Source organism: Pseudoroseomonas ludipueritiae (assembly GCF_014490445.1).
Classification (GTDB): Bacteria; Pseudomonadota; Alphaproteobacteria; order Acetobacterales; family Acetobacteraceae; genus Pseudoroseomonas; species Pseudoroseomonas ludipueritiae.
In genome coordinates this window covers 1-57,671 of the sequence record NZ_JACTUZ010000008.1, presented here as the reverse complement: position 1 = coordinate 57,671, position 57,671 = coordinate 1, and the positions used below count along the sequence as shown (strand labels likewise).

The window sequence follows — 57,671 nt, the reverse complement described above, 5'->3', positions numbered from 1 at the left end:
CCGGCAGGAGATCCACCACCTGATTGCGCTCCAGATCGACGAGGATGCTGCCGTACCGGTGGCCGCGGCGCCAAGCCCAGTCATCGACCCCGAGAACACGTGGAGGCGGCCCGGGCTCTGGCGGCGGACTACTCCGACAGGCCATGCGGAGCAGCGTGTCAGCACTGACGGGAATGGCCAGCCTCGCCGCGAGCCGCGCGCCGGCCTCACCGCCCAGGGCGAGGCCGAGATGCCGCTGCAGATCGGCCAGCCGAAGGGTGCGACGTGCCCCACCTGCGGCGCCCTCTGCTAGGCGCTCCACAAAGGTTTGGCGCCGACACTCCCGATTGCGACAGCGCAGGCGGCGCGCCTGGATCTGCAAGGTCACCGGACGACCCTGCCAGGGCAGATCCTGCAGATGGCGGTCATACCGGCTGTGCACCACCGCCGAAGGGGCGCCGCAGTCCGGGCAGGCCACTGCCCTGTCCCGGGGCGCGACCACAATGACGAGGCCGCCCGGCGCCGGCAGGATCTGCCGGACCAGCAACCCCGCCGGGATCAGGGGCAGCAGACGCTTGAGCATGGCAGGTCTCACAAGGGAGGCGACGGCGCCTCATCTGCGTCCCAGGCGCTGTACCTACCACCCAGCAGCACGGGAAATGCGGGAGAACCACGATTCAGGCGGCGTTGACACCCGGAGGAAGTTGCTGGCGACACGGCGCGTGGCCTTCTCGTGCAGTTCCACGAAGGCGAACTTCGAGGTTCTGTCGATGGCGACGAAGAGGTGGAGCTTGCCCTGCTCCGTCCGAACCTCGGCAATGTCGATGTGGAAGTAGCCGATCGGGTAACGCTTGAACTTCGAGCGCCCCGGCTTGTCGCCCTCGGTCTCGGGCAGGCGGCTGATGCCATGGCGTTGGAGGCAGCGGTGCAGGCTGGAGCGGGTGAGGTGCGGAAGGGAGGGCTGGAGGGCGTAGAGGCAGCCATCGAGCGGCAGCAGCGTGTGGCGGCGGAAGGCCACGACGACGGCCTCATCTTCGACCGACAGGACGGTTGACCTGGGCTCCTGGGGGCCGGTGCGGCGGTCGGAGGCGGAGGTTCGCTTTCTCCACTTCGCGACTGTCTTCGGGTTGATCCCGTAGCGCCGGGCCAGCCCTCTCAGGCTCTCTTGACTATGCTGTATCGCTCGACGGAGCGCCGCTGTCGTTGTGGCGCTTCCATGGTGAACCTAGCCCATAGCGCGTCCCTCCACGCCTGATGGAAGACTGCACCATCAAACCCTGGGATCAAACATCTCTGATGTCCGTCTCTTCAAGGGGTAGGCGCGCGTCACCAGTCGCCGTGCAGGCGTTGCTCTCGATGCAGAGGCGTTCGGGTGAGGAGGCGGATGACGAGCGACGGTTGATCCATCTCTGATGCGCGGGTTGGGTACCGCATGACCATGGTCGTCGCGGGGCTGCCTCTGTATAGAGGCGGGGATCGGTACGAAGCCTCCCCGTAGTGTCTGGGGAGTGTCAGAAATTATGGGATGGCCCGCCCCTCACGCCCGCAGCGGTAAGCTGCAGGGGCAACCAAAGGGACGGGAGCCTGAACGATGCAGATCGCGGTATTGGGTATCGACCTCGGCAAGAACAGCTGGATGCCTCGAAGAACCTGTTGCTGGGCTGTGCTGGCGGCCTGACAGGCACCTGAGGCAGCGAACTGGCCTTGCTGACGAGGTGGCGTGACCGGCTTGGCGTGGCCGGCATCTCATTCGCTGGAGCTGCGGGGCTATGCGGGCGCAGTTCGGGCGCTGAGCTAGGCGAGGCGGACAAAGTTGTACGCCAAGTTGGCCATGCCGATCTTCACCTGCGCCCGCGCCAGGCCGATGGTGCGTACGAAGAGTGCCATGCGATGCTTCTGCGCGGCGAAAACATGCTCGATGCCCGAGCGGATCCGGGCGCGGGCGGCATTGGCCTTGGCCTGAAGCTCGGAGAGCCCGCGGCGCGGTGGCCGGCGGAACTGGATCCTCTCAGACAGACCGCGCCGTTCCAGCACCTCCAGGTTGCGCTTGGTGCGATAGGCAGTGTCCGCCCAGACGCGGCTGGCGGTGTTCTCAGGATCCAGGAGAGCCGGAAAGCTGCGGCTGTCGTGCTGGGCGGCATCGGTCACCGTCCAGCGGCGGATCAGCCCGTGTCGCCGGTCGATGCCGATGTGGCTCTTGTAGCCGAAGATGGGCACAGCGATCTGAATGGCTTGGCGCGGCGCACCCTTGGGCTCGGGTTTGGCTCTGCCACGCTTGAGCGTCCAACGGGCATCGCAGTCCTTCTGTGCCCGCTTGGCTGCTGACCAACCCTCTGGCGTGCCGCCGCCCCGGATGGTGGCCTTCTCCTCCAGGGTCAGCTTCTGGCGCGGCGCGGCGATGATCGTCGCATCGATGATCTGTCCACCCATGGCGAGAAAGCCCTTGGCCGCCAGCACCTCATCGAAGCGGCGGAACAGCCCCTCTAAGGCACCGGCCTGCTTGAGCTGCTCGCGATAGAGCCAGATCGTCTTGGCGTCCGGCACCACCTGGTGCAGGGCAAGCCCAGCAAAGCGCATGAAGCTCAAGCGGTCGCGCAGCTGGAACTCGGCCTGCTCATCCGAGAGGCTGTAGAGGGCCTGCAGCAACAGGATCCGGAACATCAGCACCGCATCATAGGGCGGGCGTCCGCCACGGCTACGATCCGATCGCGCCAGCGCCGCATCCAGCACCGGACGGAAGATCTCGAAACCGACCACGGCCGAGCGCCGCTCCAGCCGATCGCCCGCCGCGGAGAGCGCCGCATACCGCTCCTCCACATCGAAGAAGCCAGGCTGACTTGCCATCATCACTGCCTCCGCTGACCAGCGACAGTGAATCAGGTCAGCGCCTCAACAGCGAGGTTTTTCGAAGTGTCCAACTGATACGCCCGATCCCCCCGGCGCTGCGCCGTTGGATGGCTGACCACCCGCCGGCTGACGGTCCAGGGCTGCTGCCGTTTCATGACCCACTCCGAGAGGGCAAGACCCTCTCAAAATGGCGCCCCCGCCGGTCCCGACTGAACGATCAGTACCTCGAGGCCCTCGTCGCCACGGCAGAGCTAGCCGTCCCTCCCGCGTCAGGCAAAATTTGTCGTTTGTGAATAGGCCATCTACAGCGTCTTGCGCGGCCCATAGCTGGTGGGCGCATCGACCCAGCGGCCACCGGAACGCAGCACGTGGATGATGCCGCTGATCACCCGCCGATCATCCACGCGGGGCACGCCACCTGACTTGTTCGGCAGGAGTGGCGCCAGGCGCTGCCACTGCTGATCCGTCAGCCAAAACTCCCCGCTTATCGCGCCCCTCTCGATCACAGCCGCAGTCAGAGGGAATCACGCAGGACTCTGTCGCTCAACCCTGTTTATGGGTCCTGATCCTAGATTAAGTCCTGCATCGTTTGGGGGATAAGGAGAAAGGCGCTTGCACTAATTCATATGGATATCGTAATATTTTTGTCGATAGAAAGCTTAATTCTGAGATGTCGAGCTGGCGATGGAGAATTCCATGTGGAAGGTGTTATCCATAGCTTGTTTTGCCGCATTAAGCCTTGGATTTTCAGTTGGACCCGTGATGGCGCAGCAAGGTGAAGCCTGCGCCTACCAATCCACGGCATACAGTGTTGGCTTCAACGGCTGCTTCGCACGCACGCGCCTGACCTGTGATGCCCACAATGTGTGGACTCAGCGGGGCTCATGCTCCACATCCGGACCGGTCAGCGGCGGAACGCCTTTTGGCCCAGGCCAGTTCGAGGGAGTACTCTGTACTGGTGGATACTCGCCCAATTCTGAGACTTGCCTTTCCGGTACTTACCAGCAGTGCACCTCAGCAGGGCAATGGCGAGAAGTGTCGCTGCCAACCGGGCATCCCGGCTGTGCGCAATGATCTCCGTATTAGCCATTCCTCTCGATTGAGAAGAGAGCTCTTCATGACGTGGTTCTCGAGCCTGCTGACTCTGATCTCAGTAGGATGGGCGAGCGCAGCTCTTGGCTATGAAGTTTTCGGTGCCGACTGGACGCATCTTTCCTCGCCGCGAGAGGTTCGCTTCGTCGTCTGCACCGAAGGCAAGGGCATCCCAGTCGGCGCGTCAGCCACTATCCGCGCGGCGGCAGACCTCTGGAGCACCAATGCCATCCGCATTCGCTTCGACCCTGATCGATGCTTGGCCGAATACCCTCGCGTCGACAACATCAACACCATCCGCTTTGCGGCGATCAATCCAGGTCCTCAAACCGATGGGCACGACAACGCCTACGCTTACCGACGGAATGACCTGCGCCGCATGCAGGAATGTGACATCGTGTTCAACATTGCCCGCCACTGGCATGCCGGCAACGGCTCCCCAGAGCCTAAACAGCATGACCTACTGAGTGTAGCGCTGCACGAGTTTGGTCATTGCCTTGGGCTTGAGCATAGTGCGATTACCAACGCAGTGATGTCTGCAGCGCTTCCCGCCGGCCGCACGCGGCGGGCGCTGCAAGCCGACGATATAGCGGGTAGGCGGAAACTCTACGGCCAGTAGGGCGGTCCGCCACGTACTGCTTCCTTTGTACCTAAAGCCTTCTTCCTAGAAAGCCAGCCATCACTCCACATAGACCTTGGACATCGTTTATTTTCTGCCGAAACTCAGTCGGATAGAACTCTCCGGACCTCAGCATTTTAAGCACCTCTGCTGGAGTGCTCCCCATCAAACCGGACAGGCGGCTGGTTGGGGCGATTGGCTGGCGATGAACGCACGGGGTGTGGAGTGGCCCCCAATTCGGCCGGACACCGGGCGTAGCGACGAGGACCTAGGCTGATGCGGTGGACAGCTCCTTGAGCGGCATCTGTGTGCCAAGCTCGGGGCTGTTGAGGCAACGAGCTGAGAGGAGCCGCCCGGCAGCCGCAGCGCTACCACGATCCATGACACCTTTGAGCGTTCCAGGATGTCCCGAGCGGCGTGGCGCTGGATCACCGCGAGGCCGTGGTCGCGGGCTGGCGCCTTGATCTCCTCCAGCGACACCGCGTGCGTGCTGTGCGCTTCCTCCGGCTTAGGGCCATGCTGCGGCAGCGGGAGACACCGGTGCGCGCCGCCGCGTTTTGCTTGGTCACTGACAACAACGAGGGGCTCTGGCCGCTTGCCGAAGCGGCTGGTTCGAGGTCTTGCCCTCACTGGATCCGTACGGTTCTCGCCGACTACAGCCTGCACTTCACGACGCCAGGCAACACCGCGTCACTGCGGCCGGCAACAAGGGTGCGGCTGCATGGGGGAAACCAGTTCTAAATATACTTGCCATATCGCAATGAAACATGTGAGGCTGCTTGCCCCTTAGTAGGTCGAGAGGGGGTGGTAGCGAACCCTGCTCCAACTGAACCGATCAATAGCGACCAGGAGGCTGGGCAGTGACGGCCGGCGACAGCACATTATAACGCGCAGGACCTTGATCGTCGGCAGCTCCGCGGCAGCGACGGCGGCTGTAGTGCCAATCACCAATGCGGCTACGCCCACCGACCTCTTCGTCGAGACGAGCTACGAGGGCGACCGTCTCACGACGGTTCTGCTGCGGCTCGGGCCGCCCAACGCTCGTGGAAGTCTTTCGGTCAGGCTGCGAGCGGACGACTTCGACCCCATCCCAAAGGAGCTGGTGGGGGGCAAGCCGTTTTTGCAGCTGCGCGGGCTCGTCCGGCGGCCGGAGGACAACGCGGTCGACTGCAAGGCGCGCCTCATCATTGACGTGATCGGCGCCGACCTTTTCAACCTGCGCACCGGCAACGACGGGCGCCGGCCCTACTACCGCTTCGAGGTGTGGACCGATCCCTGCGCAGCGGGAAAAAAGCACGAGGCCCCGCACCCCTGGTTCATCCGCCTCATCACCAACGTCTGGCGCAACCCCGGAGGCTCGCGCGCGCTCAACTTCCCCGAGCAACATGTCACGGGTGATGAAAGGGTCCGGCTGGACCATTTTGCGGCAGGGTTGCAGGGACTCGAGCTGATCCTTGCCGGGAGCTGGGTGCAAGCGACGCTATCAGCAGTGCTGGCTAAGCCCGTCAGAGCGAGGGGGCTGTTTCACGCCGAGATGCGGCAGGAAGCCGTAGCAGGCGTCGATGCCCCTGACGGCGCGCCGGAGCCCTCACTGCTATGGACCGTGCACGCTCACGCGAATTCGAGTGCGACGCTATTCGACGGCTTTGCCCGGTTCGGGGTGGCCCGCTTCGGCTGGCTGACGCGAAAAGACCCGAAGAATGAGAGGCCACGATTCCATATCGCGTTCGGCAGCAACCGCTACGCTCCTCCGGACGATGTCGTTACCCTCGCCGTTACGCCATTCGCCGCGTCCGCTGCCAACAAGACCGTCCTGACCGTCCCCGCCGCCGCCGTTACGGTGAGGAGCCGGGCGCGTGCGGCACTGGAGACGGACAGCGGCCGGCGCACGGTCACGGTTGCGTTCGAGGGTCCTTTCGGGGTGCTGCTTCATACCGGCACCGAGCAACTCGCAGCGCTCAACATCGACGCCCTCTTTCCGCCTAGCCCTGCCAACGCATCGGTCGCGGCTGCTGCATCGGCGCGAACGCCAGCGGACTTTGAGGCCGCAGCGCGGGCAGCCGCGGTCGAGGCCGAGACCCCGAGGCTTGTTCTTGGGGAGGACGGTGGCGGCAGGTGGGCGCTCGCGCTGACGGGGGTGATCAAGGCTGGGCCGATCGATGGCCATCTGGTAGTCACCGTCGTCGATCCTGTTGTGGATCCGCTGAAAGACGTGCTGCCGCCGCCTTCAGGCGACGAGCCACTCGTCAGGCTTGCGACGCGCGCGTGGGGGCCGCTCCGCCTTCTGCCGGACCCACAAAATGGGGGTGCCGGCGCGCCGCCGCAGGCCGCTCGGAAGGTGCGCCTAGATGTCGTGCTCGGCGAACGCGTTGTGAACGCGTTTTCGTTGCGCGCGCGGCTGGCGGGCCTTCCCTTCTCGCTCGTCGACGATCCGGCCGGAGTGTGCGAGCTCGTGCGCCGCGCACCGCAGCGCCTCCGCCCGCTCGATGACGAGATCGTCCTCGCCCTGCAGGCTGTCCCTATCGCAGGCTTCGACAAGTTTGTCTCTGTCAAAGTGGAGACGCTCGCCAAAGCTGGCGCGCTGCAACAGCATGGAGTGATCGAGATCGACGGCCCACGCACCCCTGGAAAAGGCGGTCTGAAGGCGGCGGCGGACGTCCCGCTCGACGACTTCGAGGTAAAGGTGCGGCGTGCACGCGACCACACTGTGCTCGACGTCAGATTCGCCAACATGCGGTTGCGCGACGGGCTCGATGCCGGGGAGCCGCTGTTACTCCCCAACCCCGTGCTCGACCCGGCCGACACACTTCCGGTCACCCGAAACAAGCTGCCAGTGGTAATGGCGGTTTTCGCCTCTCAGCATGTTGCCGAGCAGGCCTATCTCAGGACGGAGAACCCGGGGATCTCGCCGCCCGACATTCCTTGGCTCGAGCTCGCGACCCATTACCCGAGCGTCGCCGACGTCGCCACCGTGCGGGAAAAGTTCGCCGCGCTGCGCACAGGACGGCGCAGCGAGAAGGCGAAGGTCCGGATCGAGCTGCGCAGGTACGCTGCCAAGTGGCTGGACGATTTAAGGGCCATGAGTGCTCCGCCGCCCGACGTTGATGCGCTGCGGAGCGGTCTGCAGAAATTCGCCGATTTTGCCACGTTGTTCGACGCGCAAGCGACTCAGCAGCACCCCCTGCCCAGCGACCAAACGATCTACATCGGCTCGAAGGATCTCGACCCAGATGCGAGCGCGCTTGCCTGGGACGTTCTCAGCGACCAGAGTGGTGGGCAGGAGGCCGCCTCGGCCCGCTTAAAGGGCCGCCTGTTCGGCGTTGAGGCATGGCACTCCGAAGGAAAATGGTCCCCACCGGAGAAAACTTCGAACAACCACCTGGTCAGGGAGGCGTTCGAGCGATTTGCTAAGCCGGACCCAACAGTGCGCACGGCGTTCGAGCAGTTCGCGGGCGAGCTGAAGACGACTGTTCATCAGATCGAGGGCTACAACGCCAGCATCGCGCAGGAACGCCTGACGGAGATCAAAGAGCGGGTCGCCTTCGACTACAAGGAATTCCGCGACTTCTGGCGAGAGAAGGCGATCCGCTCGGACAGCGCTGCTATCAAGGAGGCCAGCGATTTCATCTCGACTTGGTGGGCGAACAATCTAGTTGGTAAAGCCAAAGAGTTCGCGGACAACGTATTCGCCGAATACACTCAGCTGTCAGGCGAAGGGCGAGATCCGTTTAAAGGGCGGACGCGGGCGCGGTTCTCCGGCTCCTCGCGGCTCGCGTTCAGCTGGATCGACCCCAGTACGCGTGCCCCGGCAGTGCCGCAGCCTTTTGCGCTCAAGTCCCTGCTCGACTGGCGCAGGCGTGAGGCGGCGACGCCACTGCGCGCGCGGGTCCTGCGTAAGCGTGAGGCAGATGGCACCCTCGCGCGGTTCCAGGACGACGCAGAGATGCTGCACATGCAAGGGTTTCCACCGCGCGATCTTGGTACGGTGGCAACCCACACGGGCGAGCTCTACGCCCATGCCGCGAAGGCGCCGCTTCCCGACGAGAGCGTGATCGAGCTGCCGTTCCGCCTTCAGCTCGCGGCGGCGCAGGACGCGACCTGGGTGCAGCCGCAGCCGGTCGCTCTGGGCGTCTCTACTGGGGAGGAGCCGCTCGGTGTCCCTCTACCCCAATCAGTTCCGATTTGGTCTGTGAGCTTGTCGCCCGAACACCCGCCGGCGTTGTTGCGCGCGATATGGTCAGACGACTTCCGCCCCGCGACTTTCCTGCGCAGGCTGGCGATTGGATTGCGGCCGGGCGGGGACGCCGCGAGCGCAACGCGCATCAACACGGTGTACGACCCACCGCCGCGCGGCGCTCGCGCACCGTGGGCGCTCCCGAGCATTCAACTTGTCGACGGCAAGGTGGTGGAAAAGCCCATCACCGGGCCAGATGCCGTCGGGCCCTCCTTCCGGACCTCAATGGACGCGTTTGATCGAGACCAGCTGGTCAAGCTGTCGTCCGTGCACGGAATGCGCACCAGTGGCACCGCCGATCCGAAGCAGCCTGACGAGCTGCGCAAAGATTCGTCCGTGTTCGCTCCGCCACCAGGGCACGCGCTGATCGATCTCGAGTTGAACGAGACGAGTAAACAGACGGCGAGCGCAATCTACAGGCCGAAAGCGCTCGACTTTCGCGAGCTGCGCCTCACCGCCCTCGGCGGCACGTTGGATCTCGACACTGCATTCCAGCCGCCAGCAGCCGCACGCACTCGCGCACGCGACCCGATTTACGAACCGCTGGTGCTGCAGCGCTGGCGCCACCGTGCCGTCATCGGGCGCGACATCCACGTCGAACTGGTATACAAAGGGTACCTGTTCCCTTTCGGCTCGAGAGCAACGCTCACGAAGATTACGGAGCGCCGCTACGACGGCCGGGCCAAGATCGGCGCCACAGGCCGTGGCCCGACCGCGTATCTCGTGCAGCGCTTCTTTATTCGCTGCTCGGAGCCGGTTAAGGAGTCCTACGACGGGCAGCCGGACGACGGGCGAGGCTGGCCATGCAGGACACTTACCATCTGCACGGAGAAGACGCCCGACCTCGTCGACCCGCTGGAGGGGCAGTCAGACACCGGCAGCGGGCCGCTAACAGTGTCCGCCAGTGGGCGCATCGCAGTGCCGGACGGACGCGGCCTCGCGTTCTGGCCGCGCACCGCGCCGCACGAGGGCGGCAATGTTGCTTTCGAGTTCCGTATCGACTCGGTGCCACAGAAGCTTCGCATGCCGCTCATCTTCGTGGACGCGATCGCAGCCGACGACCGGAACACGGTCGCGCGGCTCGCGGACTACTACAACAGTCTCCCGAGCGGCATCGCGACGGAAACATGGGACCCCAACTTTGACCCTTCCAGCCCGCGTGTCTGCATGCACGGCGGTGCGGCGCGGCAGTACGCTAAGGAGATAGCAGAGGGTGACACCACCTACGAGACGCTGGCCTGGACAATTGGCGTCGAGGGACGCCCCGGTGTTCAGGCAGGAGTGACGCCGCCATCGGAGGAGGACACGGCGGCACTGTGCGCCTGCACCGAAGGCGGCGCGCCCGCCGCATGCCGTGTCTCCGCCGACAAGCCGTTTCTGGAGCAGCGCGGCGTCGCGATCGGGAGACGACGCGAGAACTTCGACTTCGCCCCCATCCTGCGGCAGAGCGACCAGCCCCCGTTCTACCCGTTCATCCAGTTCGCGGTGCTGCGGCTCGACAGGATCGCGCGTCTTATTGGCCAACGCACGGGCAACACCTGCGTTGCCGCGTTCGACGGCGCGTACCTGCGCAGCGGGCTTCCAAAGCAGAGCGCAGACGGGACAGAGCTAGCCGATGAGCGCGCGCCCCGTATGGAGGTCGTGCTCAACATTCTCACGCCGACGCGCTTGGAGGCAGGCAACCGCGGAGACAGGGTTGGTGGGATCGGCAGGCCCGCAGGCTGGCTTACCCTGTTGAGTAGACGCAATGGCCCACTGACGTTGAAGGAGCCGCTCCAACACGTAGCTCCCGCTGCACCGCCCGAGTTCAGCTGTGCCCTCCTCATGCCGCGGGCTCAGATGGCAGCGCTCGCGGCGCCGCTCCCGTCGTGGAAGAGTCTCGCCGGCAATGAGATCGTGCCAGCACAATTCGTACCGCCAGAGGGTGGAGAGAGCGCAATCAAGCGGCTGATCGAGCTCATTCTCGGTGACGACGACTGCCTCCTGCTCGGCGTGTTTAAGCTGAGCGAGGTCATCAGCGCTACGATCAGCGCCACCGACATCGCCCCCCTGATCCGCGAGACTATGGAGTACGGCGCAGCGGCGCAACGGAGTGTTGATGAGGCAATCGAGTTCATCCGCAACGAGGTGATTGCGCGGCTGCGTGACCTCGCCGCCGACATCGAGACGGCGTTCAACGAAGCCGATGTCTCGATCGCCGGCAAGGCGCTTGAACTTTCCAACGTTTACCCGGCCGTTGCGAGCGCCATCACTGAGCTGCGCTTGGCACTGCAAGCGGTGGAGGGCGAGGCGAACGCGGAGGCGGCGCTGAAGCTGGTGACGCGCATCCCGACGGCGGGGCGCAACCTATTGGAGGGGCTCGATGCAGTTGCACGCGACCCGATTTCACCGCTGAAGCTGGAGCTCAGTCGCCTTTTCAGCGCCGAGTTGGGCGATGTCACCCGCTTCCTCGCCTGGCTGGAGCAGCTGCGTGCCTTCGCCTCAGCCGACTTTGCCGAAGTCGCCGCCCGCGCAGTTCTGGGAGAAGTTAGAAAGGAGCTGCGCGAGCGCCTTGGGACTGGCAACCAGCCCGTTGACCTCGACGCTGTGGCACCGATCGTGGACACCATAGTCCCGTTTCTCCCGGGCAGCGAGGCACCGAGGGTCACCGACGCCGCCCGCCGCACGGTGGCGCGAATCATCCGCAGTGCCGTCGATGCCGCTTTCGCGAATGGCGACGACTTACGGGTCGTTCTAATCAACCTCGGCAAGTTCGACCTCGCCGCCGCTGCTCGGGCAGCGGCACGTACCGAATTCGCTGGCATAGCTGCCGATAGCTGGGACGAGGTTCTCGACGGCGTCGACGAGCAGCTCGCCACCGTCGCGACATTGAAGAGTCTCGACGCTGAGATCCGTCGCCTGGCGGCCCGGGTCGATGAGCTAGCCGGACTAATCCCGACTGGTGAGGAGCTGCGCCAGACCTACACCGAGCTGAAGCTTCAGGCGGAACAGCAGCTGGCGAAGTCGCTCGACGAGCTGGCGCGCAACCTGCTTGGGCTGAGCCTAGACGATCTGCGTACAACGGGCGGGCGCATCCAGCAGACAGTGGAAATTTTAGGCGGAAGCGCGCCGCTCGAGGCGAAGATCGGCGCCGCTCTCAACTTCGCCAAGGAGCTTGACAAGCTTATCCTTGGAAGTTCTTTCGCCGCCGAGCTCGACACGCTCGCCGTCGCAGTGCTGGAGAGAGCCATCCGCGCCGCTGCGAACCTCCTCTCCGTCGGGCTTGAGGTCGCCGCCTTCCTTGCCCGGGAAGCTACTCCTGGCGGAGGCACAATCGCCGCACCTGCCGCCCTCCTCAAAGCGATCGACGCGGCAAGCATAAAGGTAGGGAGGCTCGACGCCGAAGCCGGCAGCGCTACCGTGGCCGCCGTTGACGCCGCGATCAGGGACGTGAACGATGCGTTCGGATCGATAGTGGCCGGGGATGCAGCGCTCCGCTTTACGCCTCTGGTCCGGTTTCTAGCGGAGGTGCTGCGTGCCGAGCGCGATTTTTACGAAGACTTCGGTAACGAACCTTCGAACGCGCTGAAGGCAGTCAGGACGGGGCTCGCCCTGGTCCGCGGCACCGTTGTTGCAGGCTTCCGCCGCTTCGCCGCCACTGTGGGTCGTGCCGACGTCGCTGCGCGTGACCTCACGGTGAGGATCACCGCAGCCCGAAGCCGCATCGCGGCCGTGCAGAACGCCCCTACCCTCGCCAATCTCGACGCCCTGGTAGACGACTATCCGCACGAGGCAATTCTGAACGTCCTCGCCGTGTGGCCACAGATTGCGCAGGACACCTTCACCATAGCGAGCGATTGTGCCGGCACGATTGCTATGGCAGCGAAAAGCGTAAGCGATGGCATCACCTCCGCGACGGACGCGCAGAAGGCAGCGCTTGAGATCCTAGCCGGTCGAACCGAGGTGTCAGCTGCGCGCTTCGAGGTGGCGGCACTGACCGCAGGGCAGGCCGAGCTCACCGCCATCGGCGAGGCGCTCGCCGCGACTTCGGGCAATGCTCTTGCTACGGCGCTGGCCGCAGCACACGAGGTGCTCGGCACCGTCGCACCGAACGATGCCGTCAGTGCCGAGCTCACCCTTTTTCGCCCGGCCTACGACATCCTGCAGGCGCGCTTCTTGAAAGCGTTCGACGAACTGACCCCCGAAAGCATCGCCGCTGGAGTGGCCACCCTTGCTGGGGCGCAGGTGAAGCTGGAGTCGGAGATCGCTGCAGTTGCCGCGGCGCCCACAGTGACCGCCAAGCTCGAGGCCGCTACGACCTTGCGCAAGACGCTGAAGACCGCCTTCACGGAGCTGAAGAAGTCCGTCGTCATACCCCTTGAGATGCACAAGGACGGCAATGCTGTTCGCACCGCCGTGTACGCGGGAGCGGCGCGCGCTGCTGCTGCGCTGCAGGGCGTTGCACGTAAGGAGACGGGCAGGCGAGTAATCGAGGCACGTAACTGGCTGATCGAGGGGGTGTTCTCGCAAGGCCGGCTGGGCGATCTCGTCGCCACTTACCGCGGGGTCGTCAACGCCCGCACCAGCGCGCTCGACGCGCTGACCGGTAGCGACGGGAAGCTCTCGGATACTGGCCGTCAGCTCGCGAGGACGCTGCAACTCGTCGGGCTCGCTGGGGACAGTTTCGACCCGCGATTCCTTTTTGTCGCCGTGCAGGATCCGCAGCGACCGATCGATCAGTTGGTGACGGAGAAGGAGCAGCTCCTCGCCGCCAATGCTACGAAGCCAAAGGACTTCCTTGCTACAGAGGAAAACGCGGTCCGCCTGCTCAACACCGGCGGATTTCCAGAAGCAAAGCTCACGCTTCTGCGCGGCCTCTTGGACACGTGGCAGGGGACTACCGGATTCGCGGTAGCTCAGATCGCGGACAATGTGGGCGACGTTGTCAGCTCGCTAGCACGAGCGAACATCGCTGCGCTTGTCGACTTCAATGCGGTGCGCAACCTCATCGCGCAGGAGCTGAAGCGGATCGTACCGACGCGAGTGCGTACGGAAATGAGTTTCGACGCGCCCATCGATCCATTTCTCGGCATCTTCATCCCAGCCCCAATCGGAGCCGGCAAGTCAGGCCGCTTCGCCGCCACCTCACTGAACGTAATCGATTTTGGTCCTGTTCTCGAGGGGGAGGCGCCGCGGGTAGAAGCAGCGGCGCAGGCGGAGCTGTCACCATTCGAAATCCGCCTCCTCGGCGGATTCGACGCGCTCACTTTGGTCTTCTCAGCCGCACGCATGTCTTGGACGGCAGGGAGCGAGCCACAGTTCGACATTGATTTCGTGGACTTCAAGATCGGCAAGGAGCTCGAATTTATTGAGGAGCTGGCTGCCTCGCTCACCGGCAACGGCGGCGGCGCCTATGTTCGCCGTGCGTCCGGTATGGTCGGGATCGAAGCCGGATACGCAATCAACATCCCCAGCATTAATCTTGGCGGGGCGACGTTCATGAACGTCGGGCTGTCCGCTTCCGCGGTGCTCCCGTTCGAGAAGAAGCCAGCCGCGCTCGGCGCCTCGCTGTCCACACGCGACAGTCCGTTTATGATCATCGCTGGGATCTGGGGCGGTGGTGGCCACTTCGCGATCCAGTCGGACGGACGACGCATCGTCGGCTTTGACGCCAGCTTTGTGTTCGGCGGAGGTGGTGCCCTCTCCTATGGAGCGCTAACCATTCAGGCGCGCATCTCGGTTGGCATCTCCATCAGCAAGGTCGGAAGCTACACAGAGATTTCCGGCGACTTCTTCGCTGGCGGGTCGGGCCACATCGCCATTTTCTCGATCTCCACCTCTCTGACGGTGACGATCGGGCAAGATGGCACCGGTGCAATGACCGGCTCTGCTGTGTTTCGGTACTCATTCTCAGTCGGTTTCGCAAAGATCAGGTTCGCAATCACAGTGTGGAAGAAGGAAGGCAAGGGCTTTTCCACCGCCGGGAAAACTGCGAGCCTGCGGGGCGGCCCTATCCTCCTTGCCCAAGCTGGCAACACTCCTGCCCTCAGTTCCACCCCCTTCGCCCAGGCTGGCAGCATCCTTGCTGCTGGCCCCACCCTCCATCTCGATGTGCAAGGCCAGGACGAGAACTACGCGACTTGGCGCTCGTACTTTAGTTCCGTCCGTTCCGTGGGGTATTATTGATGGCGCGCCACACGCAAGTCACCGATCCTGTGAAGGCACAAACGCCTCAAGACCACGCGAATATACTGGCACGCACTATCCCTTCTGGCACCGAAGGTGGAAAGCTAAAGCTTACCTTCGCGCTGCGCCCGGTAAAGCCACCTGCAACGACGCGAGGAACCGTTGCGCTCCCAAGTTGGCCATCAACAATCGAGACGCTGATGGAGAGGTGCCGGGTAGAGGTGAAGCTTGTTTCCTTTCCCCTCTCCGGCCCGGCCACACCGTGCAACGCGGGGAAGACTCTCGTCCTCAGCAGCATTGCAGAGGGGGATCAAGCGCCGACGATAAGGCCATGGTCGAACAAGCGCGGCAAACTCGCCGACGCTGATGCGATGTGGCGCCGCCTGATGCCAGACGAGGCTGGCGACTTTCGAAAATTTGCGGCAGCGCTTCAGGCGTTCGAAGACATCGCACCGGAGGATAGGACCGTCTGCCTCAGCGGTAAGGAGGGCGACGTTGCCCTTCTCACCAAGATGGCGCGCGCGCTGGAGGCGGTCCGCGTCGCATTCGCCCCAGACCCCGATGAAGAGCGTGCATTGATCCGCAAGGTGGCCCTCGACCAAGCGAAGGCGTTCCTCAATGAGTCGGAAGTGCTCAAAACCCTTTACGACGACCTCGACGCGGGCGAGAACACATCCACAAGCGGCCAGTTGAAGCAGCCACTGAACACGATCTCCATCACCAAGAAGAAGCGCAGAGCGGCGATTGATCTAGGCTTCGCCGACGCGGCGAAGGAGTGCGGGGCGATGCAGAAGCTCGGCATGGCGCTCGCCAACGGCTCCGTCGAGGACTGCGCGAAGACGCTGCGGGAGCGTCAGGGGCAGGAGAGCTGCGCGCCCGAGCACATCACCAAAGGCCTTTCGGCTATTTACAGGCGGCTGCTCGAGCTGAGGATCCGCTTCCTGCTTGGCAGCGCGATCGGCGAGGAGGAAATCGAGCAACTTGAGGAGAGCCAGCCGCGGACCAATCCAGATGGGACGCAGAGCCCGGGCACGGACTACAAACCGCCCGCGAGTGCGGAAGACTGGCACGTCGGTAGCGAGCCCGATGCCTATTCTGCTACCGCCCGGCTAGTCGCGCTCGACGAGACGCCCGACATCGGCCGCGTTATGCGCACGTTCTACGACGTCCGCGCCGACTTCGCGCCGATTGCGGCTGCGCTGGAGAGGGCTGGCAACACCTCCGGCACAGCTTATATGTTCGTCCGCCTTGGCCCGATGGAGGGGCTTGCGCAGGGGACGGACGCCGCCGATAGGCATACTCGCTGGACCCTGGCCAAAGCAACCTTCAGCGGGAGCGGTGGAACCGCGGTGCCGCTCCAGTTCCTCCCTGCAACGCGCGAGGAGCTGTGCCTTGCGGCAAGCATGCTGCAGCCCAGTGACGACGATGTTCTGGCCCAGCGCGACGGCGTACTGCTGCTCGGTGGCACCACCGCCAACGGCGGTCCGCGTTTCGAATTAGTGTCGGCCGACCTACGTGCCGCTGCTCGCGACTTTGAGAAGCGGGTTGACAGGATGATGACTGCCGTTCGCCCGGCGATGATGGAGCAGCGGTCGGTCACCGAGAGCCTCGACGACACCGCGGCTGGGGCGGAAGGCTTCGCGCTACGCTCGGGCGGCCTCTCCCTAGTGGCGTTCGGTTGCGCATCAGAACTGTCGCGCCGGGTGGGAGCAGCGCGGCAGAGCGCAAATGCACCCTGCGACGAGACCTACCTCGATGCGGACGACCTCCTCGTCGGGCGCGTTCCGTTCCTGGGCATCCCGCAAGGGACGCTGAGCGCGTGCGGCTCCATCGTCATTGATGGCTACGCTTGGCGGCCGCTGACGCGCAAGCGCGTCGCATACGACGATCCGATCTCCGGCGTGAACCTCGAGGAGACGATCAAGGGGCTTTACGGCGATGGGCAAGAACGGGAACGGGCGCAGTCGACGGTCGATCGCGCTACACCGCGCACGGCGAAGCTGAGGACGGCGAACGGGGCCTGCGTAAACATCGCGGCGGTGGATGAGGCGGAGATCTCTTTTGTAGGTGAGCCGATGGGCCTCGATACTACAATGCGCGAAAAAAAAATCGAGACCAATGGGAGCATCGACTTCCCGCTCGGCCGACGGCTCACGCTTCCGCGGGGATCTGGCAAGAGTAAAAGCGACGACAGCGAACTTGTCGGCGTGCTGCGCTTTGGTGCCTTCAGCAGGGTCGGCTTCGCTGCGTACTACCTTGGCGGAGCGACACTAAGCGCAGCAGCGGCGACGAAAGCGTTTGAAGCCATTCCCGCTGCCGCCGTCCCGCGTGGATGTAAGGAGGTGAAGGTTGCGGGCCGACGCTACCTGCGCAGCGAGCCGGCTGAGGCGGTCGGCGTGCTGATGCCCAAGGACGAAGCGGATCGGGAAGCAAATGCCTACCGCCGTTGGCGCGCGGGAGGTGCATCGCGGCCACCCCGCTTCGAGCCGCAAACGACCTTCGCCGTCACACTGCGCAGCATTGTCGCCGACATCGCGTCCGAACTGCGCCTCACGCACGTCGGGGAGGAGGAGATCACGCGAGTGATCGTTCCCGCCGTGCTGCCACTGACGGCCGCGGAGAAGCACGGGGTGTTCGACGAGGCGCCACAAGGCTGCTTCCCGAGTAAGGCGCCTAGGGCGGAGGTCGTAGAACGCATCCCGCGCTGGCGCGACGCGTACCACCAGCCGACCAAGGTGGTGCGACCCGCCGATGGGCTACGCGACATCCACGCCGACGCTGCCTGGGGTGGCTTCCCAGTCCTGCGCAGAGACAAGGCGAGCGCGGCGGACAGGATCGCGATCGGCAATGCCGCCTTCGACGACGGGCGCACGTGGCTGGACGACGCCAAGCGCTGGTCCAAGATGCTTGCTGAGGGCAAGCAGGAGAAACCACCTGTGCCCCGGGCCGGAGACGGCGTGTTCGCTCGCCTTGCAACTAAGACAGTAGTGCAGGGCCGCACTGTCCCGATTTACCCCGATCCAATGGCACAAAGCCTCGTTCTACGCCTGCGCCGGCGCGAGGATCCTGCACGCGATGCAGATGGGCCGGTGCTTGTCGTCCCGCTGGTAGAGGCGGAGCGCTACCCTAATGTCGTTCCGATCGCCGTCACCGTCGAGCGGGTCCCCTTCGGCCCTGGCGGGCTACTGCCTACGAGCACGATCGAACAGCGCGGGCACGTAGTTGTGGAGGGCTGCCGCTGCATCAACGTGGTCGTACGCCTTGCGCCGGGCGATCGGCGCGAGCTCGACTTGTGGCCGCTCCCGTCGGTGCAGACGATGGTCGCGTGGAGCGAGCTGATCGACACTGCGGCGACGATGTGGTTGGAAGGCGGGCTCACGGAAGTGAAGGGGCTGGAGGAGGCACCGGCCGACCCGTGCCCAGAGCTCGCCCAGTGTGGCATCGCAGGCCTGCGCGCCGTCGGCAAGGCCGTGCTGGAGGTGCTTGCCAAGCGCCTACGCGAGGTAATGATGCTCCGGCCCATCCCTCAACTCGCACGCGTGCGTACGCTGATGGTGATGCACGCGACCACCCGGCCCGTGCTGCATCCCATTCCCCACCTTCTGGCGCTGCGCAGGGTCGACACGGCGTTGCAGAAGGATGGGCAAAATCTCGGTGAAGCGATACTCAAGCGCGCCCAGCCACTGCCGCCGGCGTGGCAGGTGGGTGGCTCGTCTGCGGCGAACGCTGTACCCGGCGGCACCGCCGTCGACCTCGGCGGCTTCATACGCATACACGTCCCGTCTACCGAGGCAATTGAAGTGGTGGTGTGCGGGATCGCTCCGCTTGGCGAGAAGATGGATGACCCGGACAAGAAGCGCACGCCCTCCGACGTGGTGCTAGGCAAGTACCCGTGTAGGAGCTCGGCGCCGGACGCGCTGCACATCCCAGACAGCGAACTGTACGGCTTCCAGGTGTCGCAGTCGGGTGCCGTGACCTTTGCGTCGCGCGAGGCGATGTGGGCGAAGTTCGGCAACATTGCTTCGCAGGCCGCGCGCGATGCAGCGATGGAGCCGACGGGGGAAGCGTTGCTCTCGCTCCATGCCTTGTTCGCTCGCCCGGACGCAATTACCCCTACCTCACCTAACGGGGTCACGGCGCAGATCGGGTCGCTCTTTGCTGATACTGGCGCGCGCAGAATAAGGGTAAAGATCCGAGCCGTGTCCAGTCATGCCGCGGGCTTTGCGACGCGGCCGTTCATCCGCGGTGGGCTGTACCAGGCAAGTGAGCCGCTTCCAGCGGAGGAGACTGTGCGGGCGACCGGATGGTCGGACCCGATCTGGATCCCCGCCTCCGATCGCCCTGCGAGCCCCGTTGCCGCGGCGGAGGCGCACCCTGCAATCAGAGAGCGCCCGGTGGGGTCACGCGGCTACCCCGACGCTGCGACCACCGTGGAGCGGGTCAACGTGGTGCGCCTATGGTTCGCCCGCCCTTGGTTCTCCTCCGGCGAGGGCGAGCGGCTCGGCATCGTTCTGTGGCCGCCGGTGAAGCGGCCGAAAAGCCTCCCTTGCCCTGCCCCCGACGTTCTGCGCCCCAGCACGCAGGAGACCAATCCCGTGCTCCCGGTCGTTGACTACATGACGCTTGACCGCTTTGCAGAGATCGACTTGCCCGGCGCTGGCCCATTTATCTCGCGCTGGGGCTCGGACCCTATCGAGACCTTTCCGATGGCGGGGTGGCGCGACTGGCGCATACCCAATAGCGTGTTCGCCGACTTGCCGGCCGCTGATGCCGAGGACAGCCAGGACACAGGCCCCTACGCCGCTCGTCTTGTCGAGAACGTGCCAATGCCGATCCCCGACACCGGCAGCAAGGATGGTGCGACAAAGAGAGGACGCGGCAACGGAGAGGACAAGATGAAGCCGGAGCCAATTCAGCGCTACCTCAACGTCGACCTTCTTACCTTCACCCCGCGCTTTGACATCGATCGTGAGCAGTGGTTTGTCGATCTGACGCTCGACCCGGGTCCGATGATCTCGCCGTTCGTCCGCCTCGGCGTGGTGCGCTACCAGGAGCAAGCCCCGCGCGATTTGATGGTCTCGTTCCCGGGCGATCCATTTCAGTTTCAGATGCTGACCCGGCGTCAGACGGCGGTGTGGGTGGAAGCAGACCCCAATTCCCGCGAACACTCAATCGTGCGAGTGGAGGTCTCCGGACCGGCAAGCCCGGAACCCGAACCCGACCTCAGCATGGTCGAGCTCATTGATGAGGCAGTGGTGACCCGCGTCAACGTGCGCCTTGTGGGGGTAGACCCGCAAACAAGGACCGTGCGGCTGCGCGCGCAGTCGGTCGCCGCGTCCGGCGCGACGGGCGACTATGCGTGCTGGAGGACCGGGTTCCGCGTACCCAACGTTGCGCTCGATCCCAACCGCTTAACGCTTACGCTGTTCGTGGAGGAACGGGCGCACCGGCCGCCCACCGCTCGCACTGAATTCGTGCAGGATTTCGGAGCAAGCAGTCCGCGCTACGTCACCGAAATCAGGGTGCCGCCGCGCCCGGCCTCGTCGACCAGATAAAGGAGATAGACAATGGCGTTCTGGACAGTCATCGAAGGCGACACCGAGGGTAAAACATTTGGTGTAACGTTGAACAGCGACGACTGTGAGAATGTCGGAGCCGCCCGGGGGTCTGACCCTTGCTACGATTGGCCCCGTGTCATTGTGTTGACGTGTCGGTTCCCGGGCGGCGCCTGACGATCCGCCGACGCTCGCACCCGGCGCCTTCATCGCCGAGGTGGCGCGTCGTTGGCAGATCTGCTCGCAGCAGGTGTTCACCTGGCGGCGGGAGATGCGGCATGGCGCAACACCCTCATTCGTGCCGATCGTGGAGGAATCCAGTGCAGCGTCGCGGAAGCCGTTCTCACCGCCCTGCATCGAGATCCAATTGGCTGGAGCCCTCGTGCAGGTATCGGCGGATACAGATCCCGCCCTGTTGATGATGGTGCTCCGCTAACGATAAGGATCACTGCAGGCCGAACAGAAGGTCCTCGGCATAGTATTGGTAGTTGTCAGCATTCCGCCGCGCTTGCGACGGATTGTTCTGCGCCATAGCTTTGGCCTTCTCCTGGCCGTATTCGACGTCCTTCGTGCCGCCGACGCTCTCCTGGTGCGTAAGTTCGTGGATGATCGTCCCAGCCCTCGAATCCGCACCGGTCGTCGCCATGTCAAAAAAGTATGGGGCCAGATAGATCGCTGTGGGAGTCGGGGGCCAAATCGCAGCCACCTCGTTCACGCTCCACTGAAGCTCGTCCGAGTTGACGATAGGGCACCAGAAGCTCTGAAAGTTCATCATAGTGAGAGCTCGCTCGTACACATGGCGCACGCTCTCCGCGGCATCACTCGAAGGTGCGCCGAACCAGCGGGTGAAGCGATCAGTATCTGCTTCCGTTGGTTTTTTAAGGGCTTCGGTCGCCTTCTGCAGGCCTTGACGGGCCTTCGCGATGGCGGCGTCGATTGCCTGTCTCTGCTGTGTAGTGCATGGACGCTGGCTACTGACGATGTCCGCCCTGGTGCTGTCTGACCAAACAGCCGGCACCAAGACGAGGAAGGTGCCGGCCAAACCAGCGGCGCGCGCAGCCAAGAGGCAGGGTGCAGACATGGTATGCAGACTCCTGTTTGTTCGCGACGAACGGTGAAGGGCAGCGGCAGGCGCACCCACAGGTTTAGTCAGCCACGCTGGCTACAGAGCGGGCCCTTAGCAAGGCGGCCTCACGTCAGTTCTAGCCGCCAGCGTAGTCAGCATGGCAAGCGCGGAAATTACGCCAGAGCCTCTATTCTATGCCAATCCACGGCGTCCGGAGCACAGCAATGTGGCGCTGTTGCAGCCCGGATGATAGCTCCAGATCTGGTTCTACAATCAAGCCTGGAAGGCCCTGACTTAGCGGAACGGCCGCTCAACCTTGCCCTTGCTCTGCGGCCGGTAGGGACGGCAGGCCTTGGGCAGAAAGCCGTAATGGCGGGCACAGGCCAGCAGGGTGCGGTTGTAGGCAATGCCCTCCGCGGCATCCTTGCCGGTGACCGCGGTGCGCATGCGGTCGTAGAGGATCTCGGCCGGCACGCCACCCATCGCCGCAAAGGCAGCCAGGTGGCAGCGCAGCACCGTCGGCAGGTCCTGCTGCAGCACAAAGAGCGCCCAGAGCCAGCGGCTGTGCCCCAGCACCAGGGAGAACAACCAGACGATGCGCACCACGCCGGGCTCTCCGGTGAACTCAGTGCGGAACTGCGCGAAGTCGACCTGCGCCTGCCGGTCGGGCGGGTGTGCCAGCGCCACCATCTGCTCCACCACCTCCGTCGCCTCAATCCTCAGCGCGATGCCGTTCACCTTGAGGAACAGCACACAGCAGGACCAGGCGGTGCGCTTGTTGGCATCGTTGAAGGCGTGATTACGGGCAATACCGTAGGCGTAAGCGGCCGCCAGGTCGAAGAGGTCCACACCTTCTGACCCAGCATAGGCCAGCTTGTTACGCGGCCGCCCCAGAGCGCTCTCGAGCAAGCTTGGATCCTTGATTCCCTGCGCCCCTCCAAACTCGCGCAGCGCCCAGTCGTGCAGGAAGGCAACCGCGTCGGCTTCGAGGAACTCCGGGTCGGTCACCGCCTGGCCAGTTCCTGCAGCGCGTCGGCCTGCTCGCGCCGCACCTCACGGGCCAGTTCCAGCTGCCGCTCCAGCTTGAGGTTGCGCTTCACCAACTTCACGTCGTCGGCAAGTTCGACCAGTGTCAGGTCCTGGCCGACCTCGAAGCCCATGCGGATGCGGGTTTCGGCCGGAAAAGTGATGCCGACCGAGTTCCCTTGCTTGCGCACCGTCACCACGCTCATGGATCATCCTGTCATACAAAACGTACGACCGGATGATAAGGGGGCGCCCCACTGGGATCCAGCACCAGCTGGACGCACTCAGTCGGCCAGCCCCTGGAACTCGGTGTCGGCATAATGACGAAGTTTGCGGGCGAGGACGGGCCGCTGCCCAGGCCGCAGCAGCACCTGCTGGTCGGCGGGCAGGCGCATGGCCTCGTCAGGGGTGAGCAGGGGGCGGCCGACGCGCTGGGTTGAGCTGCCGTGGCTGGTGGAGCCATGCCCCTCCGGGTTGTCCGAGGTGGAGTGGGAGCTGCTGTGGGTCGCAAAGCCGATGGTGCTGTTGCCGAGTGCCTGGGAGAGCCACTGGGCGGTCTCGAGGTCAGCCGGGGCCGCGACCTGGAGCAGCCCGGCATTGGCGAGGAAGGTGCTGGCGCTCTGGCCATAGGCGGCGCGCAGCTGGGCGAGGTCCTGCAGGATGGGCCAGAGCTGCAGGCCCAAGCCCGCCATCAGCCCGGCCGCCTGCAGCACCGGCTCGAGGCGGCCAAGGGCGGCGAACTCATCGAGCAGCAGCAGCACCGGCGGCTGCCCGGGTAGGGACGGGGTGCGGGCGAGCTGCTGGATGCTCTGGGCGATCAGCAGGCGCAGCCAGCGGCTGTAGGTGGTGAGGCGGTCGGGCGGCAGCACCAGGAAGACGGTGGCGCTGCCCTGGCGCAGGTCAGCCCACGGGAAGTCCGAGCGCGCCATGCTGGCGGCGAGCCTGGGGCTGTCGAGCAGGTGGGTGTGACGCTGCGCCGAGGAGAGCACGCCGGCGGCCTCGCGGTCGGCCTTGCCGAGCTGGCGGGCCGCGGCCCGGCTGACCAGTCCACCAGCGGCCGCTGTATCGGCCAGCATGGCGCGCAGCAGGACCTGCCAGTCATCCGGCGGCAGGGTGAGTAGGCGACGGAGTGCCGGCAGCCCCCGCTGGCCCTGGGCGCCCCGGCAGGCGAGGTGGAGCAGCAGGCCGGAGATCAGTGCCTTGGCCTCCTCGTTCCAATGCGCCTCGGAGACTTGGCCGGGCGGATCAAAGACCAGTGCCTCGGCCAGCGTCGCGGCATCGTCGGCCAGATCCGGTGAAGTGGGGTCGAGCAGCGCCGCCGGATCGTAGCGGCTGGCCGGCTGGCCAGAGACGCCGAAGGGATCCAGCACATGCACCGGGCCAAAGCGCCGCCTTGCCCTGGCGCTGATGCGGGCATTCTCACCCTTGGGATCGATGCAGAGGATGGGGCGGTCGCTCAGCAGCAGGTTGGGCAGCACGGTGCCGACGCCCTTGCCGGAGCGGGTGGGGGCGATGGTGAGCAGATGGGCGGGTCCGGTGTAGCGCAGCAGGCTGCCACGACGGCCGGGATCCCGGCCGACCAGCAGCGCCGCCGGATCCCGCACCAGCGCCGCTGCGGCGAGGTCATGGCGCAGCTGGCGCGGTGCGGCCCAGGCGGCGGAGCCGTGCGAGGTGGCGGATGTGCCGCGGCCGAAGGAAACAGGACCCACCAGGTTGACCAGCGCCAGCAGGAGGCCAACAAGGCCGCCGAGCAGCAGGCCGACCACACCGTGGCGGAGGTCGGGTGGCTGCAGCAGGACCATGTTCCAGAGCAGGCCGAGGAAGCCGCCGAGGAGGGCGCCGGAGCCGACGAGGCGGGCGCAGATCCAGAGCCAGCGATCAGGGCGAAGGGCAGGGTGAGCAGGGTGATGGCGAGGCGCCAGAGGCCGTGCAGGACGGCGGTCATGGCGGGGCCGCTCCCTCCGCCGCCTCACGCTCGGCCTGGAAGGCGCGCAGGCCGGTGTGACGCCAGCGGGCGCGCAGCACTTCGGGCGGCTCGTCACCGCCGCCGCGCAGCTGCCCGACCGCCGCCAACAGCAGGCCCAGCAGCGTGGCGCGGTCGTCCTCCAGGAGCTCCACCAGCCCGGCCTTGTGCACCAGGCCGCCGAGCTCGATCAGGTGACGGGTGCGGGCGCGGCGTTCGACCGCCCAGTCGCGGGCATCGCCGCGGGCGCGGGCGGCCTCGACACGGGCGATGACTTGGCTACTCCGCAGCCGGGCGCGCCGCGTCCTCCGCATCGCGATGCGCAGGGCGGGAAGACGTGCTCGCAGGCTTGCTCTCGCCGGCTCCACTGGTGCTGGCGCGCTCGCGGCGAAAAAAGGCTTCTCCACGTTGCCGCCAGCTCTCGGCCGCCTGCGGGTTGCTCTTGGCCTGCTCGAGGCCGTGCAGCAGCAGGCCAGCGAGGGTGTCGGGATCGAGCGCGTCGGCGGCGCCGGTGGCAAGCAGCAACTCGCCGAGTTGGGCTTTCTGTTTGGTGCGGAGCTGGCGCGCCTTGTCCTGCAGGGCGCGCAGTTCGGCGTCGATGTCGCGGGGGCGGCGTGGTGCCAAGGGGGAGGTCCTCCGTGGTGGGTCCGGCGTCGCTGACCGGGCCCTCGGGGGACCGGCCGCCAGGGATCAGTCAGCACAGCGGGGCGGAGGCGCCAACCCGACGCGCCGTCAGCTTTTGTGATCGCGGCGGGAGGCGGAACGACGTCGCGGTCAGACTTGGAGCATCCGCACGGGCTCCCGCAGCGCCTTCTCCATGCGGATCGCCGCCTCGATGAGGCGATCCTGCAAGGCAGGCTACTCGTGCTCCGGCAGGCGCCAGCCGCCCGCCATGTTGCTGAAGATGCAGCCCAGCCGGCGCGGCATTGGCTGCCGTTCGAGCAGCGCGCCGAACGCTGCCTCGGTCGCCTCGCGCTGTGCTGCCAGGGCGGTGAAGGCCGCTCACTGCGAACGGCATCACTGCCGATGTTGATGTCGCAATCCACGCGGCCCTGATCGGTGGTCAGGGTGATGTTGAGGAAGACGCCGCTGTGCTCCAGCCCGCGCGGAACAGCGGCATGGCTGGTGCTGATCTGGTGGGCTCCGGCACGACCGCCTAGCGGTCGGAGGGTAACACTGCCCCGGGGCGTCGTCGTAGGGGCGCACCACCATCCGAAAGCGTACCCCGCACCACCCGTCATCTTCGCAGCAAAGCGTAGAAATGCGCGCTTATACGTCGCCTGCGGCAACGTCGCGGAAAGGTGAGTCCACCGCAGGCGGAACAAGCGCGGCGTCGGGGTTCCTCCTGAAGCCTCCCACGGCCAGAATGGCGCATGGCGATCTACCACCTTTCGGCGCAGGTGATCTCGCGCGGCGCCGGACGCTCCGTGGTGGCGGCGGCGGCCTATCGCGCGGCGACGCGGCTGGAGGACGACCGCACCGGCCTCACGCACGACTTCACGGCTAAGGACCACCTGGTGCATGCCGAGGTGCTGCTGCCCAACGGCGCGCCGGCAGCCTGGGCAGATCGCAGCCTGCTGTGGAACGCAGTGGAATCCACTGAAAAGAGGAAGGACGCGCAGCTGGCGCGGGAGGTGGAGTTCGCGCTGCCGCGGGAGCTCAGCCAGGCCGAGGGGATCGCACTAGCCCGTGACTTCGTCCGCGAGCAGTTCGTGGCACGCGGCATGGTGGCCGATCTCTGCGTGCACAGCCCGGTAGGCGAGGACGGCGAGGCCAAGCCGCACGCGCATGTGCTGCTGACGCTGCGCGGCTTCGCTCCGGGCCAGCAGGCGGACGGATCTGACGCGGCATTCGGACCGAAGCAGCGGGCGTGGAACAGCACGGCGCTGCTGCAGACGTGGCGTGAGCGTTGGGCCGAGCTGGCGAATGAGCGGCTGGCCAGCCTCGGGCATGATGTGCGGATCGACCACCGCAGCCTCGCCGCTCAGAGCATTCCGCTGGAGCCGCAGCACAAGATAGGACCGGCGGGGATGCGCCGGGCCGAGCGCGGTGAGGCGGCGGAACGGCGGGCGGAGCATGACGCCATCGCGCGCAGGAACGGCGCGCGGATCGCGGCTGATCCCGATCTCGCGCTCGACGCCCTGACGCGGCAACAGTCCACCTTCACGCGGCGGGACCTGGCGCGGTTCATCGCGCGGCACAGCGACGGGGCGGCGCAGTTCGCGGAGGTGCTGGCCAAGGTGGAGGCCGCACCCGCGCTGGTGCGGCTGGGCGAGGACGCGGCGGGATGCACACGCTGGACCACGCGCGACATGCTGGCGGCTGAGCGGCGGCTGGAGGGGCAGGCGGCGGCGCTGGCGCAGGGCCGGGCGCATGGCGTGCCGGCACGTCAGCAGGACCGGGCGCTGCGGCAGGCAGAGACCAGCGGTCTCACCCTAAGCGCGGAGCAGCGCAACTCGGTGCGGCATCTCACCGGCGAGGAAGGGCTGGCGCTGGTGGTGGGCTATGCCGGCACCGGCAAGTCGGCGCTGCTCGGCGTGGCGCGGCAAGCCTGGGAGGGGCAGGGGCTGCGGGTGCGGGGCGCGACGCTCTCGGGCATCGCCGCCGAGGGGCTGCAGGCGGGCAGCGGCATCCGCTCCAAGACGCTGGCCAGCCTGGAGTGGCACTGGGCGCGGGGCGGCGAGCCGCTGGGGCCGCGCGACGTGCTGGTGCTGGACGAGGCCGGCATGGTGGGCTCGCGGCAGATGCAGCGGGTGCTGGAGCAGGTCCAGCAGGCCGGCGCCAAGGTGGTGCTGGTGGGGGATCCGGAGCAGCTGCAGGCGATCGAGGCCGGCGCGGCCTTCCGAGCGCTGGCGGAGCGGCACGGGGCTGCCGAGATCTCGGAGGTGCGGCGGCAGCGAGAAGACTGGCAGCGGGAGGCCACCCGCGAGCTCGCCACCGGGCGCACAGCCGAGGCGCTCGCCCGCTACGAGCAGGCCGGCATGGTGGTGGGGCACGCGACGCAGGAAGAGGCCCGCGCGGCGCTGGTGGCGGGCTGGATCGAGGGACGGCAGGAGGCGCCCGGCCGCAGCCAGCTGATGCTGGCCGCGACGCGGGCGGATGCGGCGGCGCTGAACCGGCTGGCGCGCGAGCAGCTCGGGGGGGCCGGGGCGCTCGGGCCGGACCATAGCATCATGACCGAGCAGGGCCAGCGGCTGCTCGCCGTTGGCGATCGCCTCATGTTCCTGCGCAACGCGCGAGCACTGGGTGCAGGGCCGGACGGGCAGGGCGGCACGGCGGTGAAGAACGGCACGCTGGGCACGGTGACCAGCATCCAAGGGCAGGGCGAAGTGGCCCGGCTGACGGTGCGGCTGGACGCCAGGGACGCCGCCACACCGGCAGAGGAGGCCACCTTCGCGGTCAGGGACTACGGCGCGCTGACACACGGCTATGCCGCGACCATCCACAAGGCCCAGGGGGTGACGGTGGAGCGCGCCCATGTGCTGGCGAGTGCGGCGATGGATCGGCACGCGGCCTATGTGGCGCTGACGCGGCACCGGGAGGGGGTGTGGCTGCACTGGACGCGGGATGAGCTGGGCAGCCGGGAAGGCCTCACCCGGAGGCTGTCACGGCAGCGGGCCAAGGACGTGACGCTGGACTATGCCGGGCCAGCGGGCGAGCACCGCGCCCGGGAGGCCTTTGCCAGCCGGCGTGGACTGTCGCCACTAGCACCCGAGAGCGAGATCGTCGCGCGGTCGCCGGCGGAGCGGGCCAGGGCCAGCGGCGAAGCGGCGGCCCGCTACCTCGAGCAGGCCGCGGCCCAGATGGAACCACCGCCGCCACCACTGCTGCCGGCGCAGCGGGATTCGACGGGTCGCGACAGCCTGGGGCGGGGCACCACACCTGAGGAAATCGTGGCGGTGGAGGCGCACGATCCCGGCGTGCGGCAAGAGGCTGTGGACAGGGCGCAGTGGCTGCAGGCAGCGTACCGCGATCCGGTGCAGGCGGAAGCCCAGCTTGACGCGCTGCTGTGGGACAGCCGGGATGACCGGAACCAAGTCGCCGACCGGCTCCGGCAGCAGCCGGAGGTGCTGGGGCGGCTGCGCGGCCGCGAGGGGCTGTTCGCCGGGCGCGGGGCGCAGCTGGAGCGGGCCAGCGCCGTCAGCGCGGCGCGTTCGATTGCCAGCGGGCTGGAGCGGGAGGCAGCGGCACGGCAGCGGGCTGGAGAGAGCTATCGGGCCGAGGTGGCGGCACAGCGGGCGCGGGATGCGGTGGAAGTGCCAGGGCTGTCACAGCGGGCTTGGCAGGCGGTGGAGGCGCTGGAGCAGGCGCGGGCGGACCATGCGCCGGCCAGGGCAGGGACAGCAGCACAGGCCTACTGGCAGGTAATGGCGGGGCAGCCAAACCCTGCGCTCGCCGCTGCCTGGCAGCGCGAGGTGCAATCACGGCCCGCAGTGGCGGCAGAACTCCAGGCCGTGGCCGAGGCAGCGGAGCAGCGGCTGGGACCAGAAGGGGCGATTCAGGCCACCAAAGCCGGGCTGCTCGAGGCTGCTGCCTGCCCGCGAGAGGGACTGGTCGGGGTCAGCCGGGCGATGGAGGCTATGCGGGACGGACAGCGGGCCATGCAGGCGCAAGATCGTGCTCAGGAGCGACAGCAGGAGAGCCAGCGGCAACGGCTCGGTGTCCGGCGTGGTCCGGGAATGGGCCTGTAGCAGCAGCACGCCAGCCATTCTCTAAACTGCCCTGGATCTGGAGTGAGGCACTGACCGGTGGACAGGTAACAAGGCCTGTCGCTGACCATTGTGTTCGCTTGTTAACAGGAGACTGTCCCATGACAGGCAACGTCGCCATGGGACAGAAAGCCGCGTCAGGCTTCCACCAGCCGCAATGGGATCGCTATCGCTGTGCGCTCAGCCATGTTCATTTTCATCGTCAACGGGAGAGCGGTCGTGGCCAGATGTGGATGGCTTGGCTGAGAAGATGATCACTGCGGTCGAGGATGGCACCCTCATCCCACAGCTCGCAGCTTCCCAGCATCGCGTTCAGCCGCATCATCCCGTGCTGGCGCAGGGCCGCCCGCTTGCACTCGGCGTCCCCGGTGTTCCAGGGCGCGTTGCTGAGCTTCTCGTTCAGTTTGCGCTTCACCAACGTCAGGTTGCCGATGGTGTGCAGGATCTCGTCGCGCCGCTCCGCCGCCGCGCCATCGGCGCCCGCCGGTAGTGGCCACCACGGCTTCCACTGTCGCGGCAGGATGTGCTCGATGGTCAGGGTCCGTGGCACCGCGACAGGATCGGTGAGCTCGGGATCGCGCAGCGACGTCTCCAAAGCGCGCAGGATCATGTTCAGGCGACCGCGCTTGAGGGTGCGGTACAGCGGGTAGGTCCGCCAGGCGTGGCCGAACTCCTCATCGTCGGGCCAGCGGGTGCTGTCCGAGCGTTCCCGCCCCAGGATCGTCCTGACCGCGTCCGAGGTGCACCCGGCCTTCGCCACGGCGTTCATGACGTCGACGAAGAAGAGACCATACATCCCGGTGTTGAGCCCACAGACCATGCGGCGCACCAGGAAGCTCTCCAGCCAGACGGCCGCCTGGGCGACGTCGGTGCGATCACGGGTCGGATCCGCTAGCAGCACCATCAGGACCGGCAGCGCGGTCGAGAAGTCCATGGCGCGGATGCGGGCAGCAGCGGTGAGGGTGCGGTCAGCGTCATCCTCCTCCGCCAGGAAGATCCGGCGCGCCGTCAGCGACAGAGCACTGATCCGCTCGAGATGTTCCGTGGCGGTGATCTCGCCCCGCGTCGCTGTGAGATAAGCAGCGAAGGAGTCGTAGACCTGCGTCATCGGGATCGACTGGCTGGTCAGGACCGTGAGCGCCTGCTGCAGGAAGAAGTCGAGGCGTGGCCGGGCGGTGTAGCCGGCGCCGACATTCTGCTGCCAGATCCTGTCCTCATCGAAATGGCGCCAGTGCTTCTCATAGAGCGCCACGACGGGCGCGCCCTCCTCCTGCGCGCGGCGCAGCAGCACGTTCTTGACGAGATCGCCCGGGGTGAGCGGTGTGCCCCGCGCGTTGAGCGTCTCGAAGATGACCTGCGCCTGATCGTCCTCCGCGAGGTTCAGCACAATGAGCCAGAGATGCTGCCGCAGGGACCGCGCCAGGGCCTCCGCCCGGCGGGCGCGGATCTCCGGATCATCGCCGGCGGCCAGGATCCATGCCTCCGCCTTGCCGCGGAAGAAGCGGTAGGCGCCGGAGAACCGGTCATCAGCATCCACGCCCCGTCGCGCCAAGCCGTCCATGACCTCGCGGAAGGCCGGGCGATCCACGTTGGTCGGCCAGACCTTGTAGGACCCCTCCACATCGGTCTGGATGGCGAAGGGATGGCGCAGCAGGGTGGCGAAGGGCAGCGCGGTGTCCGCTGTCACCAGGTCGGCCTCGAGCGCGTCGGCGACCGCCTTGAGCAACACCTGCAGTGTGGTCAGGCGCTGTTGTCCATCGATGACCTCGCGGCGCGGCACCTGGGCGACGCCATTCGGGCGCTGCTGCACGACGATTGATCCGAGGAAGTGACGGCGCGGCGCGCGTGTCGCGGCGAGGGTTTCCTCGGTCACCCGGGTGACATCGTCCCAGAGCAGTTCCCAGCGGTCCTCGTCCCAGACATAGGGGCGCTGGAACAGCGGGACAGCAAAGACGTTCTCGCGGGAGAACAGGTCGCCCACGTTGATGTATTCAGGCTGCACGAAGAATCGTAAGCGTCGTCTGACCCCCATGATTGAGGTGCACAGTCTGGGGGAGGAGGATTGAGCCTTCTGGCGTGAGGGCGGGCAGTGGACGGGGATCCGGTCAGGAGCACGGAGGCGAGCACTCCTATGAGTGATCGTATGAGTGCTCGGACGGAATTCGTGGAGGTGGTGACCCGCGGTGAACGGCGGCGCCGCTGGAGCCCTGAGCAAAAGCTGCGGATTGTCGCTGAGGCGATGGACCCCACGGTCGTCGCGGTCGATGTGGCACGGCGCTGGGGGATCGGCACGGGACTGCTTTATACATGGCGACGCGAGCTGCTGATGGCGGTCACCCCGGCGCCGATCACGCCACGGCTCCCCGCGATCGCAGCGGAGGAAGTCCCCTGCGAGAATGCGCCTGCCGTAATTGCTGAGGCCGCCTCGCTGCCTGGTGACGGACGGATCGAGATCGCGCTTCCAGGTGGTGTCGTCGTCCGTGTTGATGCCGGGGTGGACGAGGCGGCGCTTCGCCGCGTCCTTGCGGCACTGGAGGGGCGATGATCGGCCCCGCACCAGGCACACGCATCTTCCTCGCCTGCGGGGTGACGGACATGCGGCGTGGCATGGACGGGCTTGCCGCTCTCGTGCAGACCACCTTCGGCGAGGATCCGTTCTCGGGTGCGGTCTACCTCTTCCGTGGGCGCCGGGGTCATCTGGTGAAATGCCTCTGGCATGACGGTCAAGGCCTGTGCCTTTTCCAGAAGCGCTTGGAACGGAGCCGCTTCCAGTGGCCGATGACGAACACCGGCAGGATTGCGTTGTCGGTGGCGCAGACTTCGATGCTGCTCGAGGGCCTGGACTGGCGTAACCCACAGCGGGTGTGGCGGCCGAGCGCGACGTAGCAGCTTTCGCTTGCGCCGACGCGGCGCGGCCTGCGACGATTCCCAAGTGACAGCAGCCGATGACACGAACAGGGCGGACGTGGAGGTGGTTCTCCTGCGCGCTGCGCTGGTTGCCGCCGAGGCGCGGATCGCGGCACTCGAGGGCATGCTCCACGCGCTCAACCGGGCGCGCTTTGGCCAGAGTGCCGAGCGCATCGATCCTGGCCAGCTTGTCCTCGCGCTTGGCCGCGACGTGCCACCCCCGCCGCCCGCGAATGATGCGCCGGGTGAGGCTGGCCCTCGCGGACGCCCATCGGCGCGCCGGAACCGCGGCGCCTTGCCGCCGCACCTCGAGAGAGTGGAGCGCGTGCTGGAACCCGCCAGTCGGACCTGTTCTTGCTGCGGCAGCGACATGCGCGTCATCGGCGAGGACCGGTCAGAGCGGCTCGACGTCGTGCCCGCGAGGCTTCGGGTGATGGTGACCATCCGCCCGCGCCTGGCCTGTCGTAGCTGCGTGGGCGGTGTTCATCAGGCGCCTGCCCCGGAGCACGCGGTGACGCGCGGGCTGCCGACCGAGGCGCTGCTGGCGCATGTGCTTGTCTCGAAATACGGTGATGGCCTGCCGCTGTACCGCCAGGTGGCGATCCTCCGCCGCAGCGGGGTGGGGCTCGACCGCTCAACCCTCTGCGACTGGGTCGGGGCGGCGTGTTGGTGGCTCCGGCCTCTCTACGAGCGGGTCCTGGAGCATGTCAGGAAACAGGGACGGGTGTTCGCCGACGACACGCCACTTCCCACCCTGGAGCGCGGTCGCGGGCGAACCCGCAAGGGGGCCCTCTGGGCCTATGCCGTCGATGACCGCCCCTGGCTGGGGCGGGCTCCTCCTGCGGTCGCTTATGCCTACGCGCCAGATCGCAAGGGCGCGCGACCCGCCGCTCATCTCGGCCGGTTCAAGGGCGTGCTGCAGGTCGACGGTTATGACGGGTTCAAGGCCATGCGGCGGGAGCGCCGCGACGGCTCGGTGACGCTGGCCTTCTGTTGGGCGCACCTGCGCCGACGGTTCTTCGAGGTCCATGCGGGCACGAAGTCGCCCATTGCCGCCGAGGCCTTGCTGCGCATCAGGGAGCTCTACCGGATCGAGCGCGAGATCCGGGGTCGCTCGGCGGAGCAGCGTCACGCCATCCGTCGCGAGAGGAGCGCGCCGCTGGTCGCCGCCCTCGAGACCTGGCTGCGAGCGCAGCTGGATCGCCTCAGCCAGGGCTCCAAGCTCGCCGGAGACATCCGCTACGGCCTGCGCCACTGGGGCGGTCTCGTGCGGTTCCTCGAGGACGGCAGGCTGGAGATGGATACAAACACCGTGGAGCGGCAGATCAGACCTGTGGCTGTCACCCGCAAGGCGGCGCTGTTCGCGGGCAGTGAGGCAGGCGGCGCAAACTGGGCCATCGCGACGACGCTGATCCGGACGGCCCTGATGAATGACGTTGAACCCGAGGCGTGGCTGACCGACGTGCTGCAGCGGATGGTCCGCGGCGACGTGCGCGCGAACGGGCTTGATGTCCTCCTCCCCTGGAACTGGGGCCGGGACACCGCCGCAGCGGCGTAGCCATCAGATCCCCGGCAAAGCCGGGTTCACCTCCTCCGCGTCGCTGGTATCGGCATGGACCGCGTCGTGGATGATGCGCGTGGTCACGCCCTGCAGATGCGCCCGCAGCGCCCGCTCCAGTTCCAGGAACTCGGGCCAGAGGACCGTATCAAGGAAGCCCTTGGGCGCGCGCAGCATCACCGTCGTGCGCTTCTGGCGGGGGTAGCGATAGGGCCTCAGCCCGTAGCGGCGGCAGAGGGCGACGAAGAGCTGCCGGGACCAACTGTCCGGCATCGCGAACTGCTGCTCCACGGCCGGGTCACGGCGGGCTTGCTCGGCCAGGCGTGCCTTGACCCGCTCCAGCGCCGCCCCAGCCGCCTCCCGCTCACCCGCCGTTCCTGCACCCGCGATCAACGCCTCGATCTTGCGGAGCCGCTCCCGGAGATCGTCCTCGCCCGCCATCCCGCCTCAACCCCCAACCGGCATGCAGGATAGCCCGGTGCAGGCCGCCAGGGCAGCAGGTCACGTCAAGCGCTGAGCTGGAGGGGGATCAGACGACGGTTACGAAGAATCTCCATAGATCAGGCCAGTCCGAGCAGGCCTCGATGACTGGCCATATGTTGCGATATCAAAACAGATTGCGGCGCGCGTGGCCCCTCAGCCGGGCCAGGCTGGGATACTCATCGCATGGAGGCGCGGCGCGCCTGGGAGTGGGGCGCTGGGGCCGTCAGGGTCGCGGCGGGCGCGAGGCGCGCTGGCGGCGCGCCACGACGACCAGGATCACGCGGTCTCCGCCCGCTTCTCGGCGAGTTGCCGGTCGATCTCCGCCTTGCTGACCGCCACCCAGGCGCCACGTGCCCGCACGATGCCCCAGTTGCCGACGCTGTTGCGGCGGCGCCAGCGGGCGACCTCCATTTTCGTCAGACCCCGCAACGCCTCATAGAAATCCTGGTGCTGCTCCTCCGCGCCCTTGGCGCCGATGGTGACACTGAGCCCGGTGCCGCCGCGTGCGGAGCGGACGACGTGCTGGGGCAGGAAGGGCGTACCCTCCGCGTCCTGCGGCACCCGGATCATGCCCTCGTCGTCGGGTTCGACCGCCGCAGCGGGGTCGAAGGGCCACTGGCGGTCGGCGAGATTGGTCCAGCGCGACGGACAGAACTCGCGCCGCCGCGCCAGCCAAGCCCGGGCTGCCTCGGCGGTGATCTCGCCCGCTTCATCCGGGCGCAGCTCGCCGGTGCTGGTGGCGTTGCGGATGGCGGCGGGGGTCACGCCTGACAGCAATCGCAGGCCTTCCAGCGACACGGGTTTCCCGAAGTCGAGCGCGGCGCGGGCGGCGACGCCTTCCCAAATGAAAAGGTGGGTGTCGCTGAAGAGGGCCGGCGCGCAGCGGAGCGCGGTCGCGCCGCGCGCGGCCAGGGCTTTGACGCGCGCCTCCCGGTCCTCCAGGGAAGGGGGCCTGTCGCGCGGTTCATGAGCTGCCAGACCTTGTCCGGCGTACTCCGCGCCGTCCCGCCACGGCTGGGTCAACTCGATGGAGTCGATGGCCTCACCGAACTGATCGGCGAGGAACCCGCGCCAGCCAAGCCGGTCGAACAGTGCGAGCAATTCCTGTTTCCGCGCGGCGGGCTTCCAAGCCTCGCTCAGCAGCGCGCGCAGGGCGCCCTGCGTGGCGGTCTCGCCGAAAGTGAGCGCGAGTGCCTCGCCGAGGCGGAGCAGGCCGCTCTCGAGGTCGCTGGCGATCGCCTCGTGCAGCACGGCGAGCCCGTCATTGTCACGGGGGAAGGGATGATCGAGATCAAAGGCCATAATGCGTGTCCCTGTGTGGATTTCCTCTTCTGTAGAGGGTCAGAAGGGGTGGCGCAAGCCGAAAATTTTGGAGGTAGTATGTTTTGCCTCTAAACATTAGGCCTCTGAATTTCTGCATGCTGCTGTATGATGAGGCCATTATCATGCGTGATCGTCGCGCTAGGCTCCCACCTACGCCGCCCCCGAGAGGATACCCGCCCATGGCCCGTGACCGCCGCTGGATCGTGCTCGCCGAGGACGGCCGCCACGTCACGCTAGGCCGTGGCAGTGACCCCGACCAAGCCGAGCTGGCCAGCCTCACCGAGACGATGCGCGCCCAAGGCCTTCGCGGCTGGCTCGCCGTGATGGAGGGCGACTATCACGCACGCCGAGCCGCGCCGACGGTGATGCTGGTGCGCGCGCTGACGCCGGTCACGGTGGAGTGGGATGCCGCCGTCGCCGCCTTCCAGGACCGGCACATAAAATCCCTTAGCGCCGCCTGACGCGCGCCGCGGCGGCCGTCAGCCAGAAAGGCCAAGCGACGTGCGATCTCCGGAATCTGCGGTCTCGCAGGGAGGACGGTAAGCCGTACGCCATGCCCTTCCACCACATCCTGGTCGGAATGCTGCGCGCCTATATCAACGCGGCCGGAATGGCCGCCAATCAGCGAGGCTGATCGTTCCGCCTGGCCAGGATTGCGGCTACGCGCTGTCCATTGCCAACAGGCCAAGTCGATGTCGGCCGGATAAGGCGCCGCTGCGCGCCGCTGGCATCACCAGGCTCTGCAATCGGCCTCAGGGACGTCCCACCAGGGCGAGATCGAGCAGGCACGCTTCTGAGTCGGCCTCCAGGGAGCCGAAGAGGCTCATCGTATCACTGGCCGCATTCGCCCAATTGCTGCATTTTCGATTATGTTGCTAAAATGAATTGGATAGCTGCTTCACCACACAGGATGGCTCATGTCGGACAAGATCTATGGCTCGCTGAATGCTCTTGTCCCTGTTCGACGCCTTCTGGATGAAGCGGGAAAGGCACAGGCGGATCCCAACCGCACTCTCCTGTCTTCGGGCGTGGCGGAGGTTCTTGGCGCGGCGGCGGGCATCGGTGTCGGTGCCGCGGCGGGTGCGGGGATCGTCTCCGTCGGTGCCGCGTCAGGTGCCGCGGGAGGAGCCGCTTTGACCTCCGGCCTCGCCGCGGCAGGCAGCATCGTCGGCGGCGGCATGATGGCCGGTATCGCGGTGGTTGCGGCGCCAGCGGTCGTGCTCGGCGTGGGCGGCTACGCCGCCGTGTCGATTTTCAACCGGCAGCGCCTTGACCGCGAGCGTCGTGCTCTTCTCCAGGAAGCACTACGGAAGCATCACGCGCTTCAAGAGGAACTCAGACGGCAGAACGCCACCAACCGTTCTCGTGCTGAGTACCTCCACACGCTCGTCGTGAAGCTTGAGGATGTCATCCAGAACCTGAAAGGTGATCTCGGTGAGAAGGCCGCCTGATCTCTCTCAGGAAGGGCGGGTTGCCGGAGGACAGGCCCGGGTTCTCAGGGAAATCCGCGCGAGCACGTCTGACACCACCGATCTGCTGGATCAGGCCATCAGGCGGGCGGAAGCTCTGGCAGCGTCCCACAAGGTCGCTGTGCGGCAACCTCTGTCTGCCAGTGCCGCACCGCCTGACCTGGTGGTTACCCGTCCGCTCCCCACCTTCGACGAACTGCTGGCGATCACGCCACCGGACGCGGCGCTGGAGGATGCCCTCGATGCCGAGGAGATCAGGGCGGCCCTCCAGCGCCTGGAGAAAGCCGGTGACGACGCGGCTGGTGAAGGGGAACTGGACCGCTGGGATCTCGTCATCGCCGGCACAGCAGGACTTCTGGCCGGCCTTGCTGATATTGTTCTCGTCGGTATTCCACAGAACCCGCTGACTCAGTTCGGCGCTGAGGGCGGCCTTCTCTCCAACGGCATGCGGGACGCGGTCAGCAGGGTTCTGCCACCGGACCTCGTCGCTAAGCTGGAGAAGGCGTTTCCTGTTCCATACGATCCATCCACAAATGCGCGTCTGCTGAAGCCGGTGGATGGTCTCTATCCCGTTTCCCACCGGTTCCATTCTCTCGGGCACGATCCGCTTCTGGGCTGGGTTTTCGGGGTGCGGGATATCCTGAGCGGCACGTTCTCCGCGATCGGTCGGGACGGCGTGCTGGTCGTCCAGGGAGTCACAAGCGGCGAGGCTGGTCAGAACCTGTTCAGCGGCCTCTTCGATGCCTTCCGCCGGGTCGGCGGTCACATGCTCTCGGATGTCGCCACACCCATGGGGCTGCCGGCTCCACTCATGCCTCTGACCCAGTTCCTGCAGATGGGAACCATCGGTTCCGAAGGTCTTTCTGTAGCGGAGATCACCCGCAGAATGTACCGGGATGGCTATGACTTCCGGCATTTTCTCGCGGGTGGCCTCACGACGGGCATCATTGAGGTCATCATACGTGGGTCCTGGATGATCCGGCGGCTTCAGGAGGGGCGGTCATTTCAGCAGGCTCTGCCGGTCGCGAACATACCCAGGCTGCGCCGTCAGTTGCTCCTTGGCCACGCCATGGCTGCCGCTGTGAATGCCGGCAAGGTCGCTGTCATGAGCAACCCGCTGGCACTCAACTGGGCGCAGTGGCTGGCGGTCCTGAGATATCTCGGTCCTGAGCTTCTTCATCTGGCGCGCGCGCCGGCTCTTCGCGCCGCTGCACAGGATAAGTTGCTGGATGGTGATCTCCGCATAATCGCGGGTATGCCAGGGTAAGTCGTAAAAGGCCGCGCATTATCACGGCATATGACCGTTGTCAGGAACGTCTCACCCAAGGCTGCAATGAGGGAGTACCGCTGATCAGGCAGAGGTTGCCCGGTGCTCTGTGTTGATGCGATCCCACACCCCGGCAACCTCTTCCTGCTGCCTGCCGGATCGGAAAAAGTCACTGCAGCATGCGAGAACCTCCTCTTCAGGTCTCCTGGCAGGGCCTCGAAGGCTGCATTCCCAGATCGTCAGAAGACGCCAGCCAGCGGTAAGAAGGGCGGCTGAGGTTCTCTGATCCCGCTCGCGGTTGCCGGAGATCTTGGCTGACCAGAACTCCCGCCGCGTCGCCGGAAGACGGCACATCGGGCAGTGATGCCCGTGCCAGAAGCAGCCATGCACCTGGATGGCGGATTGGTGGCGCGGGAAGACCAGATCAGGCCGCCCGGGCAGTTCTTTCGCGTGCAGCCGGAAGCGCAGGCCCGCCGCGTGCAGACCCTTCCGGATGATCATCTCCGGCTTGGTGTCCTTGCCGCGGATCCGGCTCATATTGAGCCGCCGCTGCTCGGGTGTCAGCACGTCGGTCATCCCGCCCCCGCGTCCGCCACGATCAGCCGGAGTGCGGCGGCGATCTCCTCCACGGACATACCCGGCTGCAGGGTCACCGCGCCGAAGCGGAAGCCCCTGCGGTAATCCGGGTGAAACAGCCGCCCGGGCATCGGTGTCGCGCGGTAGTCATCGCGGGTGACCGGCATATGCGGCGTCAGCAGATAGGCGGCGGTGACGATCTCCTCCACCCCGCCGGAAGCAGCCTCTCTGACCAGCGCGTCGCGATAGGTGTGGATCGAGCTGAGCGCGTCATTCAGCCCGTCATCGATGCGGTATTTGGCGTCCAGCACGATCAGGCGGCCGGTGTCAGCCTCCCCGGCGTCACGGGCCATCACCACATCCGGCGTCATGGTCCGGCTGTAGGAGCCGCGACCGTCTGCCTCTCTCCAGAACTCACGGTACTGCTTCTGGAAGCACAGCTTCCAGCCACTGCCGACCGGGACTGTGACGGCACCGGTGGCCAGGGTCACGCCGCCCGCCGCATCACTGATGAAAAGATCCCGGATCTCCAGCCCCTCGGGCCCGAAGGCCTCGGCACCCGCCCGCACGAGGCGCAGGAAGCACCACAGTTCGTACAGCTCGAAGGTACGGGCCAGGGGCAGGTTGAGGAAGTCACCGAACACCGCGGCGATGCCGAGGTTCATGTCCTGCCAGAGCCGGTAGAAACGCCGGTAGAGCGGGTCATGACGGAACAGCGCGGAGAGAACCAGCTGCGGTGGCGCCTCACCGGCCTCGGCAAAGGGCGCGGCCTCAGCCAGCCGGCCGATCCGGTGAGACAGCCGGCGGCAGCGGGCAGCCCAGACAGACGCAGTCTGCTGCTGCTCGTCATCAGACATTTTCCGGCTGCGCTCCAGCAGGCCGGCTGTGGAACTCAGCCAGGCAGACCAGGCGCGCAGGCAGGCGGCCATCTGCCGGTGCTCCGGCAGATCCAGGGAACTGCGGTGCTGACGCAGGCGGATCTGCTCCGGCAGGAAGCCCTGCAGCCCTGCCGGCAGACGCGACGGGACGACGCTTTCCCGGCGCAGCCTGCCGGAGTGAAAGGAGCGCAGGATCTCCAGGCCGGTCGCGCGGCTGGCCCGGTGGTACGGCAGCACACGCTCTTCCGCGGCGAGCCGGCGGCGCGGGCTGCGGGCAATGCTCTCCACAATGGCGGACAGCTCGTCGACCCGGGAGCGCAGGAACTCCAGCCGCGCCACGGGGGGGGGCCTGCTGCCACTGCCATGACCGACCGCCTTGCGGAAGCTGCTCAGCGAGAACAGGGCAAAGCTGTCATCCAGGATCTCCCGCACCATGGCATCAAAGGCATCGCGGGTCAGCTTGCGGCGGTCCGGGTCGGTGACCACCTCAAAGCGCCGCGGCGGCTGCCCCTGCAGCCGCAGTTCCGCCTCCACCGTGCCGGCATGGAAGCCGGGAAGCCAGCGCCAGTGGGCCTGATCAGCCGCCGCGGCCCGCAGGGCCTCCAGCGGCCGGTCATCGATCAGCAGGGCCGCGGTGGGGGCCTCCGGGCTGTTCTGCAGCTCGAAGAGGTAGCTGCCGGTTTCCTGCACAGCCCCGGGCGGCACCTCCTCAGGCTGTGGCCACACCTGCCACGCCGCCCCGGTCCGCTCGCTGCGTAGAAACAGGGCGCTCATGGCGGGTGTTACCGGCTGGCCTGGAAGGAGCCGAACTCGTCGAGGTCGGCCAGCAGTTTCGCCAGGAACTTCCGGGAGCGCGGCAGGTCCGCCAGTGTCCGCTGGAGGCTGGTCAGCAGCGTCCGCTGCCGTTCGCTGCCACGCAGTTTGACCAGCACTTTCTGCACCATCAGGTCATCGGTGACTGCATCCGGCGCGCTGCCGAGATGCTCCGTGGCGAAGGCGTGATAGCGCACCACCTCGCCGGCGACCCGGTAACCGAAGCCGAGGCCGTGGGCCGCCATGATCGTCTCTGCCGCCAGCAGATGCGGTGAACAGGCAGCACTGGCCTGCTGCAGTCCGGGCTCCCGCTCCTCCAGGTCCGTGAAGAAGCCGGCCAGATCAACGGCCGTCATGTCGATGACCACCGCCCGGTCCAGCACCTTGTCGCTGACCGGGTTGGTGGTCTCGTCGATGTTGATGGTGCCGGTGATGTACAGGTTGGGCGGCAGCGGCAGTGCGGCCGGGATCACCGTCCCGGTGGAGCCCTCCAGTGGCACCCCGTGCGCATGCAGCTGCAGGGCCTCGCCGGTCTCAATCCCCGAGAGCACGTCCGAGAAGTAGTACTCGACCCGTGCCAGGTTCATCTCGTCCAGCACCACGAAGACCGGTGACTGCGGGTGGGCTGTGGCCAGCAGCACCGCCTCCAGGAAGGGCGGCACCATGTAGCGGTTCGACAGTACATCGTAGTAGCCGGTCAGACCTGTGGGATCGGTCCACTCAGGCCGGACCGGGCAGACAAACAGAAACGGGTCCGGCTCTGTCGCGTCGAGGCCATGCACCGCCCGGGCATATTTCAGCGCCAGCTGGGTCTTCCCGGTGCCGGAGAGGCCCGCCAGGATGACAAAGTGCTTGTGCGGCAGGAAGTTCAGCGCGGCATGGAACCGCCGGACCTCGCCTCCGGGATAGTGGCCGCCCTGCGCCGCAACGGCCGCCTCAAGCTCTGCCACCGGGATCAACGGCGGCCGGCGCCGCATCTCCGGTTGGACGGTCCCGCCATCGGCCCAGACCCGCAGCTCATGCACCTTCTCGCGGCCGATCAGGCTGCCGAGGTAGCCGACGAACTCCCGCGCCAGCAGGCTGCGCCGGGCCGAGGCGGCCGGCGGAAACAGCGCCACGTTGATCCGGTCGACCGGGATCGCCTCGCCGAACGGGCTCAGATCCTCCGGCAGTTCATCCCAGAAGCCCTGGTTGCGCAGATGCAGGCAGCCGTCGCTGGCCAGCACAACGACGGTGTTGTTGTTGCGGGCGGCATAGCCGATTCCGCCGCCGCCATTCTCCCCTGGGTCTTCCTCCAGCAACGGAGCAGCCTCGGCCGGTGCCGCCGCGCCGAGGCGTTTCATGCCGGCCAGACGTGCGGTCATCGCCGGCGTGCCCGAGCGGACATAGGCGGTGAAATACACCTCGTCCGCCGGCGGGAAGACCATGGTGCAGGCGAAGGCGAAGCCATCGACATCCGCCGCCACATTGTCGAGGTTGACCACGCCGAGCTGCAGGCCGCGGCCGATTACCTTGGCGCTGTTGGAGACCCCGAAGAGCCTGTGGAACTTGGTCCGGCGCGTGACGAGCGGATCGGCTCTCGATGCGGCCTCAAACTGCTGCCGCCGCTCGGACAGGCTCATCCAGGCTTTCCTCTGCTGTGGTGGTCCGGGTGCCGAGCGCGCGGGCGATCATGGTGGCGAGGGCCTTTGCCATCAGCGGCGGCACGGCGTTGCCGATCTGCCGGAAGGCCGGGTTCATCGTGCCGGCAAAGACAAACCCGTCCGGGAATGACTGCAGCCGGGCGGCCTCGCGCACCGAGATCGTGCGGGCCTGGGCGCTGTCGTAGTGAATGTGGCTGTAGCTGTCCTTGCCCAGATGCGCCATCAGCGTCCGGGCCGGCTTGTCGGCCCACATCTTGCGCCACTTGTTGGGGAACTTCCCGGCATCGTAGGGCGGGACGATCTCCTTCTTCAGCTGCTCATAGGCCGCCGAACCCGGCCTGATGACCTTACCCTGCCGGCCGAGCTCTGCTATCCGCTCGTTCAGCATCTCGAGTGCATGACGGTGCGCTTCCGGGTACTGGTCACCTGGATTCATGCGTTCGAACAGCGGGTAGTCACGCGGCAGATAGCGAATGGCATGATCACGGATCATGGCCGGCGCCTCAAAACCCGGCCAGTGACGCATTGCCTGGGCATAGGCGGAAAGGTTCCGCCGGCCGCGGGGATACGGGATGCCGTCGGCTTCCTCAAAGCGCCTCGCACCACGGCGCAGTGTACCGGCCTTTGCCAGAGCGCGGGCATCGAGCGGCGGCAGATCGCCTATGGCCTCCGCTGCCGTGACGGCAGGCGGCAGGGCTCTGGAAGCCTCTGGCGGAGGCACATACCGGCTCCTGGCGGCCAGCAGGTCGCCTCCCAGCAGCTTGAGGGCCACAGCCCGGGTGCCATCGTAGCCGGGGGGCAGATCAACCCAATGGGTCGGGGCCGGGAAACGTACTTCCTGGTCCAGCTCCTTGCGGTAGGCGATCAGGAACATCCGCTCCCGCATCTGCGGCACGCCATAGTAGGAGGCGTTCAGCAGGGTATAGCCGCAGACATAGCCCTTACCTGACAGAACCTCGGCAGTTTCTTCGGCGATGTTCTGGCCGCCGTGGTTGAGCACGTCCGGCACGTTCTCCATCAGAACGGCCAGCGGCTGGAACTCATCCACGTAGCGGAGATACTCGAGGTAGAGGCGGGCCCGGGGATCGTGCCGGAAGGCCTCCGGATGGGCCTCGACCTCGCGCAGCTTGGACCGGCCAACCCGGGCAAACGCCTGGCAGGGCGGGCCGCCAACCAGAACGTCCACAGCCATCGGCACCGGCCCCAGATCCAGAGCGGCACTGAGGTCCGCCGGATGCGTCACGGTGATGTCGAAGGCCCGGCTGTGCGCCGCGTTGCCGCCATGGAAGTTCAGACCATGAGACCGGGCGGCATCTGGGTCGTACTCGACCGCCGCGCTGACCTCGAAACCGGAAGATCTGAAGCCAAGAGACAGGCCGCCGCAGCCGGAAAACAGGTCCAGGACCTTTGGCCGGACGCCGGAACGGAGGCGGGCAATCTTCTTCTGGATGACGCGGGAGGTCACGACGACTGCCCCCTGCGGGTGGCAGGCAGGCGCAGAGGCAGCTCGCGCTGACCCTCATGCTCATCCAGGAACTTCAGGATGGCATGCCGCATGACCCAGGCCGCCGAGACGTGGTTGGCGGTCGCCAGGGCATCGACCCGTAAACGGGCTTCTTCCGGCAGGATGACCGAGGTCCGGACGGCTTTCTTCGGGCGAGGGGTCATACGACGTTCATATCCGCAGCAGCATGCACCATAGTGGTGCATAGTTGTGTATTATGCACTGCCTGGAGCTAAAGTTAAAGTCGTCTGAACTGTGTAGGCAGATGACGTAGGCGAGGGTTGTCACGACGTGGTGGAGATCAACGCAGCGTTTGTGGAGGCCCAGGCCCATGCCGCTCTCGATGCCGCGTCAGGCAATATGCAGATTGATGCCGCGCGACGCCGCGGTGGCAGCGATGATGGTGCAGGCTTTATCAGCGTGGAGTTTGCCAAGTCTGCGGGGGTCCTGCCTGCTCCGGGCTTCGGTCTGGCGGCTGCGTAGCCTGTCGGGCTTGAGTGCCGCCTCAACACACCCCGCATGTTATTAGGATGAATTACCTATACATGATTGCTTATCAGGAGGGGAGCTTTGGTCATGCTTCCTACAAAATTATGCTGCCGCCCTGCTTCCGCTTTCGATGCATCAATGTGATGATAGCTATCACCAGCGGATAATATCCTCCCAGATATAATCGATTGAGCAACGAAAACTCTCTCAGCACCCTCTTCCGCCTGACGCTCGCGTCGGGTGTTCCCGCAGCAGTAGCGTTCCATCTCAAGCGCGGCGCACCCCTGAATGGCCGGGACGGAAAGGGCCGCACCCCTCTGATCCTGGCAGCAATGCGCGGACATACCGAAGTCTGCCGGCTGTTGCTTGAGGCTGGTGCTGATCCTGCCACTCGGGATGCCGACAACCGGGATGCGCTCGCAGTTGCACAGTCCGCCGGGCACTCCCCTGTTGTCGCGCTGATCGCAGGCTACCAGAGCGCTGATGCGGCGAGCGCGTCGGAACAGGCCCCGCCGCCAGAGATTGACCGCTGCGAGCCGAACCAAAAATGCACTGCAGTCTCTGAACCACCAGACGGCCCCTGCTTTCTTCCGGAACACGACGGCCCTTGCTCGGGCAGCCGTCCGGAAAGGGATACAGCGCCCACTGCCACGGTGCTGACGCTGGATACTGCGGCGGCGGCACACACGGATTCGGCAGAAACTGCCGAGGCGGACATCAGGGCGGAAATCGCCGATGAGTGGGTCGCGGATGATGGAGGACAGAGCGTCGCCCCGCCGGGCGACGAGGGGCCGGAAGTGGAGCCCGTGGCAGGCCAAGGCACGGTAGCCGCGCCTCCACTCCTGGCCGAGCCATCAAGCCCGGCAGCCGGATCTTCCGCTGCGGATCAACAATGGGAGCCTGAGCCCGAGCCCCTGCTACCCATTTCAGCGATCGGCATCGAGAGGGCAGCGGCCGCACTCGATGCGCAGCTGACCAGTCACACCGCATCCCTATCTGACCAGGACTGGGCCGACACGGACCTGGATCTGCCTGGGATCGCGCCGGCGTGGTCAGCCATGTTCGTGGAGGGGTTCGATGGGCACCGTGCAGCCGTGCATCTGCTGGAGGCGGCGCTCCGCCATGGATGGGTGCCGGAGGAAGCGCTTGATGAGTTGGCGGTGCACGCCGCGACATGCGGCAAGGAAGAGGCTGTAACCGCCGCTCTCCACGCCGCACTCGGTGACCTTGGCATGCTGGTCGAGCGGGAGCATGCGCTTGATCTGTCGCGGGATGCTAATGATGACCCGACAACGGGCAGCTCCTCCCTTCACAGATCGGACATTGCCGACACACTCGAACTCCTCGACGGCATGGCGGGAGCTTTTCCTGACGCTGAGAGCCTGCTGCTGGAGGAGGCGGCGCGCGTACGCATCCCCTCTGCCTCCGAAGAGGTGCGTCTGTTCCGGGAACTGGCGTCGACTCGTCGGGATCTGCTGAAGCTGGCAGCTTCCAGCGTCTCCACCCCGGATACTCTGAGATCCTGGGCCGATCGGCTGGATGCCGGCCTTCTCATGTCGAGGGATATTTCGGACGTCGAATGGACTGCGGCCGAGGAGGACGTTGACGACGCCTCGGATCCATCAAGCGAGGAGGAGGGTTCGGCGGCGAAGGGGCTGGCGGATCGCCTCAGGGAGGCCGCCCGGAGGGATGCGGATGCGGGCGATACAGCACGGATCCTGTCATCGATGGCGCTGACAACCCGCCGCTTACTGGAACTGGCCGAGGGCGCCCTTCCTCAGGGAAGACGATCTGCACCACGTCGCCGCCCAGCGCCGGAACGCATCGCGGAGAACACGCCGCAGGGCCTCCACCTGTTGCGCCGTGTCCCCGCGAGCATTCAGGCACCCGGACCTGCGGCTACGGTCGAAGCGACACTGGAACGGTACCTTGCTCTGAGAGAGATGATCGTCAAGGCGAACCTGCGTCGCATCGTCTGGCACGCGCGACGATACGCACGCCCTGCGGTGCCTTTCCTCGATCTCGTTCAGGAAGGCCAGATCGGCCTCCTCAGGGCGATCGACAAGTATGATGTCGAGCGCGGCTGGCGCTTTGGTACCTACGCAACGTGGTGGATCCGGCAGTCGATGAGCCGCTGCACGCAGGATACTGGCCGAACGGTCCGCATCCCCGTCCACCTGCTGGAGCGTATGGCCAAGACACGGCGGCACGCGGATGCCTTCAGGGTGAAGCATGGCTTCGAGCCATCGGCCCTCGATCTCGCTCAGGTGACGGAGCTTGATGTACGGGCAGTCGAGCGGGCGCTTGCTGCCGAGCGTGAAATCATGCCTTTGGAGGATGCTGCAGGTCTGTCCGCCTCGGCAGATCATGAACCGGGTCTGGCCAGGGAAGCCTGCGTTCCGGAGCTTGTCGACCCGGAGACACCTCTTGCAACCGTTCTTCAGAACGATCTGAGACTTGCCTTGCTTGACGCGTTGCAGAAGCTTGACCAGCGGGCAGCGCGCATCCTGGACCTGCGCTTCGGCATCACCGATGGCCACCCTCTCACACTGGAGGAGATAGGGCAGTCGTACCGGGTAACCCGCGAACGGATCCGGCAGATCGAGGCGAAGGCACTCGATCGGCTGCCCCGGCACCTTCCCTCGCGCCACTTCGAGAGCATGGTCCCATGACAGAGCATCCAGGCCAGAGAAGGATTGCCGCTCCACCACGGGCCACGGCGATGATCGAGGCCTTGCGAGGCCTGGGCTACTCGACTTCGACGGCCCTGGCTGACCTGATAGACAACAGCGTAGCTGCAGGCGCTTCACAGGTGGACGTGTCCTTCACCTGGGCGGGAGCCGCATCACGCGTGATCATAGCCGACAATGGCAGCGGCATGACGGCTGACCAGCTTGAGAAGGCCATGCGTCTCGGTGATCGCAGCCCGCTCGAGCCGCGGCTGCCGGGTGACCTGGGGCGGTTCGGTCTCGGACTGAAGACCGCGTCCTTCTCGCAGTGCCGGCGGCTGACTGTCGTGTCCTGCAGGCAGGGGACAACGGCTTGCCTGCGATGGGACCTTGACGAGATCGCCGCGGCGGGAGGACGGGATTGGGAACTGCTCGAAGGGCCAGCGCCCGGTTCGGAGGACCTGCTGACGCTCCTGGCTTCCACCGGCCACGGTACGCTTGTCGCCTGGGAAGTCCTCGACCGTCTGCTGACACCGGGCTTCCGCGAGCAGGACCTGCTCGACCTCATCGACCGTGTCGAGCGCCATCTGGCCATGGTCTTCCACCTCTACATGGAAGGGCCCCGGGCACGTCTGCGCATCACGCTGAACGGGAGCCGCGTGAGGCCGTGGGATCCCTTCATGACGGACCATCGCGACACATGGTCATCCCCGGAGGAACGCATCGCCAGCTCTTCCGGTCCTGTCACTGTCCAGGCCCATGTCCTGCCCCACAAGGATCGGCTGGATGCGCGAACCTACGAGGATGCCGCCGGCCCTGACGGCTGGACAGCGCAGCAGGGCTTCTATGTCTACAGGCAGGAACGCCTCCTTCTGGGAGGGTCCTGGCTGGGGCTCGGGCGCGGGCGGTCGTGGACGAAGGAAGAGGCTCATCGGCTCGCACGCATCCGCGTGGAGATCGGGAATGCCTCCGATGCTGCGTGGAAGATCGACATCCGGAAGTCGACGGCACGACTACCGGTCGAGGTTCGCTCGAAACTGACAGCTCTCGCCGAGGATACCCGGAACCGCGCACGCCGCGTCTTCGCGTGGCGTGGCAAGAATCTCGCCGGAAGAGTGACTGGACAGCCGGTTGTCCAGGCCTGGGCGGCAATACACAATTCCGACGGCGTCCGGTACCGGATCGACGAGCAGCATCCCGCCGTGGCGGCGGTCCTCCAGCAGGCCAATGAGCTGGTTCCTCTTGTGCGCGCCATGCTCCGCGTCGTGGAGGAGACGATGCCGGTTCAGCGCATCTGGCTGGACACGGCGGAGGCGAAGGACACGCCCCGCACCGGCTTCACGGCTGGTCCGCCAGCCGAGCTCCACCAGGTGCTGGACGTCATGTACCGGAACCTCGTTCGTCGACGTGGACTGACGTCTTCCGAGGCCAGACAACGTCTTCTCCTGGCAGAGCCTTTCGACGCGTATCCCGATGTCGTTGCCGCCCTTCCCGACCTCCCGCCGAGCGAGATCTGACACGCCATGGATGCAGTACTGGAAAGCCATGCTCAGAAGGTGGTGAAGTTCGTTCAGGAACTTCTGCTTGACGAACCCGACCGGAGCCGTATCGGCCCAGCGCTGATTGGCGAGCAGATCGATGTGGTGCTGCGGATGAAGCCGGCCTGGGGAGAGGGGCTTGACCGGGCTGCCATAACGGAGGAGCTCGTCCGCCGCTTCAGCATGTGGATCGGCCGTGACGGAACCCTGAAGGATGAGGCCGGGCATGTCGCTTGGCTTGATGCAGAGAGGAAACATGACTGGCGCCTGTGGCGGCGCTATCGCGAGTGGCTTGAAAGGGATCTTCCTTCAGACGCGCTCGATGCTCTCGACCGATCCACCAACGGAATCCTCGGCCTGCTGGAGGATCCGCAGAGACCAGGCGATTGGGATCGTCGGGGCTTGGTGGTGGGGCATGTGCAGTCGGGGAAGACCGCCAACTACACCGGCCTGATCTGCAAGGCGGCGGATGCCGGCTACAAGATCATCATTGTCCTCGCCGGACTGCACAACAATCTCAGGGCCCAGACCCAGATGCGGCTGGATGAGGGCTTCCTCGGCTATGCGACGGCACCGTCGCCAGGCGACACGACGACGATCGGTGTCGGCGAGATCGACGGCGACCCATCCATCCGACCCAATTACGTGACCAACCGCACGGACAAGGGCGACTTCTCGACACGGCTGGCTGGCAGCCTGGGCATCAGTCCCGAGCAACGGCCGTGGCTCTTCGTCGTGAAGAAGAACAAGACCGTCCTGACCCGCCTCCTGTCCTGGGTCCAGAATCATGCCGCCGACAGCCGGGACCAGGAGACCGGGCGGAAACTCGTCACGAAGCTGCCGCTGCTGCTGCTGGATGACGAAGCAGACCATGCGTCGGTGGATACCGGCGAGCAGCTGTTCGACGAGCAGGGACGCCCGGACGAGGAGCACTCGCCGACCGTCATCAACCGCCTTGTGCGGCGCCTGCTTCATTCCTTCACCCGGGCAGCCTATGTCGGCTATACGGCCACGCCGTTCGCCAACATCTTCATCCACGATCGCGGCAACACGCGTGAGGAGGGTCCGGACCTCTTCCCAAGCTCGTTCATCGTCAATCTCGCAGCCCCGTCGAACTACGTCGGTCCGGCGAAGATCTTCGGCCTTCGCGGATCCACGGGCCGCGAGGGAGGCCTCCCCCTGATCCATGCAGTCTCCGATCATCAGAATGAGGCGGAAGGCTCCGGCTGGATGCCGCAGGGCCACAAGAGCCACCATCGGCCGAGCATGGACGAACTGCCCGGATCGCTGCACGAGGCCATCCTGTCCTTCCTGCTTGCCTGTGCCGCCAGGAAGGTCCGCGGGCAGGGCCAACGTCACAGCTCGATGCTCATCCACGTCACCCGCTTCACTGCCGTTCAGGCCGAGGTCCATAGGCAGGTCACGGAGATCGTCCGGGGCATCTCCCAGCGCCTCCGGCGGAGAATCGGCAGCGAGAAGCTGCTGGCGGATCTCCACACGCTCTGGGACAAGGATTTCGTGCCCGTCACGGCGATGATTGCCGGACGTGGCGACGATCCATCAATCAGTCCCCTGGCATGGGAAGCAATAGCTGCCGTTCTCCCGGATGTGGCCGCCGACGTGGAAGTCCGGATGATCAACGGCACGGCGAAGGATGCCCTCGACTACGCCGACAATGCAGGTCGTGGCCTGAAGGTCATCGCCATCGGGGGTGACAAGCTGGCTCGCGGCCTCACCCTGGAAGGACTTTGCACGAGCTACTTCCTGCGCGCCTCGCGGATGTACGACACGTTGATGCAGATGGGGCGCTGGTTCGGCTACCGCCCCGGATACCTCGACCTTTGCCGGCTCTACACGACATCCGATCTCATCGAATGGTTCGGCCATATCGCCGATGCGTCAGAGGAACTCCGGGAGGAGTTCGACATGATGCAGGCCAGCGGCGGCACCCCGAAAGACTACGGCCTCAAGGTCCAGTCGCACTCGGTGCTCATGGTTACATCGCGGCTCAAGATGCGCTCCGCCAAGACGATGATGCTGTCCTTCAGCGGACAGGTGGTGGAAACGGTCGCGTTCCATCGCGACCCGGTAATTCTTGGCTCCAACCTCAAGGCGCTCCGCTCGCTGGTGGAGGAGATGGGTAGTCCGGTCAAGGTGACGCCGATCCGGCGCCCGAGGCCAGACACGTGGCATGAATGGGAAGGAGCGCTCTGGGATGCAGTCTCTGCCCAGCGGGTTGTCACTTTCCTTGCCAACTACAAGACCCATCCTGAAGCCCACAAGACAAGTGCGGCCCACCTTGCGGAGTTCATCGATTCGATGGCACGCACTGGTGAACTGACGTCATGGACCGTGGCAATACTCGGCGGTGGCGACCGTCGAACTGTTGATCTGGGATGTGGAATCTCTGTCAAGATGCCGAAGCGTGAGAAGCGCTCCTCCACCCAGGATCGCTTTTCGATCGGCCGACTGCTGGCACCGCGCGACGAAGCAATCGATCTCGAGGCAGACGCATGGACTGCATCTCTTGCGTTGACGCGGGAGATGTGGCGAGCAGACCCAGCCCGCTCACAGGGTCAGGAGCCGGATACGCCAAGCGGCGTCGCGATCAGGCGCGTCAGAGGTTTCGGTGCAGCCGGCGTTCCCGCCCGACCGGATAAGGGTCTGCTGCTCCTCTATGTGCTCGACCCGCAGCTGACGCAGGCAGAGCTTCCCGAGGATATGGAGGGTGTGGTCGGATTTGGCATGAGCTTTCCCGGCAGCCGTTCGGGCGTGAAGGTGGCCTACGTGGCAAACAACGTGCTCTGGGAGCAGGACTATGGCTCCTCCGAATGATCCGCTTCGGCTGGCTGAGGCTTGGCGGGCATTGGCCGGTCTGGATGGCGAGGCAGGATGGCGCAGTACCTATCTCGCCAGCATCGGGTCCTGCCGGATCATGGCGGCACGGCACATGCCAGACGATCGCGAGGGGTTGCTGCTTGGCTTCCAGGACGTAAGGCCACCCTCGCCGTCCGAACTGCCTGCAGGACGGGGCTTCCACGTCGAGATCGTGCGCGAGCCCGCACTGCCACGCCTCGTACTGATCGCCCTTGCACGGCAGCCAGGGGCGCAACTCGACCTCTTCGGGGCGATGGCACAGGACCTCCTGTCCGTGATCCGCGCGGAAGAGAGCACGCATGACGCGCATGTCGTCATGGCCCGCGTGGTCGCAAGAATACGGGCTTGGCAGGATTTCATGCTGAGGGAGCGTGGCGGCGTCCTGAGCGAGGAGGACGAGATCGGCCTGCATGGAGAGCTCCACGTCCTCACGAAGCTGGCCGAGAGTCTCCAGGATGCCGTGGCGGCCGTGGGCACTTGGGAAGGCCCGATGCGAGGCCTGCACGACTTCGTGCTCCCGATCGGGGCGATCGAGGTGAAGTCCTCGGTCGCGACGGCTGGATTCAGGGCAGCGATTTCGTCGCTGGACCAGCTCGACCAGGCAGTACGCTCGCCCCTGCACCTCGCGGCGGTCCGCCTGAGGGATGATCCCATGGGCCAGACGCTTCCGGAGCGGGTGGCTGCAACACGTGCGGTGCTGTCCGGATCTCTCGCGGCAGCATCCGCCTTCTCGCACAGGCTGCTTCGTTACGGATACATCGAGGCGATGGCGGCGCACTACACGCGCCGGCTGAAGCTCGATGACGTGCGCCTCTTCAAGGTCGCCGATGGCTTCCCGGCCCTGACTGCCAGAGTGGTGCCACAAGGCGTCGTCTCGGCAACGTATGTCATCGACCTGGATGTCCCCGGCCTCACCGCCGTCACCCTTCCCGATGTCCTGCAGGATGCAAGATCGCCATGACGCTCGACGAATTCCTTGGCCAGCTCCAGGCTGACATCCGCGAGCGGATGGAGAGCGGCGACGCACCGCCCTACAGCGAGATGGTCTTCGCCGAGCACGTCATGGACCACATGGCTGAGATCGGCATGACGTCGGACCCTGTCACCTGCCACTACGATGCGATGGTCGATCGCACGAAACTCAGGCTGAGCGGCTATGCGGTCAGCAGGGACGACGAGCAGCTCGATCTTTTCGTGAGCCTCTACTCCGGCAGCGAGAAGCCGGTGCCGATTCCCGACAGCGAGACAACTCAGGCTGCCACCCGCTGCCTCGCGTTCCTGACGAAATGCGCGGAAGGTCGCTTGGCATCGCGCATTGACGCAGCCAATGACGCCCATGAGCTGGCGCAGATCATTGAGATGATCTTCCCGAAGCTCGACCATATCACGGTGCATGTCCTGACGGACCGTGTTGCCAAGTCGAAGAGCTTCAAGAGCAGGGAGGTCAATGGGAAGACCGTCCGCCTCGAGGTCATGGACGTCGAGCGGCTGTACCGGCATCTCTCGGAGGGGAAGCCGCGGGACGAGATGATCCTGGATTTCAAGACACTGTCCGGGTCGCCCCTGCCCTGCGTCCTTCTGCCAGGTGAGGACACTGTCTACAGTACCGCCTTGGCCGCCATCCCGGGCGAGGCGCTCCGACTGACATACGAGAAGTTCGGTGCGCGCCTGCTGGAAGCCAACGTACGCTCCTTCCTGAGCGCCACGAACAAGGTGAATCGCGGTATCCGTGACACCCTGCGGTCAACGCCGGAGCACTTCGTCGCCTTCAACAACGGCATCGTCGTGATCGCGGATGCCGCGGGCTATGAAGCGACGCCGGAGGGTGGGCCAGGCATTGCGTGGCTTCGCGGAGTGCAGATCGTCAACGGCGGCCAGACCACGGCTTCCATCTACTTCACGAAGAAGAAGACGCCGGATGTCAACCTTGGTCGCGTTCGGGTTCCGGCGAAAATCATCATCGTCGGTAGCGAGGACGAGCAGGGCGACAGTGCGAGGGAGATTCTTGTTTCAAACGTCTCCAGGTTCGCCAACAGCCAGAGCGCGGTAAAGGTTTCGGACCTGTCAGCGAACCGCCCATTCCATCGAGACCTCGAGCGTCTGACTCAAGCGACGTACTGCCCGGACGGTGTGACCAGATGGTTCTACGAGCGTGCAGCGGGTAGTTACAACGTGATGCTGTCCCGGAAGGGCGATACACCAATCCGGCTCAAGAAGCTGAAGTTAGAATTCCCACAAACGCACAAGGTCAACAAGACCGAGCTCGCCAAGTGCCTGATGGCGTGGGCCGGCTATCCTGACATCGCCAGCCAGGGCCTGCAGAAGAATTTCGAGAAATTCAGCGCCTTGCTCGATGAGGAGGAAGGCGCGCGGCGATGGCCCCTGACGAACGCAGCTGATATGAAGCGGATCATCGCACAGGTCATCATCTTCAGGGCCGTACAGAAGGTGGTCCGCCCACTGCTGCCGGCCTTCCAAGCTAACGTCATCGCCTATACCGTTGCGTTGATGGGTCAGCGCCTGAAGGACAAGATGGATCTCGACCGCATCTGGGCAGACCAAGCTCTTGCGCCTCACCTAGTGGCGGTGGCCGCCGAGTGGGCCCGGCATGTGGACAAGGCGCTGCATGAATCGGCGGCAGGCCGGATGGTCTCGGAACGGGCGAAGAGGCCCGAGTGCTGGGAGCAGCTGCGGTCCATCACCATGCCGATGCCGCAGGAAGAAGCGAAACTGCGAAGCGCCTGAGGCACGTGGCGAGCGTCAGCTCGCCACGGCCGCACGCAAGCTCCTGATGGTCCTGATGCGCGCAGCCGAGGCGTCGTCGAACGGCACACCAGGATCCGCAAGCGGCTTCACCTCCAGCATGCGCTGAATTCTGCAGACATGCGGGTTGCCCTCCATCACGGCAAGCCAACCCGCCAATCCTTGGCTGCGAAGTGCGTTCTCGACGTTACGCAGCTCCTCAGCGAAAGGATCAGACGCATAGCCGAGGGTGACATAGCGACCATCAGTGCTGAGCACGATCCAGCGCCGTTCCTTCGATTGCTCCTTTGTTCTCGACATCGTGGTTCCGAGCCACTCCTCCTTTTCCCGTACTTCAGGATAATCCTTCAGGAAAATTTGCCGCAAAACTTCTGCTTTCGGAAGGACGTGCCAAACCTCCGGTGGCACTCTGTCCCTATTCCAGCCGGACGCACCGCTCATGATCCCCACCGAACCTCACCTCCCGCTGACGCGCCATGGCCTTTCCCGCTGTGCCCAGCGCGGCGTGCCGCAGGAGGTCACCGCTCTCCTGCTCCGCTACGCAGACCTCGATCTGCATGCTGGGGCGGGATGCACCAGCATCCGGCTCGGACGGGATACCGCGGCCATGCTGCTCGCCGAGGGGGCCCGCCCGGAGACAGTCAGCCGGGCCCAGCGCCTGGTGGCGCTGCTCGGCGACTACGGTGTGGTGACGGTCCTCAGACCGCACCGCCGCGCCGGTCGCCGCTATCGCCGGCAGTCCGCGACCCGCGCGCGGAAGGCGGCCTGACCATGGGGGATGTTGTGTCCTTTTCCAAGCACGCGGTCACCCCTGCCCAAGAGTGCGCCGCGGCCAACCCGCGGGGCCAGGAGGCGGCGCGCCTGCGCCGGGTGATCCAGGCCAAAGGTAAGGCGGCGGTCAGCTTCGGTGCTGGCGAGCAGGCGAAAGTCGCGGCGCTGGTGAACAGCTTCATCGACCGCTACGCCAAGCAGCATGGGCGCGGCAGCATGACCGGACTCTGCGCCAAGCTCTGGCCGGAAAGCTTCGAGAACCCGACGCGCCGCCGCGCCGAGATCCTGCAGATGAAGAAGGCCTCCACGCTGGCGAACATGGTCGACGCGATCGCCCAGTACACGGGCGATTCGGCGGACAACCTGCTGCTGGAGGCGTTTCGCGGCACTCGGTTCGACCGCGCAGCGGCCGCCCTGCTGCAGGGGATTGGCGCCGAGCCGGACCTGGAAGAGTTCTGGTCTGTGCTGTCCGAGACGTTGCACGCCCTCGCCGCGGCCGTGGTGCGCATCGAAGGGCTGGAGAAGCATCAGGAGCGCATGGCCGGGCTGCGCGGCGGCTACAACCTTGGATCGGACAGCTTCTTCCCCTCCTCCGCACGCCCGCTGATCCGGCCTCTGGCCAACTGGAGTGAGCACTGGTGCGAGTTCCCTCCGATCCCGTCGGTCGTGCTGTTCACCGAGCCGCAGTGCGAGACGGTGGAGCGAACCCTTCTCCTGGCCGATCCTGAGGAACGGCTGCCGGTCGCGGTCTCGGTCTGCCGGGAGGTGCGGTTGGCCATCGGCCCGGTGGACCATCCGCTGGTGCCCGGACCGCTCTTCGAGTTCCGCAGCGTGCTGCACCTCGCGGCCGGCGGCCGGCCTCTCCAGCTCCGCTATCCTTGGCCCTCCCTCGAGGACGCGGAGGAGGATGTTGAGGTCGAGATCGACGGCACTTGGCGCGCCGCGACGCTTCTGTTGGGTGAAGACCATACCCCCACCGCCTTCAAGGATGACGTGCTGGGGTCGCGGGAGTTCTGGCTCCCGGCCTCCCTTGAGGCGCCGGTTCAGCATGGTCACGCCTATCCGGCATGGCGCCCGGTCACAGCAGGAACATGCCAGGACCTGCTTCTGCGGCCGGTGGAAGGGGCCTGTGTTCCCTTCCAGGAGGCGCCCTACAACGTCCTCACCAACAGGGAGGGGCCCGATGCCTTCCTGCCCAGCGGCTCTCTGGCCGTGTTGATCGAGGCGGCACTGCACGGCACTGGCCCAGAGAGCCTGCCCGAGCAGCTCCGCGCCGCGGCGCGTCAGATGGTCGCTCGCCTCTCAGGCTGGCACGTCGAGCAGGCCGCTGCCGCCGAATCAGCCCACCGCACCCTGCGCAGCCGCTGGGAGACCTGGTCTTGAGCAGCCCCTATCTGGTCGATGCCCCCCGCCGTGTTCATCGCCACTGGTGGACGGTCGTTCCGGCCCTGCCCGAGGGACCAGACACGCAGGAGGCGCACGCGCTGCGCCGGGTCTGGTTCGACCACACCATGAACACCTTTGGCGCCGCTGCCGACGGCGCGCTGCGGCCACGGGCGCGGGGTTTCTACACCGAAGGAACCGAGGATCACCTGACGCCGGCGGTTTTCCAGACCTGGGCCGCCCTCGGTTCACCCGCAAGCTGGCTGCCGCGGCTCCTGCAGCTCTTCGGCCTGGCCCCTGTGGGCAGGGTGACGGCGGCGCGCTGGTGTTATGCCTTCGAGGAGCACGTCACAATGCGTCTGCGCCCGATCGCCGACATCGTGCTCGCCTGGTGTGACGAAGCGGGGGAAGCGGTCCTCGTCATAGAGGCCAAGCGCCGCGGCGCACCGCTGGCGGCCAAGGATCTGACCGATCTCGACCGTTACCTTCGGATGCCCTCGATTGCCGCCGTGCCGCGGCGCCACCTCGGCCTTCTGGTCGACGAAGCCGATCTTCCGGCCATACAGGCCCGGCTGGCGGGCGCTTGGCCGGTCACGTCGTGGCAGGCGCTGATCGGCGCGCAGCTTGACGCGGCACGACACCTGGATGGAGCCGCGACAGTCGCCCGGGAGGTCGCGCACTTGATCACGGTCCACGCCGCCCATCACGGTCTGGGGCGACCGCCGTGCCAGATGGCGCTGGCGCTCGCCAAGGGAGCGGGAACGCCTGCGAGCTACGCGGCCATTGCCGCAGCGATGGAGGCACCGCCCGCAGTGACCCGCTTCCTGCTCGGCTCCGAAGCGGCCCTGGCGCTCCGCTGCGGGCGTCGTCCGGCGGCGCCCCTGCCTTGGCTGGAGGACGCCCCTGCCGCCGACGAGATTTGGCACCGCTTCAGGACGGCGCCCGCGGAGAGGCAGACCACCGCCGAGCGCCAGGTTGCCCGCTGGAAGCTCAACTGGTCGCCACCCACTCTAGCTTCCCGGGTCAGTCCCCTCGGAAGGCTTCCGGGAGCATGATCATTGAATGCGGGCCCTGCCCTCCAGGGCCGCCGCAGGAGCCTGTCTACGGTTGGGACTTATCGCTCTTCCCTGACTGCCAGATGAGTGACCAGCGGGTTGTTCATCCGTCGACGACGTCCATCACTGCCAAAGGGTCAGGCATCTCCCTGATCCTTCGGCAGCAGCAAGATGCTGTTGCGGTTGAGCACGCGCGCCTCCACCACGTCCCCGAAGGAAAAGTTGGCCTGCATCCATTTTGCGATGCGGCCATTCCCGCCCACCACGCGGACGACCCCGGACTTGTTGGCTCTTCTGTCGATCCGGGAGGAGAGCGGATGATCCATGCTGCCCAGATAGACGGTGAGTGGATCGTCGTGCTCGCCGAGATGACGACTTGCTGTTGATTGCCACTGAGAACCGACCCGGTTTGGGGTGAAGTTGCCACTGAGAGTTGACCCATGTTCGGAC

At 66.0% G+C, this 57,671-nt stretch carries 37 protein-coding genes and 5 pseudogenes (1 of these 42 running past the window's edge); 21 read left to right on the top strand and 21 right to left on the bottom strand.

Annotation, left to right across the window (positions count from 1 at the left end; genetic code table 11):
* The 4 genes and pseudogenes from IBL25_RS27685 to IBL25_RS04170 all read right to left on the bottom strand — a co-directional run.
* Nucleotides 1-562, bottom strand: the start of a protein-coding gene (locus tag IBL25_RS27685; protein WP_187777304.1) for an ISL3 family transposase. It extends 614 nt beyond the left edge of the window; 562 of the gene's 1,176 nt are visible here — the first part of the coding sequence; the start codon lies at nucleotides 560-562; its stop codon lies beyond the left edge, outside the window.
* A 111-nt stretch (nucleotides 563-673) separates the two neighbouring features.
* A pseudogene (locus IBL25_RS04180) lies at nucleotides 674-1,159 on the bottom strand (IS481 family transposase); the annotation flags it as partial.
* Between the two features lie 614 nt (nucleotides 1,160-1,773).
* The gene (locus IBL25_RS04175) at nucleotides 1,774-2,823 is read right to left on the bottom strand and encodes an IS5 family transposase (protein ID WP_187777329.1); all 1,050 of its coding nucleotides are present in this window, start codon (nucleotides 2,821-2,823) and stop codon (nucleotides 1,774-1,776) included.
* Nucleotides 2,824-3,131: 308 nt separating this feature from the next.
* Nucleotides 3,132-3,314 (bottom strand): annotated as a pseudogene (locus tag IBL25_RS04170) (transposase); the annotation flags it as partial.
* A gap of 629 nt (nucleotides 3,315-3,943) precedes the next feature.
* On the opposite strand from IBL25_RS04170, the gene IBL25_RS04165 reads away from it, so the two are divergent.
* The 4 genes from IBL25_RS04165 (at nucleotide 3,944) to IBL25_RS04150 (ending at nucleotide 20,491) form a co-directional block, all read left to right on the top strand.
* Nucleotides 3,944-4,537 carry a matrixin family metalloprotease gene (locus IBL25_RS04165; protein WP_187777303.1) on the top strand — a complete coding sequence of 198 codons (594 nt, stop codon included), beginning with the start codon at nucleotides 3,944-3,946 and terminating at the stop codon, nucleotides 4,535-4,537.
* A 417-nt stretch (nucleotides 4,538-4,954) separates the two neighbouring features.
* Entirely contained in the window at nucleotides 4,955-5,278 is a 324-nt protein-coding gene (locus IBL25_RS04160; RefSeq protein ID WP_187777302.1) for a hypothetical protein, read from the top strand.
* A 157-nt stretch (nucleotides 5,279-5,435) separates the two neighbouring features.
* A complete protein-coding gene (locus tag IBL25_RS04155) occupies nucleotides 5,436-14,936 on the top strand; it encodes a hypothetical protein (RefSeq protein WP_187777301.1) in 9,501 nt (3,166 codons plus the stop codon).
* On the top strand, nucleotides 14,936-20,491 hold the full coding sequence (locus IBL25_RS04150; protein ID WP_187777300.1) for a hypothetical protein: 5,556 nt from the start codon (nucleotides 14,936-14,938) through the stop codon (nucleotides 20,489-20,491). Before IBL25_RS04155 ends, IBL25_RS04150 begins: the two co-directional genes overlap by 1 nt.
* A 445-nt stretch (nucleotides 20,492-20,936) precedes the next feature.
* Here IBL25_RS04150 and IBL25_RS04145 read toward each other — a convergent pair whose 3' ends face one another.
* The 7 genes and pseudogenes from IBL25_RS04145 to IBL25_RS04115 form a co-directional block, all read right to left on the bottom strand.
* Nucleotides 20,937-21,572: a M35 family metallo-endopeptidase gene (locus tag IBL25_RS04145; protein ID WP_187777299.1), complete on the bottom strand. Its 636-nt coding sequence runs from the start codon at nucleotides 21,570-21,572 to the stop codon at nucleotides 20,937-20,939.
* 282 nt (nucleotides 21,573-21,854) lie between these two features.
* Nucleotides 21,855-22,229 (bottom strand): annotated as a pseudogene (locus IBL25_RS04140) (DDE-type integrase/transposase/recombinase); the annotation flags it as partial.
* Between the two features lie 12 nt (nucleotides 22,230-22,241).
* Nucleotides 22,242-22,565, bottom strand: a pseudogene (locus IBL25_RS04135) (type II toxin-antitoxin system death-on-curing family toxin); the annotation flags it as partial.
* On the bottom strand, nucleotides 22,562-22,789 hold the full coding sequence (locus IBL25_RS04130; protein ID WP_187777298.1) for an AbrB/MazE/SpoVT family DNA-binding domain-containing protein: 228 nt from the start codon (nucleotides 22,787-22,789) through the stop codon (nucleotides 22,562-22,564). The pseudogene IBL25_RS04135 and the gene IBL25_RS04130, both read right to left, overlap by 4 nt.
* Before the next feature lie 78 nt (nucleotides 22,790-22,867).
* Nucleotides 22,868-24,385 carry a type IV secretory system conjugative DNA transfer family protein gene (locus IBL25_RS04125; protein WP_202986673.1) on the bottom strand — a complete coding sequence of 506 codons (1,518 nt, stop codon included), beginning with the start codon at nucleotides 24,383-24,385 and terminating at the stop codon, nucleotides 22,868-22,870.
* Nucleotides 24,386-24,524: 139 nt separating this feature from the next.
* Nucleotides 24,525-24,818 carry a conjugal transfer protein TraD gene (locus IBL25_RS04120; RefSeq protein ID WP_367615555.1) on the bottom strand — a complete coding sequence of 98 codons (294 nt, stop codon included), beginning with the start codon at nucleotides 24,816-24,818 and terminating at the stop codon, nucleotides 24,525-24,527.
* Nucleotides 24,819-24,825: 7 nt separating this feature from the next.
* The gene (locus IBL25_RS04115) at nucleotides 24,826-25,170 is read right to left on the bottom strand and encodes a conjugal transfer protein TraD (RefSeq protein WP_187777296.1); all 345 of its coding nucleotides are present in this window, start codon (nucleotides 25,168-25,170) and stop codon (nucleotides 24,826-24,828) included.
* Nucleotides 25,171-25,919: 749 nt separating this feature from the next.
* Between IBL25_RS04115 and traA the strand changes: the two genes are divergently transcribed.
* The gene (traA, locus tag IBL25_RS04110) at nucleotides 25,920-29,237 is read left to right on the top strand and encodes a Ti-type conjugative transfer relaxase TraA (RefSeq protein ID WP_187777295.1); all 3,318 of its coding nucleotides are present in this window, start codon (nucleotides 25,920-25,922) and stop codon (nucleotides 29,235-29,237) included.
* A 220-nt stretch (nucleotides 29,238-29,457) separates the two neighbouring features.
* On the opposite strand, the gene IBL25_RS04105 is transcribed toward traA, so the two are convergent.
* A complete protein-coding gene (locus IBL25_RS04105; RefSeq protein ID WP_187777294.1) occupies nucleotides 29,458-31,236 on the bottom strand; it encodes a DUF262 domain-containing protein in 1,779 nt (592 codons plus the stop codon).
* Between the two features lie 150 nt (nucleotides 31,237-31,386).
* On the opposite strand from IBL25_RS04105, the gene tnpA reads away from it, so the two are divergent.
* The 3 genes from tnpA (at nucleotide 31,387) to tnpC (ending at nucleotide 33,720) form a co-directional block, all read left to right on the top strand.
* Entirely contained in the window at nucleotides 31,387-31,800 is a 414-nt protein-coding gene (gene tnpA / locus IBL25_RS04100) for an IS66-like element accessory protein TnpA (RefSeq protein ID WP_187777293.1), read from the top strand.
* Entirely contained in the window at nucleotides 31,797-32,141 is a 345-nt protein-coding gene (gene tnpB / locus IBL25_RS04095) for an IS66 family insertion sequence element accessory protein TnpB (protein ID WP_187777292.1), read from the top strand. Before tnpA ends, tnpB begins: the two co-directional genes overlap by 4 nt.
* Before the next feature lie 79 nt (nucleotides 32,142-32,220).
* Nucleotides 32,221-33,720, top strand: a complete 1,500-nt coding sequence (gene tnpC, locus IBL25_RS04090; RefSeq protein ID WP_187777328.1) for an IS66 family transposase — start codon at nucleotides 32,221-32,223, stop codon at nucleotides 33,718-33,720.
* A 3-nt stretch (nucleotides 33,721-33,723) separates the two neighbouring features.
* Here the strand turns inward: tnpC and IBL25_RS04085 are convergent, their stop codons facing one another.
* Together IBL25_RS04085 and IBL25_RS04080 are read right to left on the bottom strand one after the other, a co-directional pair.
* The gene (locus IBL25_RS04085) at nucleotides 33,724-34,161 is read right to left on the bottom strand and encodes a hypothetical protein (RefSeq protein WP_187777291.1); all 438 of its coding nucleotides are present in this window, start codon (nucleotides 34,159-34,161) and stop codon (nucleotides 33,724-33,726) included.
* A gap of 318 nt (nucleotides 34,162-34,479) precedes the next feature.
* Nucleotides 34,480-35,505: a hypothetical protein gene (locus tag IBL25_RS04080; RefSeq protein WP_187777290.1), complete on the bottom strand. Its 1,026-nt coding sequence runs from the start codon at nucleotides 35,503-35,505 to the stop codon at nucleotides 34,480-34,482.
* A 200-nt stretch (nucleotides 35,506-35,705) separates the two neighbouring features.
* Between IBL25_RS04080 and IBL25_RS04075 the strand changes: the two genes are divergently transcribed.
* From IBL25_RS04075 to IBL25_RS04065, 3 genes are all read left to right on the top strand, one after another.
* Nucleotides 35,706-35,987, top strand: a complete 282-nt coding sequence (locus IBL25_RS04075) for a hypothetical protein (RefSeq protein ID WP_187777289.1) — start codon at nucleotides 35,706-35,708, stop codon at nucleotides 35,985-35,987.
* A gap of 456 nt (nucleotides 35,988-36,443) precedes the next feature.
* Nucleotides 36,444-36,977: a hypothetical protein gene (locus tag IBL25_RS04070; RefSeq protein WP_187777288.1), complete on the top strand. Its 534-nt coding sequence runs from the start codon at nucleotides 36,444-36,446 to the stop codon at nucleotides 36,975-36,977.
* Nucleotides 36,952-38,262: a hypothetical protein gene (locus IBL25_RS04065; protein ID WP_187777287.1), complete on the top strand. Its 1,311-nt coding sequence runs from the start codon at nucleotides 36,952-36,954 to the stop codon at nucleotides 38,260-38,262. The genes IBL25_RS04070 and IBL25_RS04065 overlap by 26 nt, the downstream gene beginning before the upstream one ends.
* 84 nt (nucleotides 38,263-38,346) lie before the next feature.
* Here IBL25_RS04065 and IBL25_RS04060 read toward each other — a convergent pair whose 3' ends face one another.
* Genes IBL25_RS04060 through IBL25_RS04040 form a run of 5 tightly spaced genes read right to left on the bottom strand, consistent with a single transcriptional unit; the run spans nucleotide 38,347 to nucleotide 43,840 of the window.
* Nucleotides 38,347-38,838: a very short patch repair endonuclease gene (locus IBL25_RS04060; protein ID WP_187777286.1), complete on the bottom strand. Its 492-nt coding sequence runs from the start codon at nucleotides 38,836-38,838 to the stop codon at nucleotides 38,347-38,349.
* Nucleotides 38,835-40,490, bottom strand: a complete 1,656-nt coding sequence (locus IBL25_RS04055) for a DUF2357 domain-containing protein (RefSeq protein WP_187777285.1) — start codon at nucleotides 40,488-40,490, stop codon at nucleotides 38,835-38,837. The genes IBL25_RS04060 and IBL25_RS04055 overlap by 4 nt, the downstream gene beginning before the upstream one ends.
* Before the next feature lie 8 nt (nucleotides 40,491-40,498).
* A complete protein-coding gene (locus tag IBL25_RS04050; protein ID WP_187777284.1) occupies nucleotides 40,499-42,151 on the bottom strand; it encodes an McrB family protein in 1,653 nt (550 codons plus the stop codon).
* Complete coding sequence (locus tag IBL25_RS04045; protein WP_187777283.1) at nucleotides 42,120-43,637, bottom strand: DNA cytosine methyltransferase; 1,518 nt, start codon at nucleotides 43,635-43,637, stop codon at nucleotides 42,120-42,122. Before IBL25_RS04045 ends, IBL25_RS04050 begins: the two co-directional genes overlap by 32 nt.
* Nucleotides 43,634-43,840 carry a ribbon-helix-helix domain-containing protein gene (locus IBL25_RS04040; protein ID WP_194433606.1) on the bottom strand — a complete coding sequence of 69 codons (207 nt, stop codon included), beginning with the start codon at nucleotides 43,838-43,840 and terminating at the stop codon, nucleotides 43,634-43,636. The genes IBL25_RS04045 and IBL25_RS04040 overlap by 4 nt, the downstream gene beginning before the upstream one ends.
* Before the next feature lie 127 nt (nucleotides 43,841-43,967).
* Here IBL25_RS04040 and IBL25_RS04035 point away from each other — a divergent pair, with 127 nt between their 5' ends.
* From IBL25_RS04035 to IBL25_RS04010, 7 genes and pseudogenes are all read left to right on the top strand, one after another.
* Nucleotides 43,968-44,159: a hypothetical protein gene (locus tag IBL25_RS04035; protein WP_187777282.1), complete on the top strand. Its 192-nt coding sequence runs from the start codon at nucleotides 43,968-43,970 to the stop codon at nucleotides 44,157-44,159.
* Nucleotides 44,160-44,353: 194 nt separating this feature from the next.
* Nucleotides 44,354-44,620, top strand: a pseudogene (locus tag IBL25_RS27680) (ankyrin repeat domain-containing protein); the annotation flags it as partial.
* Between the two features lie 897 nt (nucleotides 44,621-45,517).
* Entirely contained in the window at nucleotides 45,518-46,837 is a 1,320-nt protein-coding gene (locus tag IBL25_RS27675; protein ID WP_408896991.1) for a sigma-70 family RNA polymerase sigma factor, read from the top strand.
* A 50-nt stretch (nucleotides 46,838-46,887) separates the two neighbouring features.
* Nucleotides 46,888-48,351 (top strand): ATP-binding protein, encoded by a 1,464-nt coding sequence (locus IBL25_RS04025; RefSeq protein WP_187777280.1) that lies wholly within the window; start codon nucleotides 46,888-46,890, stop codon nucleotides 48,349-48,351.
* Between the two features lie 6 nt (nucleotides 48,352-48,357).
* Nucleotides 48,358-51,207, top strand: coding sequence for a Z1 domain-containing protein (locus IBL25_RS04020; protein WP_187777279.1), 2,850 nt, complete (start codon nucleotides 48,358-48,360; stop codon nucleotides 51,205-51,207).
* Nucleotides 51,191-52,210 carry a PD-(D/E)XK motif protein gene (locus IBL25_RS04015; protein WP_275295947.1) on the top strand — a complete coding sequence of 340 codons (1,020 nt, stop codon included), beginning with the start codon at nucleotides 51,191-51,193 and terminating at the stop codon, nucleotides 52,208-52,210. The genes IBL25_RS04020 and IBL25_RS04015 overlap by 17 nt, the downstream gene beginning before the upstream one ends.
* Complete coding sequence (locus tag IBL25_RS04010) at nucleotides 52,207-53,994, top strand: AIPR family protein (protein ID WP_187777277.1); 1,788 nt, start codon at nucleotides 52,207-52,209, stop codon at nucleotides 53,992-53,994. The genes IBL25_RS04015 and IBL25_RS04010 overlap by 4 nt, the downstream gene beginning before the upstream one ends.
* A gap of 15 nt (nucleotides 53,995-54,009) precedes the next feature.
* Here IBL25_RS04010 and IBL25_RS04005 read toward each other — a convergent pair whose 3' ends face one another.
* Complete coding sequence (locus IBL25_RS04005) at nucleotides 54,010-54,453, bottom strand: hypothetical protein (protein WP_187777276.1); 444 nt, start codon at nucleotides 54,451-54,453, stop codon at nucleotides 54,010-54,012.
* Between IBL25_RS04005 and IBL25_RS04000 the strand changes: the two genes are divergently transcribed.
* Genes IBL25_RS04000 through IBL25_RS03990 form a run of 3 tightly spaced genes read left to right on the top strand, consistent with a single transcriptional unit; the run spans nucleotide 54,452 to nucleotide 57,221 of the window.
* Nucleotides 54,452-54,781 carry a hypothetical protein gene (locus tag IBL25_RS04000; protein WP_187777275.1) on the top strand — a complete coding sequence of 110 codons (330 nt, stop codon included), beginning with the start codon at nucleotides 54,452-54,454 and terminating at the stop codon, nucleotides 54,779-54,781. The genes IBL25_RS04005 and IBL25_RS04000 overlap by 2 nt on opposite strands.
* A 2-nt stretch (nucleotides 54,782-54,783) precedes the next feature.
* A complete protein-coding gene (locus IBL25_RS03995; RefSeq protein WP_187777274.1) occupies nucleotides 54,784-56,166 on the top strand; it encodes a hypothetical protein in 1,383 nt (460 codons plus the stop codon).
* Nucleotides 56,163-57,221 carry a hypothetical protein gene (locus IBL25_RS03990; RefSeq protein ID WP_187777273.1) on the top strand — a complete coding sequence of 353 codons (1,059 nt, stop codon included), beginning with the start codon at nucleotides 56,163-56,165 and terminating at the stop codon, nucleotides 57,219-57,221. Before IBL25_RS03995 ends, IBL25_RS03990 begins: the two co-directional genes overlap by 4 nt.
* A gap of 137 nt (nucleotides 57,222-57,358) precedes the next feature.
* On the opposite strand, the gene IBL25_RS03985 is transcribed toward IBL25_RS03990, so the two are convergent.
* On the bottom strand, nucleotides 57,359-57,671 hold a 313-nt coding region (locus IBL25_RS03985; protein ID WP_202986672.1), incomplete at its 5' end, for a hypothetical protein.

Excerpts from the sequence above, each read along its gene's own strand:
- tnpB (WP_187777292.1), top strand. The coding sequence starts at position 31,797 with ATGATCGGCCCCGCACCAGGCACACGCATCTTCCTCGCCTGCGGGGTG.
- IBL25_RS04080 (WP_187777290.1), bottom strand. The coding sequence starts at position 35,505 with ATGGCCTTTGATCTCGATCATCCCTTCCCCCGTGACAATGACGGGCTC.
- IBL25_RS04125 (WP_202986673.1), bottom strand. The coding sequence starts at position 24,385 with ATGGTCCTGCTGCAGCCACCCGACCTCCGCCACGGTGTGGTCGGCCTG.
- IBL25_RS04010 (WP_187777277.1), top strand. The coding sequence starts at position 52,207 with ATGACGCTCGACGAATTCCTTGGCCAGCTCCAGGCTGACATCCGCGAG.
- IBL25_RS04085 (WP_187777291.1), bottom strand. The coding sequence starts at position 34,161 with ATGGCGGGCGAGGACGATCTCCGGGAGCGGCTCCGCAAGATCGAGGCG.
- IBL25_RS04040 (WP_194433606.1), bottom strand. The coding sequence starts at position 43,840 with ATGACCCCTCGCCCGAAGAAAGCCGTCCGGACCTCGGTCATCCTGCCG.
- IBL25_RS04020 (WP_187777279.1), top strand. The coding sequence starts at position 48,358 with ATGGATGCAGTACTGGAAAGCCATGCTCAGAAGGTGGTGAAGTTCGTT.
- IBL25_RS04000 (WP_187777275.1), top strand. The coding sequence starts at position 54,452 with ATGATCCCCACCGAACCTCACCTCCCGCTGACGCGCCATGGCCTTTCC.
- IBL25_RS04150 (WP_187777300.1), top strand. The coding sequence starts at position 14,936 with ATGGCGCGCCACACGCAAGTCACCGATCCTGTGAAGGCACAAACGCCT.
- IBL25_RS04145 (WP_187777299.1), bottom strand. The coding sequence starts at position 21,572 with ATGTCTGCACCCTGCCTCTTGGCTGCGCGCGCCGCTGGTTTGGCCGGC.
- tnpA (WP_187777293.1), top strand. The coding sequence starts at position 31,387 with ATGAGTGATCGTATGAGTGCTCGGACGGAATTCGTGGAGGTGGTGACC.
- IBL25_RS27675 (WP_408896991.1), top strand. The coding sequence starts at position 45,518 with ATGGCGGGAGCTTTTCCTGACGCTGAGAGCCTGCTGCTGGAGGAGGCG.
- IBL25_RS04055 (WP_187777285.1), bottom strand. The coding sequence starts at position 40,490 with ATGAGCGCCCTGTTTCTACGCAGCGAGCGGACCGGGGCGGCGTGGCAG.
- IBL25_RS04130 (WP_187777298.1), bottom strand. The coding sequence starts at position 22,789 with ATGAGCGTGGTGACGGTGCGCAAGCAAGGGAACTCGGTCGGCATCACT.
- IBL25_RS04005 (WP_187777276.1), bottom strand. The coding sequence starts at position 54,453 with ATGAGCGGTGCGTCCGGCTGGAATAGGGACAGAGTGCCACCGGAGGTT.
- IBL25_RS04015 (WP_275295947.1), top strand. The coding sequence starts at position 51,191 with ATGGCTCCTCCGAATGATCCGCTTCGGCTGGCTGAGGCTTGGCGGGCA.
- IBL25_RS04025 (WP_187777280.1), top strand. The coding sequence starts at position 46,888 with ATGATCGAGGCCTTGCGAGGCCTGGGCTACTCGACTTCGACGGCCCTG.
- IBL25_RS04075 (WP_187777289.1), top strand. The coding sequence starts at position 35,706 with ATGGCCCGTGACCGCCGCTGGATCGTGCTCGCCGAGGACGGCCGCCAC.
- IBL25_RS04070 (WP_187777288.1), top strand. The coding sequence starts at position 36,444 with ATGTCGGACAAGATCTATGGCTCGCTGAATGCTCTTGTCCCTGTTCGA.
- IBL25_RS03995 (WP_187777274.1), top strand. The coding sequence starts at position 54,784 with ATGGGGGATGTTGTGTCCTTTTCCAAGCACGCGGTCACCCCTGCCCAA.
- IBL25_RS04050 (WP_187777284.1), bottom strand. The coding sequence starts at position 42,151 with ATGAGCCTGTCCGAGCGGCGGCAGCAGTTTGAGGCCGCATCGAGAGCC.
- IBL25_RS04165 (WP_187777303.1), top strand. The coding sequence starts at position 3,944 with ATGACGTGGTTCTCGAGCCTGCTGACTCTGATCTCAGTAGGATGGGCG.
- IBL25_RS04060 (WP_187777286.1), bottom strand. The coding sequence starts at position 38,838 with ATGACCGACGTGCTGACACCCGAGCAGCGGCGGCTCAATATGAGCCGG.
- traA (WP_187777295.1), top strand. The coding sequence starts at position 25,920 with ATGGCGATCTACCACCTTTCGGCGCAGGTGATCTCGCGCGGCGCCGGA.
- IBL25_RS04175 (WP_187777329.1), bottom strand. The coding sequence starts at position 2,823 with ATGGCAAGTCAGCCTGGCTTCTTCGATGTGGAGGAGCGGTATGCGGCG.